Source organism: Aeromicrobium piscarium, from assembly GCF_007421815.1.
In the GTDB taxonomy this organism is placed as follows: Bacteria; Actinomycetota; Actinomycetes; order Propionibacteriales; family Nocardioidaceae; genus Aeromicrobium; species Aeromicrobium piscarium.
Genome location: NZ_VLNT01000023.1, coordinates 1 through 40,821, shown reverse-complemented (window position 1 = coordinate 40,821; position 40,821 = coordinate 1). Strand labels below are relative to the sequence as shown.

Genomic DNA, 40,821 nt, shown 5'->3' with positions numbered 1-40,821 from the left:
CTAGCTCGGCGGCCTCGGGGATCTGCTTCAGCGTCACCCCAGACCGGACCAGCTCACTCGCCCGCCGCGAGCTCACCCGGAGCTGATCGCGTAACCACGCCGTCACCGAGCTATACCCCTCGACCTCGTACTCGAGGGTCTCGGACATCTCAGCGGTCAGTTGAGCCTGGGCAGCGTCCACCGCATTCCGCACCTCTTCCAGCACCCGCAACGCATCCGTCGAGGGCGCGAACGCATCCAACAACGCTGCGGTGTCCCGCAGCCGCTGCGCCAGATCCCCCGAACTCATACACCTATAGTATCGAACAAGCGTTCGAACATCAAGAGATGGTGACGGGCTTTGCTATGAACCCGCTCAGGCCCCCGGGACGATGGCCGAGATGATCGTGCCGTCGGCGCGGCGACGGCCGGCCACCGGGGGCGGCGTGCCCTCCAGTCGTGGCCCCTGGCCGTCGAGGGCGACGACGACGGGCTCGTCGTCGGGCACCGCGATCTCCTTGCCTCGCACCACGATCGTCGGCGTGACCAGACGCCCGTCGGCATCGGGCTGCTGGTCCTCGACCACCAGCTCGACCTCGTCGGAGCGCACGGAGACACGTACCCGCGCCCCGTGCAACGTGACCCGGAACGTGAGCTCCTGCCAGCCGTCCGGGAGCCGAGGATCGAGGGCGAAGACCCCATTGTGATCGCGGAACCCGCCGAATCCCGAGGTCAGACAGCTCCAGACACCCCCGGTCGAGGCGACATGGACGCCGTCGCTCGCATTGTGATGCCGGTCGGCGAGATCCACGAAGAGCGCGCCGAGGAAGTACCGCAGCGCGAGGTCGTGATAGCCGACCTCGGCGGCCATGATCGACTGCACCACCCCCGAGAGGGTCGAGTCACCGGTGGTGATCGGGTCGTAGTACTCGAAATTGGCGCGCTTCTGCTCATCGGTGAAGTGATCGCCCTGCAGGAACAGCGCCAACACCACATCGGCCTGCTTGATGACCTGGAAGCGATAGATGACCAGCGGGTGATAGTTCAACAGCAGCGGACGCTTGTCGAGGCCCGTGTGGTCGAGATCCCAGACCTCCCGCTCGAGGAAGTGCTGGTCCTGCGGGTGGATGCCGAGGTGCTCGTCGAAGGGGATGGCCATGTCGCGGCCGGCGCGCTCCCAGTCCTCGACCTCGGTCTCGACGAGGGACAGTCGTGAGACGAGCCGATCGTAGGTGGCGCCGTCGCGCTCGGCCAGCTCGCGCACCGCCCGCGCCGCCGCCTGCAGGTTGAACCGGGCCATGACATTGGTGAAGAGATTGTCGTTGACGACGGTCGTGTACTCATCGGGTCCGGTGACCCCGTGGATGTGGAACGCACCGTCCTGCTCGTCGCGCCAGAATCCGAGGTCGGCCCACATCCGCGCGGTCTCGACGAGCACATCGATCGCCTCGCGGGTGAGGAACTCGGTGTCCCCCGTGGCCGCGAGGTACTGGGTCAGTGCGTAGGCCACGTCGGCGTCGATGTGGTACTGCGCGGTCCCGGCGGCGTAGTAGGCCGAGGCCTCCTCGCCGTTGATGGTGCGCCAGGGGAACAACGCGCCGCGTTGGGCCATCTCGGTGGCCCGTCGGCGGGCCGCGTCGAGCAGCGAATAGCGGAAGCGCAGCGCGTTGCGGGCCCAGTGCGGCGAGGTGTACGTCAGGAACGGCAGGACATAGACCTCGGTGTCCCAGAAGTAGTGGCCGCTGTACCCCGAACCGGTGACGCCCTTGGCCGGGACACCCTGACCCTCGGCGCGCGCCGAGGCCTGGGCGATCTGGAAGAGATTCCAGCGCACGGCCTGCTGGATCGCCGGCTGGCCGGCGACGGTGACATCGGAGCGCTCCCAGAACGCATCGAGCCAGGCACGCTGGTCGTCGAACTGCTTCTGCACGCCTTCGTCCTTGGCGCGGTCGAGGGTGCGGCGGCAGCGGTCCACGAGCTCGCGCGGCGGCACACCCCGCGAGGTGTGATAGGCCGCGAGCTTGACGAGCTTGACGGGCTTGCCCGGCTGGGCGTTGACCTTGTAGGTGATCTTGGCGAGGTCGTCGTCGACCTGGACCGACTGCTCCCACTCGTTGTCGGTCTCGAAGAGGTGGTCGGCGGCGACCGCGAGGGTCATGCCGCTGTCGACCGCGCGATAGCCGAGGACCATCCGCCCGTCGGCCGCGCTCCCCCAGCTGTACATCGGCTCGAGCACGCGGCGGCTGAAGGTGTCGGACTTGCGGGGATCGTGTCCTTCGCCCATCGCCTTGGAGCGCACGTGGTACTCGTCCTCGCCGTCCTGGCGGTTGAGGATCTGCGAGGAGATGGCGATCGGCGCGGCGCTGTCGAGCATCTCGACCTCGAAGGTCATGACCGCGAGGTGGCGCTGCGTGAAGGACACCATGCGCTTGGTGGAGACCCGGACCCGCTTGCCGCTCGGTGTCCGCCAGATGATGTCGCGTTCGAGCACACCGGAGCGGAAGTCCAGCGACCGCTCGTACTCGACCAGGTCGGCGATGGTGAGCAGCAACGGCTCGTCGTCGACGTAGAGCCGCATGATCTTGGCATCGGGGGCGTTGACGATGGTCTGGCCGACGCGGGCGAAGCCGTAGGCCTCCTCGGCGTGCTGGATCGGCCAGGTCTCGTGGAAGCCGTTGATGAAGGTGCCGTGGGTGTGCGAGTCGCGGCCCTCGATGACATTGCCGCGCATTCCCAGGTAGCCGTTGCCGACGGCGAAGAGGGTCTCGGTGACCCCGAGATCCTCGTGGTTCGGATGGTCCTCGACCAGACGCCACTCGTCGAGCGGGAACCGGCCGCGATCCAGGAAGTCGTGGATGCGCGGTGCCTCGTGTGAGCTCATGCCGCCACCGCCTCGAAGAGAAGAAGACTAGGCCGATGGCGGCACTCGTCAACACCCACCGTTCGCTCGCTGCGCTCGCTCATGCCAGCTCCTCCAGGTCGGTGACGACGATGTCGGCGCCGTTCTCCAGCAATGTGTCGCGGCCCGCACCGCGGTCGACGCCGACGACGAGGCCGAAGGCCCCGGCACGGCCCGCCTGCACGCCGGACACCGCGTCCTCGAGCACGACGGCGCGCTCCTTCGGGACGCTCAGCTTGGCCGCGGCGTCGAGGAAGGTGTCGGGCTGGGGCTTGCCGGCGAGCTGCTCCTCCTCGGCCACACGACCGTCGACGATGACGGGGAAGTAGTCGATCATCCCCGCCGCACGCAGGACGGTGGGGGCATTGCGCGAACTGGACACGACCGCAAGCTTGATGCCCCGCTCCGCGAGCTGCTCGACGAGCCGTCGCGACCCCGGATACGCCTCGACGCCCTCAGCGGCCAGCACCTCGGAGAAGGCCTCGTTCTTGCGGTTGCCGAGCCCGCACACCGTGCGCTGGCTCGAATCGTCGGCGGGGTCGCCGTAGGGCAGGTCGATCCCACGCGACTCCAGGAACGACGCCACGCCCTCGAAGCGCGGCTTGCCGTCGACATAGCGGTAGTAGTCGTCATCGGTATACGGACGCTGGCCGGGCAGGTCGGCGAGGAAGTCGTTGAACATCGCGCTCCAGGCGCGCATGTGCACGACGGCCGTGGGCGTGATGACACCGTCGAGGTCGAACAGCGCGGCGTCGTAGTCGCTCCAATTCACCCCACCAAGCCTACGGCCAGAGTTCCGATGCGAAAGCCTGGGCGCGGTGAGTCGAACCACGTTCTCGATCGTCGGCGCCCGGGTCCGCCGAGGACGACGAAGGATCTGCTTCCGCGGTTGCCCTGGCAGCCACAGAGTCGCATCGTCCGTCGAACCCTGACGAAGGATGTGCCTCTGGGGTCACCGGAGCAACCCCAGAGGCACATCCTTCGTGGTCGGCGGCCGGTGTAGACCGCTGGCGCGCGACGACCCGGGCTCGTAGATTGCCGACATGACGTTCCGAGGCGCCGACAGCGAGACCGGGACACTGCGTACCGTCCTGGTGCACCGGCCGGGCCCGGAGCTGGCGCGCCTCACGCCGCGGAACAACGATCAGCTGCTCTTCGACGCGATCCCCTGGGTATCGCGAGCCCAGGAGGAGCACGACGCCTTCACCGAAGCGCTGCGGGCACGAGGAGTCGAGGTGCTCTACCTCGTCGCGCTGCTCACCGAGACACTGCAGGACCCGGCCGCCCGGCACCACGTCATCGACGAGACGACGGCCGACCCGCGACTGGGCCTCGGGCTCCGTCGCTATCTGCGCGAGGCCCTCGCCGATCTCGATCCCTCCGCGCTCGCCACCGTCCTGACCGCTGGCCTGCGCAACGACGAGCTCAGCGGGACCTCCACCCTGGTCACGAGCCTGCTGGCCCACGAGGACTTCCTGATCGACCCGCTGCCGAATCTCCTGTTCACCCGCGACTCCTCGTTCTGGCTCCCCGAGCACGTCGCCGTGACCAGCCTCGCGATGCCCGCGCGGTCACGCGAGACCCAGCTGACCGGATCGATCTACCGTTTCCACCCGCGTTTCAAGGACAGCACCGTCCTCCACGGCCCCCACCGCGAGCATCTCGAGGGCGGGGACGTCCTGCTGCTCGCACCGGACGTGATCGCCGTCGGCGTCGGCGAGCGAACCACACCGGCCGGCTGCGAGCGATTCGCCGAGCAGGTGCTGCGCCACGGCCTCGCCCGGACTGTCCTCGCGGTGCCGATCGCCCAGGACCGGGCGACGATGCACCTCGACACGATCGTCACCATGGTCGACGTCGACACGGTGGTGGTCTACCCGACGATGGCCGCACGACTGCGAGCGCACGCGATCACCTGGGACGGCGAGGATCTCCACGCGGCACCGGCCCGGCCCTTTTTCGAGACCGCCGCCGAGGCCATGGGCATCGAGGAGCTGCACCGCATCGACACCGGACTCGACCCGGTCACCGCGGAACGCGAGCAGTGGGACGACGGCAACAACACCCTCGCCCTCGCACCGCGCGTGACAGTGGCCTACGAACGCAACGAGCAGACCAACGACCGGCTCCGCGACGCCGGGATCGACGTCGTGACCATCCCCGGGTCCGAGCTCGGCTCCGGCCGCGGCGGCCCGAGGTGCATGTCGTGTCCGATCGACAGGGTCAGCGCACGACCACCTGGCGCGACAACAGGCTCTGCCGCGCCGACCGCTCCGCCTGGGTGAGCGGTTCGTCATCGCGCGCGAGCGCCTCCGTCAACGCCTCCTCGACATTCGCGAGATGCTTGGCGAGCTTCTCGTGATCGTCGAAGCGGTCCACCTCCCACACAAGGACCGGGAGGCCGTCGGCCTTGAACGTGCCCAGCAGATGGCGGCCCCCGACACGATCGGTCGCCGCCAGGTGGAGCCGCGCGAGAGCGGTGAGCACCGCATTCTCGTCCTCGACGAGGAACCACCGCAGATAGGACTCGAAGGACCCGTACTGCGTGACGTAGGCGTGGGGCCGGATCCGCCAGCTGGCGTGCGACAGCGTCTTGGCCTCCAGCATCGCCGTGTCGAGGTTCATGTCGATCTCGATCTCCGGATCGGAGGGCTTCCAGAAGTCGAAGTTCTTCAGGAGCTCGATCTCGAAGGTGCTGTCGGGGTCGATGATGTCCTGCATCCGCTCCCCGACCCCCGGATCGGTCATCGAGACCATCGAACCGGGCTCACGATCGGATGCCAGCGCGATCGCATGCGCCAGATCCCGGCTGAGATCACCGAAATCGTGCGCCACCTGGATGGCGACCTGGATCTCGCCGTCCTCCTTGACACAGGCCGCCACGGCACCGGGCAGCTGACTGACGATGCTGATCTGCCGACCATCACGCAAGGTCACGGTGGCGCGTCCACGCTCGACGAAGTTGCGGAGCGCTATCCACTCACGTTCATCGGGGAGTCCCTCGAAGGGTCGGGCGGCGAAGGGCATCTTCTCGACGCGGTGACGCACGCGACGTGTTTTCCTACCCACAGGTCTCCTGAGATCAGAGGGCGTCGCTGATCGCCAGCTCGGCGCTGACTCGCGTGCCCTGGGACATGTCCACCCACCAGCGGTCGGCGACACGGTTGATGATGGAGAGCCCGCGACCGCTCAGCGAGTCCTCGTCGAAGTCGACCGGTTTGAGAGTCGCTCCGCTGCCTGCGTCGAGGACGCTGAGCTCGAGCAGCTCGCCGTTGATCGACCAGGTGATCTCCATGGATCCGCTGTCGTCCGGGGAGCCGTGCGACACCGCGTTGGCGATCATCTCGCTCAAGACGATCAGGCCATTGTCGATGACCTCGGGGCTGACCTCGTGTCGGGTCAGGAAGGCCGCGAGCTTCGTCCGCGCCAGGCTCGGCGTGGAGGACTCGAACGGCAGCCTGACAGACGCCGACGTCTCGATCATGGTCACCTCCTGTCGCTCCATCCTCGCCCAGACAACACGGCCCCTCAACTCGAACAAGGACCCGACAGCGTCACCTAGGAAACCACTCGGGGAGTTCACCGTGCAATTGACCGTGCGACACAATGAAACCATGAACGACTCGTCGATCCCCTCGGTGACCGTCGCCGACCTGCCCGATCCGCTGCCGGCCGAGCTCGTCGTGCTCGACGTGCGCGAGCCCGATGAGTGGACCTCGGGGCATGTATCCGGGGCGACGCATATCCCCCTGGGGACGCTGCCCGACCGCGTCGGAGAACTCGATCCGCAAACCCCGACCGTGGTCATGTGCCACCTCGGTGGCAGGTCGGCACGAGCCACCGCCTGGCTCTCCCAGCAGGGCTATCACGTGGTCAACCTCGAGGGCGGCATCGAAGCGTGGCACGCCGCGGGACGCCCCGTCACCACCGCCTGACCCGTTGGTCACCGCTGCCCCTCTCTCCAGGACGCGGCCAGCCGGGGGTGAGCTGCCCGGGATAGTCCGGCGCGTTCGGCGGCACCGGCACCACCGGATGCCGCGGCGGGGGCGCCGCCTGCGGGGGCCAGCTCACCGGCGGCCCCGCGGGCGGCCCCGTCATCGGTGGACGCGGGGGCGGCGCTGGACCGACCGGCGGCACCGGACGCGGCGGCTGGGGCGCACGCTCGGTCACCAGTCCGACACGGCGCGCCTGCCACTCGACCAGCGCGATGATCACCGCCATCGCGACCACCGTCGGCAGCACATCGACGGGACCGAGATCGCCCTGCTCGCCCGTGGGGTCGACGAGGCCCACCGCGCCGAGCACGAACAGCAGCACGTTGTTGACCACGTGGACCGCGATCGCCGCTTCGAGTCCCCCGGTACGGATGGTCAACCAGCCGGCGGTCAACCCGAACACCGCGACGTCGACCAGGCCCCAGAACTCGTAGATGTGTCCGGCGGCGAAGACCAGCGTGGTCACCAGCAGCGGCAGGACCGGCGATCTCACCCACGAACCGATGAGTTGCAGACCGAAACCACGGAAGGCGTACTCCTCGGCGGCAGACTGCAGCGGAACGAGCAGCAGGACGAGCACGATCATCAACGCCGATCGCCCGGTGAACTCGTAGGTCAGGGGTCCGGTGGAGGCCTCCATAGCCACCGCCCCGCCGATCGCGACTCCCAGCGCCCCGACCGCGATCAGCGCGCACCGCGCCAGCCAACCCCATCGCAGCCGCCCCTCGACCGACAGCAGGTAGCGCGCGTGCCTGCGCCACACGATGGCCGTCGCGGACCACACACTCGGGACCATCACGATGATGGAGACCATCGCGAACGCGAAGATGCCCGGATCGAGCAGGTCGAACCGTGCCGTGGCGTCAAGGAAGTCGTCGACCCCACCGGGCGACCCGTCGATGGCCACCACCATGAGCGCACCGAGCACGAGCACGATCGACGCCGCGAAGAAGAAGCACACCGCGAGCACCGCGGCGACGGGCAGCTTCCAGTGGGCGAAGTCGGTGGACTCGCGTGCGAGTCGGTGGAAGCGAGTGGCCATGCCTCGCATCGTCACATATGCCGCCCCCGCTCATCGGACCCTGTCCACAGGACCCTAGCGTCGTGTGTCGGAAGTTCATCGCCGCTTTTCCTCGTCTGAGCGGCGCTCCGCGACGTTGGCGTCACTCGAAAGGCGTCCAGCCTGCCTTCGCTCCGCCGCCTTGCGGAGCATCCACTCAGACGACGCCTCTCGGCAACGAACTTCCAACACACGACACTAGAACGACGACGCGCCCCCGTCCACGAGGAACGGGGGCGCGTCGATGTCGCCATCACGCACAGGACCTCTCCCCTCGCCGCCATCGGCGACGAGGAAGGTCCGGAGCGGGACGTCTTACTTGGCGGCGGCCTTCAGGCGCGAGCCGGCGCTGACCTTCACGCCGTAACCGGCCGGGATGTCGATCGTCTCGCCGGTGGCGGGGTTCCGGCCCGTGCGAGCGGCGCGCTCGACGCGCTCGACCGACAGGATGCCGGGGATGGAGACCTTGTCGCCCTTGGAGACGGCGTCGAGGACGACATCGCTGAAGGCCGAGAGCACCTTGTCGGCGTCGGTCTTGGTCACGCCGGCCTGCTCAGCGAGGGCGGCGACGAGGTCGTTGCGGGAGAGAGCCACGAAAACTCCTAGTGCAGATTGATGTGTGCGTCCGCCAGTCTATGAATACTCCGCGAAATTCCAAGCCCTACCCGGCCGTGTCGCGGGGTTTATCCGGTGGTAGAGAACGTCCAGTCCAACGGCTGACCGGCGGTCAGCGGACCGATACGACGCAGGTACTCATCCCGTCTCACTGTGGTCACGCCGAGTGAGGCCAGGTGCGGCGTCTGCCACTGCGTGTCGACAAGATAGTCCGATCCTGCCTGCGATTCCAATAGTTCGTTCAACGCCACCAGCGCCACCTTGGACGCGTCTCTCACCCGATGGAACATCGATTCCCCGGCGAACAGGCGTCCCACGGCGACACCGTACAGACCGCCCACCAGCGCACCGTCGTCGTCACGGACCTCGATCGAATGTGCCCAGCCGAACTCGTGCAATCGCTGGTAAGCGCGCGCGATCGAGCGGTCGATCCAGGCGCCCGGGCGACGCGGGTCGGCACACCCGGCGACCACTCCGGCGAAGTCCTGGTCGACCGTGATCGTGAACCGACGCGTCGAGGCGCGTAGCGACCGCGAGACCCGGATACGTCCCGGTTCGAGCACACCGCGCTCGAGCGGGCACCACCACAACAGCTGCCCCCCGTCGGGCATCGGGAAGAGGCCATTGCGGTAGGCCTCGACCAGAGTGGAGGGTTCGAGGTCGGCGCCCGCCGCGACGCAGTCGTCCTCCGGCCACCGCGCCGAGGTGAAGTCCCACACGGGTGGCGGCAGCGGCACCGGTCCGGTCATGTCCTCATCATCTCGCGCAGATGGGCCAGCGGTGCCTCACCCCACTGCTCCCACTCGGCCTCGGTCGCCTCCTGCAGCAGGCCCCACCAGCTCCCGGCGCGATTGACCGCATGGGTGAAGGTCGCCGCGTTCCAGGCCACGCCCCAGGCCGTGTGGTCGATGTCCCAGACCTCCAGGTAGGCGGCGACGACCCCGAGCCAGTCGACATCCGCCCCCATGCGCGCGACCGCGCGGGGGACGGACAGCAGCTCGACGGCGGGCGCCCAGCTCGCGTCGCCGAAGTCGAGCAATCGTGGCCGCTCGCGCGTTCCCCACACATTGCCCCAGTGCAGGTCGCCGTGCTGGAACGTGGTGGGCAGCGAGGAGGCCTCCAATGCCGCGCACGCCTCAGCGAGCTCGTCGCGATGCCGCCGGAATCGCGTCGCCTCGTCAGCCGTGAGCGCCGAGGGATGCAGGTCCGGCAGACCTTCGAGGGCGTCGAGGAGCTGATCGAACCGCTCGGGCACCGTCCTGGGGGAGTGGTCCGGGAGCCCGGCCTCCAGCAGCTCGGTTCCATGGTCGGCCAGCCGCTGCTGCCATCGCGCTCCCTCGCGCACGAGCGCGCACCAGTCCGCGGTGCCGGCGTCCGTGTCCTCGAGGGGACGCTCTCCGTGGTCGGCGGTGAGCAGCCATCCCCGGCGCGGATCGACGGCCAGCGGTCGCTGGAGGAGCTCGGGGATCAGCTGGGTGAGCAGCTGGTGCACCCCCGCTTCGAACCGGGCCGCGCGGCAGTTGGCCTTGAACCAGACATCGCCGTGGTCGGTCGCCACGACGAGCTGGGTCGACCAGGGTCGAACACGCGGTTGGCGGATCGGGCCGGTGAGCCGCCACCCCGCACGGGTGACCATCTCGGCGATCCACTCCGTCGCCGCGGAGCGCCACGCCGGGCTCACGACCTGCTGCGAGAAAGGCGGTGTCCGGACCGTCATGGGTGCTCCCTCGATCGTCCCCCATACATCCTCGCGCAGATTCGGGCCCCGCGGATAGGAACGGCTTCCTATCCTGGGGGTATGGGTCTGGGAAGCACTATGGCCGTCGGCGCGGGATCGAAGCTGGTTCCCCGCGTCGCCTCCGGCTATGTCCGCGCGGTACTGGATCGCGCCATCGACGGCGCCGGACCCCTGCGGCCGGTCATCGAGACGGCCGGCGGCAAGCTGGCGAGCCACGGTGGCGACGTCGAGAAGGCCGTCGCGGCCCTCGTACGCACGCACACCAGCCTGGCTGGGCTTCAGGGATTCGTCACCAATCTGGGCGGCCTCTCGATCGCGGCCGCGACCCTGCCGGCGAACGTCGTGGGCGTGACGATCGTGCAGTGCCATCTGGTCGCGAGCGTGGCGCATCTGCGCGGCTACGACATCGAGGATCCACGGGTCCGCAATGCGATCCTGGCGGTCATGCTGGGCGAGGAGACCGTCGAGCAGATGATCCGTAGCCACCGGTTGCCGTCATCGCCGATGGCGATGGCCACCTCGCCGGTCCATGACCCGGCGCTCGACGACCGCATCGCCCGGGAGGTCACCGGGGAGCTCGTCGGTCGCACGGTCGGTCGGCGTGCGGTCATGCTCGTCGGCAAGCGCGTGCCGTTGCTGGGCGGCGCGGTGGGCGCCGGCGCCGACGGTCTCGGCACCTGGCAGGTCGGGAAGTACGCCCAGACCGAGTTGCGCGACCGCCGGCTGCGCTGAGCCCCGTCCAACTTTTGGCCACTTGTGGCCCTTTCGACGACCTCTGAACGGGCCACAAGTGGCCAAATCCTGCTCGCTCGTCGCGGGGCGACCGCATACTGAGATCGTCTCGACAACCGGACAAGGTGAGCTTCCGGACCAAGGTGTGGCCGGTTGTGGCCCCTCCTCCGGCTTCCGAAGGGGCCACAAGTGGCCAGAAGTTGGACCCGGAAGGTCAGGTGAGGGCGCGGACGACGGCCGACGGGCTGGGGCGACCCAACTGTTCGGCCATCCAGATGCTCGTCGCCACCACCGCATCGAGGTCGACGCCGTGCTCGATGCCGAGGCCGTCGAGCATCCAGATCAGATCCTCGGTGGCCAGATTGCCGGTAGCGCTCTCGGCATAGGGACATCCGCCGAGGCCGCCGGCCGAGGCGTCGAAGGTCGTGATCCCCTGGCGCAACGCCGCATGGGCATTGGCGAGCGCCTGGCCGTAGGTGTCGTGGAAGTGCATCGCGAGCCGGTCGACACCCACACCCGCAGCGCCGAAGGCCTCGACGAGTGCGCCCACGTGACCCACGGTTCCCACGCCGATCGTGTCGCCGAGCGAGAGCTGCGAGGCCCCGAGGCCGAGCAGCCGGGTGCCGACCGCGACCACCTGTTCGATCGGGACCGCGCCCTCCCACGGATCGCCGAAGCACATCGACACATAGGCGCGGACATCGATCCCCTGATCGAGGGCGCGCCGCACGACCGGCTCGAACATCGCGAACTGGTCCTCCAGCGTCGTGTTCAGGTTCTTGGCCGCGAAGGTCTCGGTGGCGCTCGCGAAGACCGCGATATGCCGGCACCCAGCCTCGATCGCCCGGTCGAGGCCACGCTCATTGGGCACCAGGACGGGCAACGGAATCGCACCGTCGAGGTCGAGGCCGGCGACGAGCTCGGCCGCATCGGCGAGCTGCGGCACCCAGCGCGGATGCACGAAGCTCGTCGCCTCCACGATCGGCAGGCCGGCAGCCACCAGCCGCTCCACGAACGCCGCCTTGACCTCCAGCGGGACGATCGCCTTCTCATTCTGCAGCCCGTCGCGCGGTCCGACCTCGTAGATCGTCACCCGCTCGGGCAGTCCCTCCTCGCGGACCGTCATCGGCAGGGCGCGGCCCATCAGGCGTCCCCGTCGGCCGCGGTGACCCGGGCGATCACCTGCCCGATCGGCACCTGTTGCCCCGGCCGGGCGCCGAGCTCTCCCACCACTCCGTCGTGGGGGGCGACGAGCGTGAGCTCCATCTTCATCGCCTCCATCGTCGCGATGCGCTGATCGGCGACGACCCGATCGCCTTCGGCGACCTGGACCGTCAGCACCGTTCCCGGCATCGGCGCCGTCACCGTCTCGTCGCCCTGGGCGGCGGAGCGGGCACGCGACATCGGATCCGGGACCTCCAGAACCCACGACTCACCGTGCTGGGCGACCCAGACCCGGCCGCCGATCCGCCGTAGCCACGGCGCACCTATCCACGGCTCGGGTATCGCCTCACGACGACATTGCGCGGAAGCATCCAGGTCGATCTCGTGCCGCTGACCGAACTGTTCGACGAGGACCACGCGGTCGGGACCTGCGTGGCCGGCCGAACGCCATCCGTCGCGGCAGCCGAAGGGATCGTCCTCGGCCGGCTCGGTCATGCACTGAGCCGCCTCGGCCAGCGCCCGGTCACTGAGTTCCGGTCGATCGAGTAATGCGGACGAGAGCTCGGGATCATCGAGCCATCCGGTGTGCACATCGCCCTCGCGGAAGGCCGTACTGTCCGCCAGCCGGCGGACGAAGCCGGTATTGGTGGTGACCCCGAGCACCGCCGTCTCGCTCAGCGCGGCGACGAGCGCGTCGATCGCCTCGTCCCGCGTGGCCCCGCGCGTGATGATCTTGGCCAGCATCGGATCGTAGGCCGTGCCGACCTCGCCTGGACCGTCGAGCGCCGCCTCGACGCGTTCGTGCCACGGCCACTGCACGTCGACCACCCGACCGGCCTGCGGCAGGAAGCCGGCATAGGGGTCCTCGGCGTAGATACGGGCCTCGATCGCATGGCCCTCGCAGCCGATCTCGTCCTGGCGCAGCGGCAGCGGTTCCCCCTGCGCGATCTGGAACTGCCACTGCACGAGATCGACACCGGTGACTTCCTCGGTGACCGGATGCTCGACTTGGAGCCGGGTGTTCATCTCCAGGAAGTAGGCATCCGTGCCCGCGACCAGGAACTCGACGGTCCCGGCGCCCACATACCCGACCTCGCGGCAGAGCGCGACTGCCGAGTCGAGCAGCAACTGCCTGACCGCCGGGTCGAGGAAGGGCGCCGGAGCCTCTTCGATGACCTTCTGGTGCCGTCGCTGCGCCGAACAGTCACGCTCGTAGAGATGCACGATCTCGCCGCGGGTGTCGCCGAAGACCTGCACCTCGACGTGCCGACCCCGCTCGACGTACTTCTCGATCAGCAGCGTGTCATCGCCGAAGGCGGACCGGGCCTCACGACTCGCGACCGCGAGCGCATCGGCGAGGTCATCGGGGCGTCGAGCGACGTGCATGCCCTTGCCACCCCCTCCTGCCGCCGCCTTCACGAGGACCGGGAAGGCGTCCGCGGGGATGTCATCGGGCTCGAAGCGCGGGGTGATGGGGACCCCGGCGCGCTCGGCGATATCGCGGGCGCGGTCCTTGCGGCCCATCGCCTCCATCACCTCGGCGCTCGGGCCGATGAACACCAGACCGGCCTCGGTCACCGCCCGAGCGAACTCCGCCCGCTCGGACAGGAAGCCGTAACCGGGATGGACCGCCTCGGCACCGGTGCGACGGGCGGCGTCGAGGATCGCCTCGATCGAGAGATAGGACTCGCTCGCGGGGGTGGGGCCGATGCGCACGGACTCGTCGGCCTCGCGGGTGAAGGCGGCGTCGGCATCGGCATCGGCGTAGACCGCGATGCTGACGAGTCCGACGTCGCGGCAGGCCCGGATGATGCGGCGGGCGATCTCGCCACGGTTGGCGATGAGGACACGGGAGAAAGTCATAGCCGGAACACTCCGAACTGTGGGGTGGCGGGGATGGGAGCGTGCGCGGCGGCCTGGAGCCCGAGTCCGAGCACGCGCCGGGTGTTTGCGGGATCGATGATGCCGTCGTCCCACAGCCGGGCGGTGGAGTAGTAGGGGGACCCCTGCTCCTCGTATTGCGCGCGGATCGGCTCCTTGAAGGCCTCCTCGTCCTCCTCGCTCCACTCGCCGCCCTTGGCCTCGAGGGCGTCGCGGCGGACGGTGGCGAGCACCGACGCGGCCTGCTCGCCGCCCATGACCGAGATCCGGGCGTTGGGCCATATCCACAGGAATCGCGGATCGTAGGCGCGACCGCACATGCCGTAGTTGCCCGCACCATAGGAGCCGCCGATGACGACGGTGAACTTGGGGACGACGCTCGACGCGACAGCGGTGACCAGTTTGGCGCCGTCCTTCGCGATGCCCCCGTTCTCGTACTCCTTGCCGACCATGAAGCCGGTGATGTTCTGCAGGAAGACCAGCGGGATGCCGCGCTGATTGGCCAGCTCGATGAAGTGCGCGCCCTTCATCGCCGACTCGCTGAAGAGGATGCCGTTATTGGCCAGGATGGCGACGGGGTAGCCCCAGATGTGGGCGAAACCGCAGACGAGGGTATCGCCGTAGAGCGGCTTGAACTCGTGTAGGCGCGAGTCGTCGACGATCCGGCGGATGACCTCGCGTACGTCATAGGGCACGCGCGGGTCGTCGGGGATCACGTCGTAGAGGCCGGACGGGTCATCCCTCGGCTCGACGGGCTCGCGCCGGACATAGGCGGGGGCCTGTGGGCGTTCGAGGGTCTCGACGATGGAGCGGACGATCGCCAGCGCATGCTCGTCGTCCTCGGCGAGATGGTCCACCACACCGGAGGTGCGGGCGTGCACGTCGCCGCCGCCGAGCTCCTCGGCGGTCACCACCTCGCCGGTGGCGGCCTTCACGAGCGGCGGCCCGCCGAGGAAGATCGTGCCCTGGTCGCGCACGATGACGCTCTCGTCGCTCATCGCCGGCACATAGGCGCCGCCGGCGGTGCAGGAGCCCATGACCGCGGCGATCTGCGGGATGCCCTGCGCCGACATCTGTGCCTGGTTGTAGAAGATCCGGCCGAAGTGCTCGCGGTCGGGGAACACCTCGTCCTGCATCGGCAGGAAGGCTCCGCCGGAGTCGACGAGGTAGACGCACGGCAGCCGGTTCTGCTGGGCGATCGTCTGCGCCCGCAGGTGCTTCTTGACGGTGAGCGGGTAGTAGGTGCCACCTTTGACCGTCGCGTCATTGGCGACGATGACACATTCGCGTCCCGCGACCCGGCCGATGCCGGTGACGATGCCCGCGCTGGGCACATCGCCGCCGTACACGTCGTGCGCCGCGAGTGGTGCGATCTCAAGGAACGGCGAGCCGGGATCAAGCAACCGGTCCACGCGATCGCGAGGGAGCAGCTTGCCGCGGGACAGATGCCGTTCGCGGGCGGCATCGCTGCCGCCACGCCGGGCGACGGCGGTGCGCTCACGGAGTTCGGAGACGAGATCCTGGAGGGTCACGCCTCGAAGGTTAACAGTCATTAACCATGATGCGCTACGCTGCGATCGTGGTCACCCGCCAACAGCAGATCGTGGACGTCGCGGCGGAGCTCTTCGCCGAGCGGGGGTTCCACGGCGTCTCGGTACAGGACATCGGCGAGGCGGTGGGCATCTCCGGTCCCGCGCTCTACAAGCACTTCTCCGGCAAGGCCGAGCTATTGCAGCACTCGCTCACCTCGGTCAGCGATCGGCTCCTCGCGGAGGGCACACGGCGCGCCGATGAGGCCCCCGATGCCTCAGCCGCCCTCGACGCGCTCATCGACTGGCACGTGGACTTCGCGCTCACCCATCCGGCGCTCATCGTGATCCAGGAGCGCGAGTGGTCCACCCTGGACGCCGCCTCACGAGAGCGGGTGCGTGAGACGCAGCTGGCGTACATCGACGTGTGGGTCGGTGTGCTGCGCGAGCTGCGGACCGACCTCGATCGCCCCACAGCCCAGGCCAGCGCACAGGCCGCCTTCGGGCTCCTCAACTCGACCCCGCACTCCGCCCGCCTGAACGACCGGCAGATGCGCGCCCTCCTGACGCAGATGGCCCACCGCGCCCTCCTCGCCCCCTGACCCTCCGGGTCCGACTTTTGCCGGGTTGCGGCCCTCGCCGATGGCGTTCGGGGGCCACAAGCCGGCAAAAGTCGAGCGTCAGCGGCGCGAGTCTCGGGGATCAGGACGGCTCGCCGAGCGGGACCGGCGGGCGCCGCCGAGTGATGCTCGCGATCGCGACACCGGTCATCATCACGACCGCACCCACTGCCTCCAGCGGGGTGGGCACCTCGTCCTGCACCGCCCATGCCGCCGCGATGCCGACGACGGGGACCAGCAGGATGAACGGCACGACGGACCCGGCCGGATGCCGGGAGAGCAGTCCGTTGAAGATCGTGTACCCGATCAGCGATGCACCGATAGCCGTGTAGGCGGTGCTGGCCGCGGCGCCCCAGCCGAAGGCGGACACGGCATCCGCGATCGCCGCGGGGCCGTCGACGAGCAGTGAGAGCAGCAGACACGGCACCGGCACGACGAGCGCCGACCACACCACGAGGGACAGCCCCGAGGACACCTTGGCCTGTCGCGCGACGACATTGCCCACGGCCCAGGAGAACGCCGCGCCGATCGTGATGACCACGGGGAGCACCGGCGCTCGCAGCCCGTGGGCGAGCGCCACCAGGAGCAGACCGGCCGCGCCGACCACCACCCCGATGACCTGACGGGTCGCCGTGCGTTCACCGAGCGCGGCCCAGGCCAGCACGATCGTGAAGATCACCTGCGCCTGGAGCACCAGCGAGGCGAGCCCCGAGGGCATGCCGGCCGCCAGCCCCAGGTAGAGCAGGCTGAACTGTCCGAGGCTCATGAAGGCTCCCACAGCCACCACCGACTGCCATCGGGCCCGTGGCCGCGGCACGAACAGCACGAGCGGGAAGGCGACGAAGGCGAAGCGCACCGCGAGGAACAGCAGCGGGGGCACGCCGCTCATCCCTTCGTCGATGATGACGAAGTTGAGTCCCCAGAGCACCGCGACGAGCACGGCCAGGGCGCTGTCGCGTGCCGGCACGCTCCCACGATCTCACCGGGCTACGACGGCGCCGGCCACGGCATGGGCTCGGGCGGTGTGTCATCCCGTACCTCGCGTCGTGAGGTACGGGATAGCACACCGCCCGAGCGGCGAGGTCAGAGGCGGCGGAAGGCCCGCCACGAGACGAAGGCGGCGGCGAGGGCGACGAAGATCGCCGTGCCCGAGGTCAGCTGCACGCCGAGATCGAAGGCGTTCCGGGCCGATTCCGCGAGCTGTTCGCCTAGACCGTTCGGATACTTCGCGGCGTACTGCATCGTGCTGCCGAGGGTCTCGAAGGCATGCCGCTTCTCGCCGTACGCCAACTCCGCCGGGACCGTGAGCTGTGCCCGGTAGGTGGCAGTCAGGATGCTGCCGAGCACCGCCGTACCCAGCACCGCGCCGACCTCGTAGGCCGTCTCGGAGATGGCTGAGGCCGCGCCCGCCTTCTGGGGCGGGACGCTCGCGAGGATGAGGTCATTCGTGAGCGTCTCGGCGATACCGATGCCGATCCCCATGATCGCGAAGGCGATGAGCACGCTCATCACCGTCGGATGTCCGGTGAACGCGGCGATCGTGTAGCCGAGCGAGGAGGCGACGAAGCTGCCGCTCACCAGCACCCGAACCGGAAAGCGCTCGACGAGACGCACCGCGACGAAGCCGAACACCACCGTGACGATCAGACCGGGCAGTAGCACCGTGGCCGCCCGCATCGGCGACAGCCCGATCACGAGCTGCAGCAACTGGGATCCGAAGAACAGGAACCCGGCCAGACCCATCAGGCTCAGCATGTTGGCCACGATCGCGCCGGTGAAGACCCGATTCTTGAACAGGGCGACATCGAGCATGGGATTGTCGCGCTGCTGCTGCCGGCGCACGAACAGCCAGCCAGCGCCGATCGCCAGGCCGATCGAGGCGAGGGTCACCGAATCGAGCCCGGCCTTGGCACCGTGCTTGATCGCGAAGACCGCGGGCACCATGGCGAGCATCGACAGAGCGATCGAGGCGAAGTCGAGGGGCCCCGGGTTGGGGTCGCGAGACTCCGGCAACAGGAACAGCGCCAAGGGCAGGAAGACGACGATCAGCGGCACGTTGATGAGGAAGACCGAGCCCCACCAGAAGTGCTCGAGCAGCCAGCCGCCGACGATGGGGCCGAGGGCGGCGCCACCGGAGAACATCGCCGCCCACGTGGCGATGGCGACGCGGCGATCGCGGGCGTGGTCGAAGACATTGCGGATGATCGAGAGCGTCGAGGGCATGAGGGTCGCGCCGAAGAAGCCCAAGAGGGCCCGGGCGAGGATGAGTGCCTCCGGGGACTCGGCCCACGCGGCGAACAGCGAGACGACCCCGAAGCCGCTCGCGCCGATGAGCAGCAGCCGGCGACGGCCGACGCGGTCGCCGATCGAGCCCATCGCGATGAGCAGACCGGCGAGCATGAGCGCGTAGATGTCGACGATCCACAACAGCTGGTTCCCGGTGGGCCGCAGATCCGTGCTGATCTCCGGCAGCGCGAAGCTCAGGACCGTGTTGTCGACCGACACCAGGAGGACGGGAATCATGAGGACCGCGAGGGCGAGCCACTCGCGGCGGCCGGCACGGACCGGCGCAGAGGTATCGATCATGGTCATGAGCTTTACTGTACCGTCCAGCCGGTACAGTACCCAAATTCCCTGGTATATGAGCTATGCCACGTGCGTGGACCCTCGAGAGACGGACACGGCCTAGACTCGGCGCATGCCGCCCGAGGAACCCTCCACTCGCGACAAGCTGCTCGACGCCTTCGAGACCCTGCTGGTGACCGAGGGGAGCCGCTCGGCGACGCTCGACAATGTCGCCGGGGCGGCCGGGGTCTCCAAGGGAGGGCTGCTCTACCACTTCCACAGCAAGGACGACCTCGTCGACGCGATGCTCTCTCGCATGCAGGAGATGGGTGAACGCGATATCGCCGCGATGCGGACGGCGCCCCAGGGACCCGTGGACTATTACCTGGAGACCTCCGTGGACTCCGGCTCGGCCTTCGATCGCGCACTGATCGCCGCCGCCCGCATCGCCCAGGAGAACGACGAGCGGGCCGGCAACGCCCTCGCCTCGCTGCGAGAACAGTGGTTCGCCGTGCTCAGCGAGCATCTCGGCGACGAGGCCCTCGCCCGCACGATCCAGCTGATCGGCGACGGCCTCTACTTCGATGACACCTCGGGATTCACCCATCCTCAGGCGCTCGAGCACGTGCGCGACGTGCTCGCCCGCCTGGACTTCTAAGAGATCAGCGCGGGGCGTCGAGCGCTGGGCGCTCCTGCAGCTTGCGGCCGGCCAGCCGGCGAAGACCCCACCAGGTGACCTTCCGCATCGCCTCGACGATGATGTCGCCGCTCATCTTCGAGGTGCCCTTCTCCCGGTCGCGGAACTCGATCGGGATCTCCACGATGCGGGCACCGAGATCGCGTCCGCGCACGGTCATGTCGATCTGGAAGCAGTAGCCGCGGGCGTTCACCGCGCCCAGATCGTAGCGTCGCAACAGCTCGGCGGAGAAGGCCCGGAAGCCCGCCGTCGCATCGTGCACGCCGAGCCCCAGCATCAGCCGGGCGTAGGTGTTCGCACCCCTGCTGAGGACCTCCCGGTGCCGCGGCCAGTCGACCACCGAGCCGCCGCGCACCCACCGCGACCCGATCGCGAGGTCCGCACGTCCCGAGCGCACTTCCTCGATGAGGGCCACGAGCCGGCCGGCCGGGTGCGAGCCGTCGGCATCCATCTCGACGAGGACGCCATAGCCGCGCTCCAGCCCCCACTCGAAGCCGGCGATGTAGGCACTGCCGAGGCCGCGCTTCCCGGACCGCTCCAGTACGTGCACACGGTCGTCCTCATAGTCGCGGGCGAGCTGGGCCGTGCCATCGGGACTCGCATCGTCGACGACCAGCACATCGGCATCCACTGCCAGCAGTACGCGATCGAGCGCATCGAGGATGTTCTCGCGCTCGTTGTAGGTCGGCACGATCACCAACGCACGAGTGCCCTGGTCCATGGCGGCGTCTCCCGGAGGTCGGTAGCGGTCACGATTGCCGACTCCCCAGGCTCGCGGGAGTCACAACCCGCCCACGGTACGCCAGGGGTCCTCAGCCCGCTCGGGATCGTACCGATCGACCCCGATCGGCTCCGCGAGCATGGTTCGGCCGACGAGCTACTGTGGGAGATCGGCCGGAAAACCGGCTCTCGTCGTCCCGTCACCGAAGGCAGCCGCCCCGTGCCCCTCCCCCTTGCGCGCGCCGTGCACACGCTGTGGGATCGCGTCGTCAGCTACGCCCTCAAGTTCGGCGTGGTGGGTCTCATCGGGCTGGTCGTCGACGTGGGTCTGTTCAACCTGCTGCGCTTCGGCCCCCTCGGCGGCGAGACCTGGGTGACCACGGCCCTGGGCGCCAAGACGGTGAGCACCTCCGTGGCCATCGTCTTCAACTGGGTGGGCAATCGCTACTGGACCTTCCGTGCCGAACGGCGTCCCGGATGGTTCAAAGAGTTCCTGGAGTACCTGGTGGTCTCGCTCGGCGGCATGGGTGTGAGCCTGCTGTGCCTGTGGTTCAGCCATCACGTGCTCGACCTGACCAGCGCCCTGGCCGACAACATCTCCGCGAACGTCGTGGGCCTCGCCCTCGGCACGATCTTCCGCTTCGTGCTCTACCGGTACTGGGTGTGGGGACATCACCGCGAGGAGGTACCGGTCTCCGGCACCCGGCTCGAGCGCGCCGAGAAGGTCGTCTTCACCGGCAGCGACGCCGACGCGCCTCATCCCACGATGTCGCGCCAGAGCGATCCCGCCGACTCCGCCTGAACGGCGCCGGCGCTCCACGCCGCGATGTCGCGCGTGAGCGCGTCCGCATCGGTCGTGGCCACGCGATACGTGACCCGCTCGTCGTAGTGGGCGTCGATCACCTCCCCCGCCTGCCGTAGGCGGTGCTCCAGCGGGCCCGCCTCGTTCATCGGCACCTGGACCCGCACGATGTCGAGGAGGCGACGCTCACGGGTGCCGGCGACATCGAGGGCCGCCGCGGTCGCGTCTCCGTAGGCGCGGACGAGCCCGCCCGCGCCGAGCAGCGTGCCACCGAACCAGCGGGTGACGACGGCCACCAGGTCGCTCAGGCCGTGTCCGTTGAGGACCTCCAATATCGGCCGACCGGCCGTGCCGGACGGCTCTCCGTCGTCATTGGAGCGCTGGAGGTCCGCTCGTGGTCCGATCACGAAGGCGGTGCAGTGGTGCCGGGCGTCGCGGTGCCGGCCGCGGATCTCCTCGATGGTCGACCGGGCGTCGTCCTCGCTCTGCACCCGGCGGACACACGCGAGGAACCGAGACCGCTTGACCTCGATCTCGGCCTGAGCCTCATTCCCGACCGCGAGGCCGAGGGTGCGGTACGACCTCAGCGGCGCCGCAGCTTCAGGAAGATGGACGGGCCGAAGTCACGACCGGCGAGCGGACGCTGGGCGAGCTTCTCGACGGTGGTCATGACGCCGATCGGCAGGTACTTCTTCAGGGTCTGGCTGCGTAGATTGCTCACCGAGAGTTTGTCGCTCAGCTGCAGTCCGGCCTCCGAGAGCTGCCCGACGACGGTGTCGATGTTGTGGTTGACGAAGGCGATCGCGTCGGGCTCGTCGACCGGGGCCGTGCGGATGCTGACCGGCTCGGTCGGCAGCGGCTGACCGAGCTTCTTGTACTTACGACGGTTCTTGAAGTGGCCGAGGTTGGCGACCTCGATGATCGCGGTGCCGCCGGGACGCAGCACACGCGCGATCTCGGCGAACTCGTCCGCCGGGGCGGGCAGGTGATGCATGACGCGGACCATGGTGATGAGGTCGAGCTCGCCGTCCTCGAACTTCAGGTCATCGGCCTGCATCTGGACCTGGGCGATGTCGGTGCCCTCCAGCAGCTTGGCGGCGGCCTCGAGCTGGGTGCGGCTCGGCTCCGCGAGGGTCACGCGGTCGGCGTACTCGCGCAGCAGCAGCGACAGCCGACCGAAACCGCCACCGATGTCGGCGGCGGCGGCGAAGCGCTGTCCGTCCAGCAACCGTCGGATCGCGATCTCCTCGGCGGCATGCTCGTAGTCCCGATTGTCCCAGTACTTGGTGTAGTCGTAATCGCGGTCGTACTGGTCGGCGACCTTCTTGCGCTTCTCACTCACGGCACCACCCTACCCGGGCCCCGGACGACTCAACCGAACGTGCGGGGGCCGAAGGCCGGAGCCTCCTTGGCGGTGCCGGCGCGTCGCGCCTCGCGGGTGTTGGCCGAACGCATCATCGCCTGCTGGAAGCGGCGTTCGAGACGGAATGCGCGGCGCGGGGTGGACCGGCGCGTGCGGTCCATGAGCCGTTTGCCGGCGGCGACGGCATCCGGCGAGCGCTCCAGGATCTGATCGACCAGCTCCTCCGCCGGGACCGAGGGATCCTCGTGGACCCCGGAGGCGACACCGTAGTCGACGGCCTTCTCGCCGGAGAAGACCTCGCCGGTCAGCACGAGCCGCTTGGCGACATCGGCCGGCACGAGATCACCGAGGGGGACCGTGCCGCTCATGTCGGGGACGAGGCCCCACTTGGCCTCCATCACCGACCACTGGCAGTCCGGTGTGGTGAAGCGGAAGTCCGCCGCGAGCGCCAGCTGGATGCCCCCGCCGAAGACGTGTCCGCGGGTGAGCGCGATGACCGGGACGGGCAGTTCGCGCCAGACCCAGAGCGGGCGCTGGAATCCGTTCGTGCCGCGAAGGGGGTTGGCGAGGAAGCGCCTGGCCACCTCGCGCTTGCGGGTCAGGACCGCACCGAAGTCGAGGCCGGCGCAGAAGGAGGAGCCGCGTCCTTCCAGCAGCACCGCGCGGACGCCGCGCTCACGTTCGATCGTCGCGGCGGCGTCGACCAGGCCGTCGAGGAGGTCGAAGGTGATCGCATTGAGTTTGTCGGGCCGATTGAGCCACACCCGGGCGATCGGGCCCTCGATCTCGGTCTCCACCTGACGCTCGCTCATGAGAACACCCTAGTGTCCTGCGCCCCACCCACGGACCGAGTGCGGCGCGAGACGGCGCTCAGGTGGCCAGGACGCGGGAGAGCACGACCTCGACGGTGTCGTGAAGTCCCTTGACGGTGGCGACGTCGGCCGGCCAGCCGGGACCCGCGAGCACGACGGTGGTGTCGTCCGCGAGCCGGTCGAGCACCGCGATCACGGGATCGCGGGGAGGCCTGGTCATCGACGCCCAGAGGAACAGCACCTGCGGACGCACCGTGGTCAGGACCGTCTCCAATGCCGACGCGGGCAGTCGCGCGCCGAGCTCCACCGAGCTGATGCCGTGTTCGCACAGCGCGGCCTCGAGCGCCACGACGGGGAGCTTGTGCTGGTCGTCCTCCGCGCTCGCGACGATGACCGAGGTCGGGCGGTCGAGCTCGGGCAGGCTCTGACGGCGCGAATGCGCGCGCAAGGCGCTGAGCACGCTCGAGCTGGCGAGATGCTCGCCTTCCACTCCCAGTCGGCCGTCGGCCCAGCGCTCGCCGATCTCCACGAAGGCCGGCACGAACACGTCGTCCCAGGCTTCCACGGTGCCGAAGGTCTCCAGCGCGGTCGCCGCGACCTGGTGGAGCGCACGAGCGTCGAAGGACTGGGTCGCCTGGACGAACTGCTCGGCGAGGCGTCGCTGGTCGGGTGTCGGCTCGGCAGCGGGGACGATCTCCGTCGCGGATGCCTGGTCGCCGACGAGTCGCTTGGCGACCTTGGCCGCTTCCTGGGCGGTGACCCCGCGCGCCAACAGCCGACGCATCAGATCGACGCGGTCGATGTCGAGCGCGGAGTAGCGGCGATGGCCTCCGCTCGTGCGCAAGGTGGGGCCGAGACCGTAGCGGCGCTCCCATGTGCGCAGCGTCGAGGCCGAGATTTCCAAGCGCTCGGCGACCATGCCCACGCTCCAGGTCACGTCGGCAGCACCGCGCCAGTGGGCAGCGGTCGAGGCCTCGTCAGGATCCGCGGGAGGGGGCGGGTCGGGGGTCATCACCATCTCGATCAGTTTAGAACTTGTTCACGGCCTTGCCATGTGAATAGGTTATGAGTAAGTTTATCGGCACGTCATCACTCGGGGTTGAGCAAGCAGCCACGACGTCCCACAGTTCGCACGTGGAAGGCAGCAGCATGGTGAACATCAAGCGTCTCCCGTCCCCCATCATCGAGTCGTACGCCTGGCAGTGGGAGGGAGCCTGCATGGGTGCCGACTCCTCGGTATTCTTCTCCCCCGAAGCCGAGCGTGGCGCCAAGCGACATCGGCGTGAAGAGGCCGCCAAGGCCGTCTGCGCCACCTGCCCGGTCATCGACCAGTGCCGCGAGCACGCCCTGCGCGTCCAGGAGCCCTACGGTGTCTGGGGCGGACTCACCGAATCCGAACGATCCAAGCTGCTCGAGCAGCGGATCGCCAGCTGACGGCGAAGGGAGGACCATGTCTCTGGAAGGCAAGTCCATCGCGATCATCACCTCACAGGTCGGCGTCGAGAAAGTCGAACTCACGTCCCCCCGAGAGGCCATCATCTCGGCTGGAGGCCGAGCCGTCCACGCCGCCCCCGCCTCCGACGATGTTCAGTCGATGGTCGGCGATGTCGACAAGGACGAGACGTTCGCCCCGGACGCCACCATCGCCGATCTCTCGGTCGACGACTTCGACGCGGTGGTGATCCCCGGTGGCACCGTCAACGCGGACACCCTCCGTCTCGATGACACCGCGCTCGGGTTCATCAAGGCCTTCGCCGCGGCCGGCAAGCCGATCGCCGCGATCTGCCACGGCCCCTGGGCACTCGTCGAGACCGGGCTCACGCGGGGCAAGACGCTGACGTCGTACCCGAGCCTGCGTACCGACATCGTCAACGCGGGTGGCCAGTGGGTCGACGAGACGGTCAAGCACTGCACCGCGGAAGGCTTCGACCTCATCACCTCACGCAATCCCGACGATCTCGAGGCGTTCAACGCCACCATCGTGGACGTGGTGGGACAGCGATGAGCGGCAAGGACTTCGCGGGTGCGGAGGCCGAGGCCAGCACCTCGGCAAAAATCCTCTACAAGCCGGTCGGCATCGTCAGCTCGGTCATCGCCGGTGTCGTGGCGGGCTTCGCCTTCAAGCAGATCTGGAAGCGGGTGAGCCCCAATTCCGAGGGCGACGCCCCAGGCCCGCTGGAGTCGGAGTTCTCGCTCAAGGAGATCCTGCTGGCCGCCGTGCTGCAGGGCGCGATCTTCTCCGTGGTGAAGGCCCTCGTCCAACGTCAAGGCGCGCGTGCGTTCCAGAAGGCCACCGGCGAGTGGCCCGGTAACTGACCCCGTCCCCTCACTTCCCCGTCACGAAAGGCATCATCATGTGGAGTCTCCTCGTCTTCCTACTCGTCGGCCTCATCGCCGGTTTCATCGCACGCGCTGTCGTCCCCGGTGACGACAGCATGGGCGTGATCGGCACGATCATCCTGGGCGTCGTCGGCTCGTTCGTCGGTGGCTCGATCGGCGCCGTCATCAGCGGCGACGGCTTCGGTCTCGGCAACACCGCCGGCATCATCGGATCGGTGATCGGCGCGATCATCGTCCTCATCGTGTTCAACGCGGTCACGGGTCGAAAGAAGGCCTGATCCGCCGGAGCGAAGGGCCGTCGACCACCCGGTCGACGGCCCTTCCTCATGTCCGACGCCACTGAGTGTGACGTCAGGTCGTCGCAGGTCGCCCGTGACGCCAGTAGCCGACGAAGTCTACGTGGCGCTTGGGCACGCCCCACTCGTGCACGAGATGGCGGCGAGCACCCGTGGCGAGACCGGACTCTCCGATGAGATGCGCGTGGAGGACGCCGTCCGGCGGGACGGTCGTCTTCAGGGCCTCCAGCGCGAGCTGTCCCGGCCGGTCGGTGCCCATGGACGACTCGTCTCGATGGATCCAGCGCACCTCCATCTCGGGCGGTACCAGCAACTCTTGGCGGTCGCCGGCTGTGGGCACCTCGATGATCGCGATCCCCCGCGCCGTCTCCGGGAGCGAGGCAATGATTCCCGCCACGGCGGGCAGTGCTGTCTCATCACCGACGAGCAGCGTCCAGTCGTGCGGGTGGTCAGGCGTGAAGCCGACGCCCTGGTCCAGGAATCCGACGCGGTCACCGGGGCTGGCAGAGAGGGCGAATTGAGCCGCCGGACCCAGACCTCCTGCCTCGTGCCCGTGGATCACGAAGTCGATGTCCACCTCCCCCGTTCCAGAACGGACATCGCGCAGCGTGTACGCCCGGACCCATGGACGTCGCACCTTCGGTGTGGCGAGGTACTGCAGGTACCAGCCGATCTCGCTGGTCCGTGTCGGCAGTTGCAGCACGTCCTGTCCCTCGCGCGCGAGGAAGAGCCGACACCAGTGGTCGTACCCGCGCGGCACCAGTTCGTCCAGCCCGCCGAGGGTCAGGCGTACGAAGTTCGGGCTGATGCGTTCGGCGTGGCGCACGTGCGCCATGGTGAACTGCCGATCAGCGGGCGTATTCTTCTTTCTCCCCATGGAATGAGGGTAGCCTTACCTGTAGCCGTCCAGCCTCGCTCCGCCACCATCACCGGTTTCATTGCGCGCTGTCGGCCGCGGTGACGACAGCATGGGCGCCGTCGACGTCGGCCGTCGGCCCCTCATCACAGAAGGACAGCCCGGGTTACGTGGGCTCCGTTGACCATGATCTGTCGGTGGGCGGCTCTACGGTCGTGCCATGAGCCTGAGACCTGTGATGATCACCTGCGACTCCATCGACCCGCTGCCGCTCGGCCGCTGGTGGGCCGAGCAGACCGGCGGCGAGGTCATCGCCGAGAACGACGGCTGGTTCTCGGTGGTGCAACTGAGCAGCGGTCCCCGGCTGGCCTTCCAGAAGGTCGCCGATCCCACGCCCGGCAAGAATCGTGTCCACCTCGATCTGGAAGCCGATGGCGATCTCGACGACGAGGCCGCGCGGCTGGTGGCGTCGGGCGCGGAGCGTCTCGATGAGCAGACCATGGGCGACTTCCGATGGATCGTCATGGCCGACCCCGACGGCAACGTGTTCTGCATCTCGGGCGCTCACTGACGACGCGCGTCGTGCACGGGCGGCGTCGGTGCGAGCAGATAGCCGGCCGACGGGTCGCCATAGACCCGCAGCGTGCCGCGATCGTTCCGCCAACGCCAGGCGAGGTCCGCACAGACGACCGCGTCGAGCTCATCCTCGACCCGGTCCAGGTCGACCTGTCGATGCGCCTCCTCCACCGCTCGGCGTAGTCGCGACCACGCGGGCGACGCCACGAGCCGGAGCCTGCGGACGCTCTCGAGGAGCCCGAGCAGCCGCAGGAACTCAGCACGCCGATCCTCCACCCTCCGGCCCCGGCCGCGCTTGTAGGCGAGTCGGTAGGGGAGGGCGAACAGTCCCACGAGCGCCGCGTGTGGATAGACCTCGACACAGACGATGCCCTCCGCGCGCCGCGGGTCAGTCGGCCAGCCGTGCCGGCGGACCAGCGACTCGCCGCGCGGCGGGTCGAACCAGGGGCGGCCACGGTTGGTGGCGTGGCAGCCCGCTCCGTAACGGCCGAAAGCCGAGGTCACCTCCGCCTCACCCGAGCGCATCCCCGTCTCATTGAGCACCAACAGCGGCGCGTCCACTCCGATCGCCGCCGGATCCCAGCGCGCGATCCAGGCATCGATCTCGTCATCGGTCCGGACGCTGGCAGTGTCGACCAGCGCCCCGGAGACATCGAGCACCGCCAGTCCGGTACGCCCGCGCTCACCCCAGGCCAGGTCGACGCCGACGAACTCCACCGGCCCATCCTCACCCATCGCCCCCGATCGGTCAGGCGCTGAGCACTCGGGTACTGCGGAACCCCCGCGCGGTCAGGACGACCAGCACAGCACTCGCGGCGATCGTCCCCACCAGCACCAGGCCGAGGGCCGTCACCACCCAGCCCGGCAGCAGCAGGACCGATGGCACGGCCACCAGCGCCGGGAGCATCGCCAGCAGCCTGATCGGCCCGCCATTCAAGCCCGCCTTGGACTCCAGGCTGCCGGGATACAGCAGCGCGCCGAACAGCGTCACCGTGGACGACCAGATCGCCATCGACAGGGGCACGACCACGAGCGCCGCGACATAGGCGACCGAGACCGTGACGCTCACCCCCAGCACCACGGCGGTCGCGGCCATCGCCAGGGCGAAGCTCACCGTGGCCACGACCCATGAGGCCGCCGTGAGCAGGAGACCGGCGCCGAGGTACGCGATGAAGAGCGAGCGCCGCGGGATCGGTCCGGCGAGCAGGACCTCGATGCCTCCGCCGCTGACATCGTCGGCGACGACCCCGGGGAGGGTCAGCGTCGCGACGACGGCCACCAGCATGCCGAGCACGGCTGGAGCCATGGTCAGCACATAGGCGGTCATCGGGAGGAACCCGCCGTCGTCGTCGTGGACGGAGACGAGACCGGTCCCCTCCGTCGGGATCAGCTCGGACAGCTCCGGCAGCGTGTTCGCGCCCCCGGACCCGAGGAACACCACCACGCCGAGCACGCCTCCGACCACCGCTGCCAGCCACACCGCGGTGCTGCGCTGCTGGCGCCAGGCGCGTCGGGCGAACGCGAGGATGCGACGGCGGCCCACGCTCATGAGGTCCTCCCCAGGATCTCGAGGATGTCCGTCTCGGTGACCGCCGTTCCGTCACCGCCGAGCTCGACCACCTCGTGTCCGGTGACGATCAGATAGGCGTCGGCGAGCTCGATCGCCTCGGGCACGCTGTGCGTCGAGTAGAGCACCGTGCGCTCGCGGCCCCAGTCACGCAACAGGTCGCGGGTCTGCGCGGCGTAGACCGGATCGAGTCCGCTGAGCGGCTCGTCGAGCACGACGAACTCCGGGTCCGTCATCGCCAGCCGCGCGAGATCGACCCGCTGACGCTGGCCTCGGCTCAGCGTCGCGACCTTCCGCGACACGAGCTCCGACAGGTCGAAACGCTCGATCAGCTCCGGCAGGCCGACCCTGGTGACCTCGGGATAGGTGCCGGTGACGCTCTGCCAGAACTCGAGATTCTGCTCGACGGTCAGAGACGTGGCCAGCGCGGACTCATGCCCGAGATAGCCCACACGCGAGCGGACCGCGGCGCCGTCCTCGACCTCGACGTCGAGCACCCGGCACGTCCCACGCAGTGCCGGGATGATGCCGCAGAGCGTCCGCATCAAGGTCGTCTTGCCTGAGCCGTTCCGGCCGAGCAAGGCGGTGATGCCGGGGCGGAGCCGGAGGTCGAGCGGACCGGCGACCTCGGTGTCGCCGTACCCCACGACGAGACCGGTGGCCTGCGCGGTGCTCATGCCGAGCCCTCCGCTCCGGGCTCTGGCCGAGGGACCAGGATCGTCGTGAGCTTCCGTCGCCGCCGTCCCTCACCCGGGGCATGGGCGCGCACGGCGACGAGCGCTTCCATCAGCGCACCGGTGAGCTCGTCGACCTCCTCATCGGTCGCCCAGAAGTCCGCCTGGGCGAAGCTCACACGGTCTGCGGCCAGATCGCGCCCGTCGCCTCCGAGGTACTCGCCGAAGTCGCGGATCAGACCGGAGGTGAACACGGTGAAGGCCGTCAACAGCTCCTCGGAGCTCGACGCCGCCAGCTCCTCGGCTGTCGGGTTGGCGAACCCCGCCGCCAAGCGATAGGTCTTCTCGCTCGCACCCCGAATCTGTTGCTCACCAGCGACCTCGATCAGCTCGTGCCTCACCAGCTGGGCGACGTGACGGTACAAGGTCGCAATGGGGACATCGGGCAGACGTCGATGGAGCTGGTGGGTGGTCAGCTCCTCGCCGAGAAGGGCCTGCACGATCTGCAGCCGGACCGGGTGCAGCACTACCGAGGGCATCGACATACCTCAACGCTATCACTATCAATATTAATATCGGTTGCGTCCTCGTTGAGTGGGGCGGTCCGGGAACAAGATCGGACTACGATCGACCTATGGGCCTGCTGACGTTCAGCCTCAATGTCACCCTCGACGGCTGCGTCGACCACCAGGAGGGCATCGCCGACGACGAGACGCACGCCTACTTCACCCGCCTCATGGACGAAAGCGGCGCGATGCTGTGGGGCCGCGTCACCTACGAGATGATGGAGAGCTACTGGCCCGCGGTCGCCCGCGGCGACGAGGACGCACCGCCGGCGCTCCGCGAATGGGCCCTCAAGCTGGAGTCCAAGCCGAAGTACGTGGTGTCCTCGACGCGAAGCGACTTCCCGTGGACCAACAGCCACCACGTCATCGGCGATCTACGCACGGCGGTTCGGGAGCTCAAGGAAGCGACTCCCGACGGGGTGCTGGTGGGCAGCGGCGCGCTCGCGACGGGACTGGACCGACTGGATCTGATCGACGAGTACGCCTTCCTCCTGCACCCGATGATCGCCGGCCACGGCCCCACGCTGTACCAGGGCGGACTGCTCGGCACTCGACGCCTCGAGCTGATGTCCGCCGAGCCGCTCGGCAATGGCGCGGTCGCCCTGCACTACCGGCGCGCCGATCCTCCCCAGCGAGAATCCTGACGGTCTCGACAAGGCAGTAGTCGCACGCCACCTCACGGTATAAGTGTCTGCCCAATTACTATGGTTCTCATAAAATATGAATCTCATAGCATGGAGTGACACATGGACCTCGAAGCGCCACTGGAAGGCTGGTTCACCCACCTCGCCTGGGCCATCGACCTGCGCCTGACCGGCCCCTTCGTCCGCTTCAGTCAGAAGCGCGCGGAGCACGGACGCGAGCTGGCACGACTCGCTGCAGAGCTCACGGCAGAGGAGGAGGTCTCCACCGCCCACGCACTGGAGATCACCGCGATCCCGCCCATCGATGGCGGTCCCCGCTACGATCTCGCACTGCTCGTCCACGCCGATGAACCCCTGAGCGACCTGCTGGTCGAACGGGCCGCAGCCCTCGGACTGGATCAGCCGGAGCTCGCTCTGACGGCTCGCAACGCGGTGAGGATCGGCGACACAGAGGAACGCGGCGGGGAGATCCTCTTGAACCACTTCGCCGGCGAGGCGAGCTCCGAGGAGGCGGTCGGGGCGTGGACCTCCGTGGCGAGGTGGTACGCCGACAAGCTCGGAGTCGACAATTCCACGCTCCTGGAGTTCACCGGAGAGGCACCCTTCCTCATCATGAACTACGCCGTCATCCCGGGGAAGGTGGTGCCGTTCCTGGTGAACCAGCTGCTGCGTCCGTCGTTCTACCGAACGGTGCGCGGACAACTGCGCGAGGTGGGGATCACGCCGTTCCCCTTGTTCGCGAGGAGACTGGAGACATGACCACGCCCTCGAGCGACTCGCTGATCCTCGCGCTCCGCAGGCTGCGCACCGGCTTCGCTACCCACGACCGCGCCGTCGCCAACACGGCAGGGCTACGCGAGAGCGACCTGACGGTACTGGAGGTGCTGCACCGCGAGGGACCGCAGACCCCCACAGCGCTCGCGCACCAGACCTCCACGCATCTGGCGACGATGACCGGGGTGCTGACCCGATTGGAGAGGGATGGCTGGATCGAACGCCATCCCGATGCCGCCGACCGCCGCTCGATCCACATCCACGCCACCAGCATCGAGCGCTTCCAGGCGCTCTACGACGACAGCATCGGACGGCTGCTTGAGGTCATCGAGCGGTGGACCGACGACCAGGCACAGTCCTTCCTCGACGCCACCGAGGACATCGCTCGTGCGCTGGAGGACTGATCGACACTGGCGCAGGTAGACCGTCAACCTCGTCCGCGCTCGATGGGGTTGACCGGCTACCGCCCCACGGCGGGAGAGGTTGATGACCTACCGCCGCCTCCCGAGCGTGCCGTGAACACGAGACAGCCCCTCACCCGTGAGACCGGATGAGGGGCTGATCGGTACTGTGCGCGAGGGGGGATTTGAACCCCCACGCCCTTGCGGACACTGGCACCTGAAGCCAGCGCGTCTACCATTCCGCCACTCGCGCGTGTGGCCGTCCGTCACCGACGCTACGACCGAGGAATGAGTCTAGCAGCGCCCTTCGGCCAGTCGCGTACCGGCCCGCCTCCACGGGACCGATACGATCAAGGAGAGTCACTGCCCGGTCCCCAGCGAGAGGAGTGCACCATGGCTGGCGTCCTGAGCCGCTTCGAGCGACGCCTCGAAGGCGCCGTCACGGGTGCTTTCGCGCGGGCGTTCCGCAGCGCGGTGCAGCCGGTCGAGATCGCTGCCGAGCTGCAGCGCGAGATCGACAACTCCACCAGCATCCTCTCCCGCGACCGCATCCTCGTCCCCAACGACTTCACGGTGCATCTCTCCCAGGCGGACTACGAGCGGCTGACACCGTTCGGCTCCACGCTCGCCGAGGAGCTCGCCACGTTGGTACGCGAGCACGTCGAGGAGCAGCGGTACACCCTCGCCGGCGGGCTGGCGATCACCTTCGAGCGCGACGACACGCTGCGCACGGGACGCTTCACGGTCGACAGCCGCACGAATGCGACCGTCCACGCCTCACCCGCCGAGCGACTCACCGACACCTCCGTGCGCTCAGCCGCCGTGGTCCTCGAGGTCGGCGGCATGAAGCACCCCGTCAGTCCACCCGGCCTGGTCATCGGCCGCGGCTCCGACAGCGATCTCAAGATCGACGACCCAGGTATCTCCCGCCGGCACGCCCGCATCCACGTGGGCGGGCTCGCCGATGCCCCCGCCGTGGCCGTCGAAGACCTCGGTTCCACCAACGGCGTGGTCGTCGACGGACGGCGCGTAGAATCCTCGCCGGTGTCCGACGGGTCGCAGATTCGGCTCGGAAACACTACCCTCACCGTGCGCATCCCCTCGTCCACTCGGTGATCCGGAGCACCATGAGCGAACTGACCCTGACTCTCATCAAGTTCGGCTTCCTGGCCGTCTTGTGGATCTTCGTGCTGTCCGCCGTCTCGGTGATCCGCACCGACATCTTCGGCACCCGGGTGCCCACCCGGCCCGTCGCCAAAGCGGCCAAGGCCGGCAAGACCCCCACACCCGCCACCCCCAAGAAGAAGACGCCGAAGAAGCGCGGAGCGCGCGGCCGGCCCTCGGTGCTGCAGATCGTCGACGGCCCCAATGCGGGACAGAGCGTGCCGCTCGGCGACGAGCCGCTGCTGCTCGGTCGCGGCACCGACGCGGCCATCCGGCTCAACGACGACTACGTCTCGACGCGTCACGCCCGCTTCGCCAGCAACGGCGAACAGTGGTTCGTCGAGGATCTGGGCTCCACCAACGGCACCTACATCGGCAGCCAGCGGATCACCTCGCCGGTCCCCGTGCCGCTCGGCACCCAGGTGCGGCTCGGCAAGACGATCGTGGAGCTGCGCAAGTAGATGGCACTCACCTACCGCTACGTCGCACTTACCGACACAGGACTGCGACGCTCGAACAACCAGGACTCCGGCTACGCGAGCAGCCGGCTCCTGCTGTTGGCCGACGGGATGGGCGGTGCCGCGGCCGGGGACCTCGCCTCCTCGCAGACCCTGAACGTCATCCGCGGTGAGGTCGAGCGGGACCTGCCCGAGGACACCGACGCGCTGAGCGTCCTCGGCACCGCCGTCGACCACGCGAACGACCGCCTCGGACAGCTCATCACCGACGACCCGGCGGTCGAGGGCATGGGCACCACGCTCGAGGCACTGCTCTGGGACGGCGAGAAGCTCGCCTGGGCGCACATCGGCGACTCGCGCGTCTACCGCCTCCGCGAGGGCCGCCTCGCCCAGATCAGCACCGATCACACCTTCGTGCAGAGCCTCGTCGACGAAGGACGCATCACCCGCGAGGAAGCTCGCGTCCACCCGCACCGGTCTCTGCTCCTCCGCGCCATGCTCGGCCGCGATGACAACGAGGCCGACCTGTCCTGGTTGCAGCCGTCCGCGGGGGACCGCTACCTGCTGTGCAGCGACGGGCTGTCCGACATGGTCGACGACGACGGCATCGAACAGGCCATGCGCCTGGAGTCGATCGACGCCGCCGCGACCGAGCTGGTCCGGCTGGCCCTCGAGGGCGGAGGCGTCGACAACGTCACCGTCGTGATCGGAGAGTTCGTCGAGGCCACGACCGAGGACGAGACGGACGCCGAACTCGCCTGCGCCGACGGCAAGCCGCAGATCGTCGGTGCCGCCGCCGACGCCCCACGACCCCGTCAGTCCGACGAGACCGGCCCCGTCGCCGCCGTCCCAACCCCGGTCGACACCACCGGTGAGCATCCGCCCACGGGACGCGAGCAGCAGGACCCCGAGGAGCTCCGCTACGCGCCCCGACCGCCGAGCCGCTGGCGGTGGGTGCGGTGGACCATCGGCGTCCTCCTCCTGCTCGGCCTCGCCGGAGGCGTCGCCTACTGGGCCTACGAGTGGAGCCAGCAGCAGTACTACGTCGCCGAGGACGACGGCCGGGTCGCCATCTACCGCGGTGTCGACGCCTCGCTGCCGGGCATCACCCTGCAGCACATCGACGAGCGCACCGATATCCAGATCGAGGACCTTCCCGACTACCAGCAAGGCCGGGTCGAGGCGGGTATCAGCGCCGCGAGCCGCGAGGACGCCGACCAGATCGTCGAGAACCTGCAGTCCTCACTCCCCGAGCCCACGCCCTCTACCTCCCCGAGCGCCACCACCGAGCCGGCGACGGAGGGGACGCCATGAGCGACCAGTCGCCCACCCTCGCGCCGCGTAAGCGCCGCGGCGCCGAGCTGGTCCTGACCCTGATGGCCGTGGTCATCGGCGTCTTCGGCTATATCGCCGTCGGCCTCGGGACCACCGGCGCCATCCCCACCGACACGTACCGGCTCATCGGCGGTCTCGTGCTGGCCGCCGTCGGCGCCCACCTGGCCGTACGCCGTTTCGCGCCCTACGCCGATCCTGTGCTGCTGCCCCTCGTCCTGTGTCTCAATGGGCTCGGCCTGGTGATGATCCATCGCCTCGACCTCGGCCGGCAGGCGATCAACCCCGACCGCGGGGCATTCGCGACGGGTCAGGTGATCTGGACCTTCGTCGGCATCGTGGCTTTCACGGCGGTGCTCGTCGTGGTGCGTGACCACCGCCGACTCCAGGGCTTCACCTACACCTTCGGACTGGTGGCCATCGGTCTGCTGCTGCTCCCTCTCCTCCCCGGGATCGGCCAGGAGATCAACGGCGCACGCATCTGGATCCACCTCGGCCCGTTCAGCTTCCAGCCCGGTGAGGCCGCCAAGGTCTGCCTGGCGATCTTCTTCGCCGGCTATCTCGTGGTCAAGCGCGATGTCCTCGCGCTGGCCGGCAAGCGACTCCTCGGCATCGACCTCCCCCGCGGACGCGACCTCGGACCGATCCTCCTCGGCTGGCTGATCAGCGTCGGCATCCTGGTCTTCCAGCGCGATCTGGGCTCGTCGCTGCTGTTCTTCGGGCTCTTCGTGGTCGTGCTGTTCGTCGCCACCGAGCGGCCCGGATGGCTGGTCGTCGGCGCCCTGTTGTTCGTGGTCGGGGCGTGGTTCGGCTACACGGCCTTCGGTCACGTGCGTGTGCGCTTCGAGGCGTGGCTCGATCCCTTCAGCAATCCCGACCAGAACGGACAGATCATCAGCGCACTGTTCGGGCTCGCCCACGGCGGCGTGCTCGGCCGCGGCTGGGGACTGGGCAGCCCGGAGATCACGCCCTTCTCCTTCTCCGACTTCATCCTCGCCTCGCTCGGCGAGGAACTCGGCCTCACCGGGCTCATGGCGGTCCTGCTGATCTACGGCCTGATCGTCGAACGCGGCCTGCGGATCGCCCTGACCTGCCGCGACGGCTTCGGCAAGCTGCTCGGCATCGGCCTGACGATGTCCTTCGCGATCCAGGTCTTCATCGTCGCCGGCGGCGTCACGCGCCTCATCCCCCTCACGGGCCTGACCGCGCCCTTCCTCGCCCAGGGCGGATCTTCGATCGTCATGAACTGGGCAATCATCGCGCTGCTGCTGCGCATCAGTGACCAGACCCGGCGCCCCGCGCCGAAGACTTCCCGCGTCGACGCGGATGACCAGACCCAGGTGGTGAAGCTGTGAACAAGCCGATCCGCATCCTCGCGGTGGCCTGTCTCGTGATGTTCGTGGGGCTGCTGTTCAACGTCAACTACATCCAGGCGCTGGACGCCGACAACCTGAACGCCCGCGAGGGCAACCGTCGCGTCATGGACGAGCAGTTCAGCCGCGAGCGCGGGGCAATCCTCGTCGATGGAACGGCGATCGCCGAGAGCGTCCCCTCGAATGACCGTTGGCGATTCCAGCGGCAGTATCCCGAGGGTCCGCTCTACGCCCCGCTGACGGGCTACTTCTCGTACATCTACGGCCAGAGCGCGATCGAACGCAGCCAGAACAGCATCCTGTCCGGCGACGACAACCGGCTCTTCGTCAACAGAGTCGTCGACCTGCTCGGCAACCAGGAGCCCCAGGGCGGCAGCGTGGAGCTGACCATCGACCCGGTCGCGCAGCGCGCCGCCGCCGAAGGCCTGCGGGACCTCGGCGAGGGCACCCGAGGCGCGGTCGCCGCCATCGACCCGCAGACCGGGGCGGTCCTCGCCCTCGCGACGCAGCCGAGCTACGACCCGAACGCTCTCGCGAGCCACGACCTCCAGGCCACCAACGACGCCTGGGACCAGCTCACCAATGACGACAACCAGCCGATGGCCAACCGCGCCACCCAGGCCACGCTCCCGCCGGGCTCGACCTTCAAGCTGGTCACCGCCGCCGCGGCGATGGAGAATCTCGACCTCAATCCCGATTCGCAAGTCAAGGGCGGAGCGGAGCTCGCGTTCCCGGGCAAGACCTACACGCTGCCCAATCAGGGCGGCGGCAACTGCGGTGGCGATCCGATCACGCTGCGCCAGGCCCTCGAGGTCTCCTGCAATGTCAGCTTCGGTGATCTCGCCAATCAGGTCGGCGAGGACGAGCTCATCGAGCAGGCCGAGAAGTTCGGCTTCGGCACCGACCCCATCTCCGGGATCGCCGCCAACGAGAGCCTGGTGACCGGCCAGAGCTCGAATCTCGAGGACACGCAGCTCGCGCAGACCGGCATCGGTCAGTACGAGGTCACCGCCACGCCGTTGCAGATGGCGATGGTCGCCGCGGGGATCGCCAACGACGGCTCCGTGATGACGCCCTATCTCGTCGACACCGTGCGTGCGCCCAATCTGGAAGTCCTCGACACGACCAAGCCCGAGCGTCTCAGTGAGGCCATGAGCGCCGGCAAGGCCGGCCAGCTCAAGGACATGATGGTGTCGGTCGTGGACTCCGGCACCGGACGTCCCGCCGCGATCCCCGGCGTCCAGGTCGGCGGCAAGACCGGCACCGCCGAGTCGGCCGAGGGCCGCCCGCCGTATGCCTGGTTCGTCGGCTTCGCCCCGGCGGACGACCCGCAGGTCGCCGTCGCCGTCATGGTCGAGTCCTTGGAGGGCAACACCTCCGATATCGGAGGCGGGCGCCTCGGCGGCCCGATCGCCCGCGCTGTCATGGAGGCGATCCTGCGATGACCCTGGCCCCCCTCACCGCCCAACACCCTCTGGGAGACTGAACAGCATGACCGAATCGGACGAGACCCCCGTTCCGCTGGGAGACCGCTACGAAATCAGCGGCCTCCTGGGTCGCGGTGGCATGGCCGACGTACGCGAAGGCCGTGACCTGCGTCTGGGACGCCCCGTCGCGATCAAGCAACTGCGCGCCGACCTCGCAGCCGATCCGACGTTCCAGGAACGATTCCGTCGCGAGGCCCAATCGGCGGCGTCGCTGAACCACCCCTCCATCGTCGCGGTCTACGACACCGGCGAGGCCGAGGACATCCACGGCAACAACATCCCGTACATCGTCATGGAGCTCGTCGAGGGCCGGACGCTGCGCGATGTGCTGCGCGACGGGCGCAAGATCATGCCCGAACGCGCCCTGTCGATCACCGCGGACATCCTCAGCGCCTTGGACTACAGCCACCGCGCGGGCATCATCCACCGCGACATCAAGCCGGCCAACATCATGCTGACGCCGGCCGGCCAGGTGAAGGTCATGGACTTCGGCATCGCTCGCGCGATCGCCGACTCCTCCAGCGCCATGACGCAGACAGCCGCCGTCATCGGCACCGCCCAGTACCTGTCTCCCGAGCAGGCCCGCGGCGAGACCGTCGACGCCCGCAGCGACATCTACTCCACCGGCTGCGTGCTCTATGAGCTGTTGACCGGCCGTCCGCCCTTCGTCGGCGACAGCCCGGTCTCCGTGGCGTACCAGCATGTGCGCGAGGAGGCCACGCCTCCCTCGCAGCTCAACCCCGAGGTCAGCCTCGAGATCGACCACATCGTCGCCAAGGCCCTCGCCAAGCGCGTCGACGACCGTTATTCCAGTGCGGCCGACATGCGCAAAGACATCGAGCGCGTGCTGGCCGGTGGGCACGTCGACGCTCCCACCCAGGCGACACAGGCGATCGGTGCCACCGCGGTCGCACCGGCCGCCGCCGCGGCGGTACCCACCGCAGCGGACGCCGACGAGGAGGGGTCCTCGTCCAAGAAGAAGTGGTGGATCGCGTTGGCGGTGCTGCTCATCGCACTGGTCGCCGCGCTCGGCTTCGGCTACTTCCAGGGCTGGTTCGAGAGCGAGGACGATCCGGTCGCTCAGACCGCGGTACCCGCGGTCGCCGGCATGGACGAGCAGACCGCCACGCGGGCACTCGACAATGAAGGACTGCAGGTCGGCGATGTCGTCGAGGAGGCCAATCCCGATGTCGAGTCCGGCCAGGTGATCCGCACGGAGCCGGGTGAGGGTGAGACGGTCGATGAGGGTTCGGCCGTCGATCTGGTCATCAGCACCGGTCCCGAACAGGTCGAGGTCCCCAATCTGAGGGACTATGACGCCGACTCGGCCGAGAAGCTCCTCGCCGATGCCGGATTCCAGGTCGAACGGCAGGAGAACGACAACGAGGCCGCCGCCGGCACGGTGTTGAACACCAATCCGCCGGCCGGCACGTCGCTGCCCAAGGGCAGCACCGTCACCTTGATCATCTCCCGTGGCCAGGTCGCGGTGCCGAATGTCGTCGGCCAGGATCGCGACGACGCCCAGAAGACCCTGGAGGACGCCGGCTTCACGGTGAACATCACCGAGGATGCGAATGCCGACGAGCCCAATGGGCGGGTCATCTCGCAGAACCCCGGCAGCGGCACCCAGGTGTCACCGGGTGCGGAGATCACCATCACCGTGTCGACCAATGATGATGACGACGAGTCGCCCTCTCCCTCACCACCGAGGAGCCCGTCACCCCGGTAAGCGGATCACTCCCGGGTGGCGGTAGGCCATCAACGTCACCTCGCCGGGTGGCGGTAAGCCATCAACCCCATCGCGACTCGATAAGGTTGACCAGCTACCGCCACCCGGATCGATAGGTTGACGAGCTACCGCCGCTGAGCCGAGGGGTTAGAGCTAGCCGTCTTCGCTGACCTGGGCGTGTTCCAGATTGAGCGAGCCCTCGTACGCCGGTGCCACGAGCGCGTCGACCGTGCTGCGGTCGTAGCCGAGCTGGTACCGCGCGGCCCAGTCCCGGTAGGTCGTGACCTCCGGCGACTGGGACAGGGCGATCGACATGTCGCCCGGATCTCCGATCGCCTCGATGACATAGGGCGGCGAGTAGGGCACGCCGTCGAGCACGACGGTGTTGCCGACGCACTTGATGCCGGTGGTGGAGATGAGCCGCTGTCCCTGGAGGGTGACCGCCTCGGCGCCCCCCGCCCACAGGGCGTTGACGAAGGCTTGGATGTCCTGCTGATGGACCACCAGGAAGTTCGGGTCCACGCCCTCGGGGGCGACCTCGCGGGGGGCATCGGTCAGGGTGATCCGCATCCCCGGCCCGGTGATCTCGGAGAAACCGCTCACCGGCTCCAGGGCACGGACCCGCTCGCGGGCCTCGTCCAGCCCCGACGAGCTCGTGGCCTGCTCGGTGAAACGGTCGATCTCACGCTGGAGCGCGGAGGCATCGGCCTGACGCTTCTCGACCACGCGCGCCCGATCGGACAGCAGGGTCGAGATGTCGCCACCCGCGGGACGCAGGTCCAGACCGTCGGAGGTGACATTGGCGGCGACGAAGGCGTATCCGCACACGACGCTGACGCCCAGCACGCCGAGATGCCAGCCGCGCCGGACGCGCCGATCGCGCCCGGACTCCTCATGCCTCGCCACGCGCACTAGGCTAGTGCAGAACACCGAACCGGCCGCCTGGCCGCCGAACCCATCGGAGTACGACCGTGCCCCTTCGCAAGAAGAACGAGTCCCGCGGACCGAAGCCGCAGAAGATCGGCAATCGCTGGGCCGCACCTGCCATGGTCATCTCGGCCGTCATCGGTCTGCTGTGGATCGTGGTGTTCTACACGATCAGCTCCACCGACATCACGATTCCCTGGTACTCCGATCTCGGCCAGTGGAATCTGGCGATCGGCATGGGCTTCATCGTCGCGGCCTTCGGGTTCGCGATGAAGTGGGAGTAGTCCCTCCTCTTACTCGACCGACGCGCCGGCGCCGGGCCGATGGAGCGCTCCATCGTGGCCCGATGTCCGGCGCGTTTGTCGGCAACGCTCGAAAACTGGACGATTGCATCGCCCGAAAAGTGAACGGTGTGTGGGCAGCCTAGTCGTTGTCTCGGTCGGCGGTCTCGCGGATGCTGGGCAGCGTCTCGATGCCGCGGTTGCG

The 40,821-nt window shown here is 68.6% G+C and carries 45 protein-coding genes, 1 tRNA gene and 1 pseudogene; 21 read left to right on the top strand and 26 right to left on the bottom strand.

Annotated features, from left to right (window positions below; genetic code table 11):
- The 3 genes from FNM00_RS17060 to FNM00_RS17050 form a co-directional block, all read right to left on the bottom strand.
- Nucleotides 1-289 (bottom strand): DUF222 domain-containing protein (locus FNM00_RS17060; protein ID WP_143914741.1); only part of this gene is annotated, 289 nt, incomplete at its 3' end.
- A 66-nt stretch (nt 290-355) separates the two neighbouring features.
- Nucleotides 356-2,860: a glycoside hydrolase family 65 protein gene (locus tag FNM00_RS17055; RefSeq protein ID WP_143914740.1), complete on the bottom strand. Its 2,505-nt coding sequence runs from the start codon at nt 2,858-2,860 to the stop codon at nt 356-358.
- A 79-nt stretch (nt 2,861-2,939) separates the two neighbouring features.
- Nucleotides 2,940-3,650: an HAD family hydrolase gene (locus FNM00_RS17050; protein WP_143914739.1), complete on the bottom strand. Its 711-nt coding sequence runs from the start codon at nt 3,648-3,650 to the stop codon at nt 2,940-2,942.
- Between the two features lie 271 nt (nt 3,651-3,921).
- On the opposite strand from FNM00_RS17050, the gene FNM00_RS17045 reads away from it, so the two are divergent.
- On the top strand, nt 3,922-5,163 hold the full coding sequence (locus FNM00_RS17045) for an arginine deiminase (RefSeq protein WP_143914738.1): 1,242 nt from the start codon (nt 3,922-3,924) through the stop codon (nt 5,161-5,163).
- Here the strand turns inward: FNM00_RS17045 and FNM00_RS17040 are convergent.
- Nucleotides 5,102-5,926 carry a DUF5926 family protein gene (locus tag FNM00_RS17040; protein WP_143914737.1) on the bottom strand — a complete coding sequence of 275 codons (825 nt, stop codon included), beginning with the start codon at nt 5,924-5,926 and terminating at the stop codon, nt 5,102-5,104. The genes FNM00_RS17045 and FNM00_RS17040 overlap by 62 nt on opposite strands.
- A 34-nt stretch (nt 5,927-5,960) precedes the next feature.
- Nucleotides 5,961-6,362, bottom strand: coding sequence for an ATP-binding protein (locus FNM00_RS17035; protein WP_185973211.1), 402 nt, complete (start codon nt 6,360-6,362; stop codon nt 5,961-5,963).
- A gap of 130 nt (nt 6,363-6,492) precedes the next feature.
- Between FNM00_RS17035 and FNM00_RS17030 the strand changes: the two genes are divergently transcribed.
- A complete protein-coding gene (locus FNM00_RS17030; protein ID WP_143914735.1) occupies nt 6,493-6,813 on the top strand; it encodes a rhodanese-like domain-containing protein in 321 nt (106 codons plus the stop codon).
- Here the strand turns inward: FNM00_RS17030 and FNM00_RS17025 are convergent.
- The 4 genes from FNM00_RS17025 to FNM00_RS17010 all read right to left on the bottom strand — a co-directional run bounded on the left by FNM00_RS17025 (nt 6,800) and on the right by FNM00_RS17010 (nt 10,265).
- Nucleotides 6,800-7,915, bottom strand: coding sequence for a CPBP family intramembrane glutamic endopeptidase (locus FNM00_RS17025; protein WP_143914734.1), 1,116 nt, complete (start codon nt 7,913-7,915; stop codon nt 6,800-6,802). The genes FNM00_RS17030 and FNM00_RS17025 overlap by 14 nt on opposite strands.
- 333 nt (nt 7,916-8,248) lie before the next feature.
- Nucleotides 8,249-8,527 carry an HU family DNA-binding protein gene (locus FNM00_RS17020; protein WP_087622326.1) on the bottom strand — a complete coding sequence of 93 codons (279 nt, stop codon included), beginning with the start codon at nt 8,525-8,527 and terminating at the stop codon, nt 8,249-8,251.
- An 89-nt stretch (nt 8,528-8,616) separates the two neighbouring features.
- Nucleotides 8,617-9,297: a leucyl/phenylalanyl-tRNA--protein transferase gene (gene aat / locus FNM00_RS17015; RefSeq protein ID WP_143914733.1), complete on the bottom strand. Its 681-nt coding sequence runs from the start codon at nt 9,295-9,297 to the stop codon at nt 8,617-8,619.
- Entirely contained in the window at nt 9,294-10,265 is a 972-nt protein-coding gene (locus tag FNM00_RS17010) for a phosphotransferase (RefSeq protein WP_143914732.1), read from the bottom strand. Before FNM00_RS17010 ends, aat begins: the two co-directional genes overlap by 4 nt.
- 81 nt (nt 10,266-10,346) lie before the next feature.
- Between FNM00_RS17010 and FNM00_RS17005 the strand changes: the two genes are divergently transcribed.
- Nucleotides 10,347-11,018 carry an EcsC family protein gene (locus FNM00_RS17005; protein ID WP_143914731.1) on the top strand — a complete coding sequence of 224 codons (672 nt, stop codon included), beginning with the start codon at nt 10,347-10,349 and terminating at the stop codon, nt 11,016-11,018.
- A gap of 214 nt (nt 11,019-11,232) precedes the next feature.
- Here FNM00_RS17005 and FNM00_RS17000 read toward each other — a convergent pair whose 3' ends face one another.
- The 3 genes from FNM00_RS17000 to FNM00_RS16990 are packed head-to-tail and all read right to left on the bottom strand — an operon-like array spanning nt 11,233 to nt 15,616.
- Nucleotides 11,233-12,162, bottom strand: coding sequence for a hydroxymethylglutaryl-CoA lyase (locus tag FNM00_RS17000; RefSeq protein ID WP_143914730.1), 930 nt, complete (start codon nt 12,160-12,162; stop codon nt 11,233-11,235).
- Complete coding sequence (locus tag FNM00_RS16995) at nt 12,162-14,045, bottom strand: acetyl/propionyl/methylcrotonyl-CoA carboxylase subunit alpha (RefSeq protein WP_143914729.1); 1,884 nt, start codon at nt 14,043-14,045, stop codon at nt 12,162-12,164. Before FNM00_RS16995 ends, FNM00_RS17000 begins: the two co-directional genes overlap by 1 nt.
- Nucleotides 14,042-15,616, bottom strand: coding sequence for a carboxyl transferase domain-containing protein (locus FNM00_RS16990; RefSeq protein ID WP_143914728.1), 1,575 nt, complete (start codon nt 15,614-15,616; stop codon nt 14,042-14,044). Before FNM00_RS16990 ends, FNM00_RS16995 begins: the two co-directional genes overlap by 4 nt.
- Before the next feature lie 5 nt (nt 15,617-15,621).
- Between FNM00_RS16990 and FNM00_RS16985 the strand changes: the two genes are divergently transcribed.
- Entirely contained in the window at nt 15,622-16,194 is a 573-nt protein-coding gene (locus tag FNM00_RS16985; protein ID WP_246065216.1) for a TetR/AcrR family transcriptional regulator, read from the top strand.
- Nucleotides 16,195-16,294: 100 nt separating this feature from the next.
- On the opposite strand, the gene FNM00_RS16980 is transcribed toward FNM00_RS16985, so the two are convergent.
- Nucleotides 16,295-17,179: an EamA family transporter gene (locus tag FNM00_RS16980; RefSeq protein ID WP_143914727.1), complete on the bottom strand. Its 885-nt coding sequence runs from the start codon at nt 17,177-17,179 to the stop codon at nt 16,295-16,297.
- A 116-nt stretch (nt 17,180-17,295) separates the two neighbouring features.
- Entirely contained in the window at nt 17,296-18,804 is a 1,509-nt protein-coding gene (locus FNM00_RS16975; protein WP_221933793.1) for an MFS transporter, read from the bottom strand.
- A gap of 106 nt (nt 18,805-18,910) precedes the next feature.
- On the opposite strand from FNM00_RS16975, the gene FNM00_RS16970 reads away from it, so the two are divergent.
- Complete coding sequence (locus FNM00_RS16970) at nt 18,911-19,435, top strand: TetR/AcrR family transcriptional regulator (RefSeq protein ID WP_143914726.1); 525 nt, start codon at nt 18,911-18,913, stop codon at nt 19,433-19,435.
- Nucleotides 19,436-19,439: 4 nt separating this feature from the next.
- Here FNM00_RS16970 and FNM00_RS16965 read toward each other — a convergent pair whose 3' ends face one another.
- Complete coding sequence (locus FNM00_RS16965) at nt 19,440-20,195, bottom strand: polyprenol monophosphomannose synthase (protein ID WP_143914725.1); 756 nt, start codon at nt 20,193-20,195, stop codon at nt 19,440-19,442.
- 219 nt (nt 20,196-20,414) lie between these two features.
- Between FNM00_RS16965 and FNM00_RS16960 the strand changes: the two genes are divergently transcribed.
- The gene (locus FNM00_RS16960) at nt 20,415-20,996 is read left to right on the top strand and encodes a GtrA family protein (RefSeq protein ID WP_143914724.1); all 582 of its coding nucleotides are present in this window, start codon (nt 20,415-20,417) and stop codon (nt 20,994-20,996) included.
- Here the strand turns inward: FNM00_RS16960 and FNM00_RS16955 are convergent.
- Genes FNM00_RS16955 through FNM00_RS16940 form a run of 4 tightly spaced genes read right to left on the bottom strand, consistent with a single transcriptional unit; the run spans nt 20,951 to nt 24,189 of the window.
- Nucleotides 20,951-21,529 carry an IMPACT family protein gene (locus FNM00_RS16955; RefSeq protein WP_281281139.1) on the bottom strand — a complete coding sequence of 193 codons (579 nt, stop codon included), beginning with the start codon at nt 21,527-21,529 and terminating at the stop codon, nt 20,951-20,953. The two genes, FNM00_RS16960 and FNM00_RS16955, sit on opposite strands and share 46 nt — an antisense overlap.
- A 50-nt stretch (nt 21,530-21,579) precedes the next feature.
- Nucleotides 21,580-22,338: a class I SAM-dependent methyltransferase gene (locus tag FNM00_RS16950; protein WP_143914722.1), complete on the bottom strand. Its 759-nt coding sequence runs from the start codon at nt 22,336-22,338 to the stop codon at nt 21,580-21,582.
- 29 nt (nt 22,339-22,367) lie between these two features.
- Complete coding sequence (locus tag FNM00_RS16945) at nt 22,368-23,171, bottom strand: crotonase/enoyl-CoA hydratase family protein (RefSeq protein ID WP_143914721.1); 804 nt, start codon at nt 23,169-23,171, stop codon at nt 22,368-22,370.
- Nucleotides 23,172-23,229: 58 nt separating this feature from the next.
- The gene (locus tag FNM00_RS16940) at nt 23,230-24,189 is read right to left on the bottom strand and encodes a MerR family transcriptional regulator (protein WP_143914720.1); all 960 of its coding nucleotides are present in this window, start codon (nt 24,187-24,189) and stop codon (nt 23,230-23,232) included.
- Nucleotides 24,190-24,305: 116 nt separating this feature from the next.
- On the opposite strand from FNM00_RS16940, the gene FNM00_RS16935 reads away from it, so the two are divergent.
- From FNM00_RS16935 to FNM00_RS16920, 4 genes are read left to right on the top strand one after another with little or no spacing between them, the layout of a single operon-like run.
- Entirely contained in the window at nt 24,306-24,605 is a 300-nt protein-coding gene (locus tag FNM00_RS16935) for a WhiB family transcriptional regulator (RefSeq protein WP_425456819.1), read from the top strand.
- Nucleotides 24,606-24,621: 16 nt separating this feature from the next.
- The gene (locus FNM00_RS16930; protein ID WP_143914719.1) at nt 24,622-25,176 is read left to right on the top strand and encodes a type 1 glutamine amidotransferase domain-containing protein; all 555 of its coding nucleotides are present in this window, start codon (nt 24,622-24,624) and stop codon (nt 25,174-25,176) included.
- The gene (locus FNM00_RS16925; protein ID WP_143914718.1) at nt 25,173-25,487 is read left to right on the top strand and encodes a DUF4235 domain-containing protein; all 315 of its coding nucleotides are present in this window, start codon (nt 25,173-25,175) and stop codon (nt 25,485-25,487) included. The genes FNM00_RS16930 and FNM00_RS16925 overlap by 4 nt, the downstream gene beginning before the upstream one ends.
- A gap of 38 nt (nt 25,488-25,525) precedes the next feature.
- Entirely contained in the window at nt 25,526-25,789 is a 264-nt protein-coding gene (locus FNM00_RS16920; protein WP_205198152.1) for a GlsB/YeaQ/YmgE family stress response membrane protein, read from the top strand.
- Nucleotides 25,790-25,862: 73 nt separating this feature from the next.
- On the opposite strand, the gene FNM00_RS16915 is transcribed toward FNM00_RS16920, so the two are convergent.
- Nucleotides 25,863-26,684, bottom strand: coding sequence for a siderophore-interacting protein (locus FNM00_RS16915; protein WP_221933792.1), 822 nt, complete (start codon nt 26,682-26,684; stop codon nt 25,863-25,865).
- Between the two features lie 199 nt (nt 26,685-26,883).
- Between FNM00_RS16915 and FNM00_RS16910 the strand changes: the two genes are divergently transcribed.
- Nucleotides 26,884-27,234 (top strand): VOC family protein, encoded by a 351-nt coding sequence (locus tag FNM00_RS16910; protein ID WP_143914716.1) that lies wholly within the window; start codon nt 26,884-26,886, stop codon nt 27,232-27,234.
- Here the strand turns inward: FNM00_RS16910 and FNM00_RS16905 are convergent.
- Genes FNM00_RS16905 through FNM00_RS16890 form a run of 4 tightly spaced genes read right to left on the bottom strand, consistent with a single transcriptional unit; the run spans nt 27,228 to nt 30,025 of the window.
- Nucleotides 27,228-27,956 (bottom strand): DUF429 domain-containing protein, encoded by a 729-nt coding sequence (locus tag FNM00_RS16905; protein WP_185973210.1) that lies wholly within the window; start codon nt 27,954-27,956, stop codon nt 27,228-27,230. The two genes, FNM00_RS16910 and FNM00_RS16905, sit on opposite strands and share 7 nt — an antisense overlap.
- Nucleotides 27,957-27,987: 31 nt before the next feature.
- Complete coding sequence (locus tag FNM00_RS16900; protein WP_143914714.1) at nt 27,988-28,788, bottom strand: hypothetical protein; 801 nt, start codon at nt 28,786-28,788, stop codon at nt 27,988-27,990.
- Nucleotides 28,785-29,483 carry an ABC transporter ATP-binding protein gene (locus FNM00_RS16895; RefSeq protein WP_143914713.1) on the bottom strand — a complete coding sequence of 233 codons (699 nt, stop codon included), beginning with the start codon at nt 29,481-29,483 and terminating at the stop codon, nt 28,785-28,787. Before FNM00_RS16895 ends, FNM00_RS16900 begins: the two co-directional genes overlap by 4 nt.
- Complete coding sequence (locus FNM00_RS16890; protein WP_143914712.1) at nt 29,480-30,025, bottom strand: helix-turn-helix domain-containing protein; 546 nt, start codon at nt 30,023-30,025, stop codon at nt 29,480-29,482. Before FNM00_RS16890 ends, FNM00_RS16895 begins: the two co-directional genes overlap by 4 nt.
- A gap of 89 nt (nt 30,026-30,114) precedes the next feature.
- On the opposite strand from FNM00_RS16890, the gene FNM00_RS16885 reads away from it, so the two are divergent.
- From FNM00_RS16885 to FNM00_RS16875, 3 genes are all read left to right on the top strand, one after another.
- Nucleotides 30,115-30,690 carry a dihydrofolate reductase family protein gene (locus tag FNM00_RS16885; protein WP_143914711.1) on the top strand — a complete coding sequence of 192 codons (576 nt, stop codon included), beginning with the start codon at nt 30,115-30,117 and terminating at the stop codon, nt 30,688-30,690.
- 102 nt (nt 30,691-30,792) lie between these two features.
- Nucleotides 30,793-31,449, top strand: a complete 657-nt coding sequence (locus FNM00_RS16880; protein WP_143914710.1) for a hypothetical protein — start codon at nt 30,793-30,795, stop codon at nt 31,447-31,449.
- Complete coding sequence (locus tag FNM00_RS16875) at nt 31,446-31,868, top strand: MarR family winged helix-turn-helix transcriptional regulator (RefSeq protein WP_143914709.1); 423 nt, start codon at nt 31,446-31,448, stop codon at nt 31,866-31,868. Before FNM00_RS16880 ends, FNM00_RS16875 begins: the two co-directional genes overlap by 4 nt.
- Before the next feature lie 167 nt (nt 31,869-32,035).
- Here the strand turns inward: FNM00_RS16875 and FNM00_RS16870 are convergent.
- Nucleotides 32,036-32,118: transfer RNA gene (locus tag FNM00_RS16870), tRNA-Leu, on the bottom strand.
- Nucleotides 32,119-32,258: 140 nt separating this feature from the next.
- Here FNM00_RS16870 and FNM00_RS16865 point away from each other — a divergent pair.
- From FNM00_RS16865 to pknB, 6 genes are read left to right on the top strand one after another with little or no spacing between them, the layout of a single operon-like run.
- Nucleotides 32,259-32,981, top strand: a complete 723-nt coding sequence (locus FNM00_RS16865; protein ID WP_143914708.1) for an FHA domain-containing protein — start codon at nt 32,259-32,261, stop codon at nt 32,979-32,981.
- A gap of 11 nt (nt 32,982-32,992) precedes the next feature.
- Entirely contained in the window at nt 32,993-33,490 is a 498-nt protein-coding gene (locus FNM00_RS16860) for an FHA domain-containing protein FhaB/FipA (RefSeq protein ID WP_143914707.1), read from the top strand.
- On the top strand, nt 33,491-34,801 hold the full coding sequence (locus tag FNM00_RS16855; protein WP_143914706.1) for a PP2C family protein-serine/threonine phosphatase: 1,311 nt from the start codon (nt 33,491-33,493) through the stop codon (nt 34,799-34,801). It begins immediately after the preceding gene.
- Nucleotides 34,798-36,174, top strand: coding sequence for an FtsW/RodA/SpoVE family cell cycle protein (locus FNM00_RS16850; RefSeq protein WP_143914705.1), 1,377 nt, complete (start codon nt 34,798-34,800; stop codon nt 36,172-36,174). The genes FNM00_RS16855 and FNM00_RS16850 overlap by 4 nt, the downstream gene beginning before the upstream one ends.
- Nucleotides 36,171-37,637, top strand: coding sequence for a peptidoglycan D,D-transpeptidase FtsI family protein (locus tag FNM00_RS16845; protein ID WP_143914704.1), 1,467 nt, complete (start codon nt 36,171-36,173; stop codon nt 37,635-37,637). Before FNM00_RS16850 ends, FNM00_RS16845 begins: the two co-directional genes overlap by 4 nt.
- 46 nt (nt 37,638-37,683) lie before the next feature.
- Complete coding sequence (gene pknB / locus FNM00_RS16840) at nt 37,684-39,408, top strand: Stk1 family PASTA domain-containing Ser/Thr kinase (RefSeq protein ID WP_143914703.1); 1,725 nt, start codon at nt 37,684-37,686, stop codon at nt 39,406-39,408.
- A gap of 153 nt (nt 39,409-39,561) precedes the next feature.
- Here pknB and FNM00_RS19310 read toward each other — a convergent pair whose 3' ends face one another.
- A complete protein-coding gene (locus FNM00_RS19310; protein ID WP_342778546.1) occupies nt 39,562-40,314 on the bottom strand; it encodes a DUF881 domain-containing protein in 753 nt (250 codons plus the stop codon).
- 62 nt (nt 40,315-40,376) lie between these two features.
- Between FNM00_RS19310 and FNM00_RS16830 the strand changes: the two are divergent.
- A pseudogene (locus tag FNM00_RS16830) lies at nt 40,377-40,619 on the top strand (cell division protein CrgA); the annotation flags it as partial.
- Nucleotides 40,620-40,821: the final 202 nt, after the last annotated feature.

Excerpts from the sequence above, each read along its gene's own strand:
- FNM00_RS16880 (WP_143914710.1), top strand. The coding sequence starts at position 30,793 with ATGGACCTCGAAGCGCCACTGGAAGGCTGGTTCACCCACCTCGCCTGG.
- FNM00_RS16855 (WP_143914706.1), top strand. The coding sequence starts at position 33,491 with ATGGCACTCACCTACCGCTACGTCGCACTTACCGACACAGGACTGCGA.
- FNM00_RS16925 (WP_143914718.1), top strand. The coding sequence starts at position 25,173 with ATGAGCGGCAAGGACTTCGCGGGTGCGGAGGCCGAGGCCAGCACCTCG.
- FNM00_RS17055 (WP_143914740.1), bottom strand. The coding sequence starts at position 2,860 with ATGAGCTCACACGAGGCACCGCGCATCCACGACTTCCTGGATCGCGGC.
- FNM00_RS16975 (WP_221933793.1), bottom strand. The coding sequence starts at position 18,804 with ATGACCATGATCGATACCTCTGCGCCGGTCCGTGCCGGCCGCCGCGAG.
- FNM00_RS16885 (WP_143914711.1), top strand. The coding sequence starts at position 30,115 with ATGGGCCTGCTGACGTTCAGCCTCAATGTCACCCTCGACGGCTGCGTC.
- FNM00_RS16970 (WP_143914726.1), top strand. The coding sequence starts at position 18,911 with ATGCCGCCCGAGGAACCCTCCACTCGCGACAAGCTGCTCGACGCCTTC.
- aat (WP_143914733.1), bottom strand. The coding sequence starts at position 9,297 with ATGACCGGACCGGTGCCGCTGCCGCCACCCGTGTGGGACTTCACCTCG.
- FNM00_RS16890 (WP_143914712.1), bottom strand. The coding sequence starts at position 30,025 with ATGTCGATGCCCTCGGTAGTGCTGCACCCGGTCCGGCTGCAGATCGTG.
- FNM00_RS16860 (WP_143914707.1), top strand. The coding sequence starts at position 32,993 with ATGAGCGAACTGACCCTGACTCTCATCAAGTTCGGCTTCCTGGCCGTC.
- FNM00_RS17000 (WP_143914730.1), bottom strand. The coding sequence starts at position 12,162 with ATGGGCCGCGCCCTGCCGATGACGGTCCGCGAGGAGGGACTGCCCGAG.
- FNM00_RS16920 (WP_205198152.1), top strand. The coding sequence starts at position 25,526 with ATGTGGAGTCTCCTCGTCTTCCTACTCGTCGGCCTCATCGCCGGTTTC.
- FNM00_RS17025 (WP_143914734.1), bottom strand. The coding sequence starts at position 7,915 with ATGGCCACTCGCTTCCACCGACTCGCACGCGAGTCCACCGACTTCGCC.
- FNM00_RS16965 (WP_143914725.1), bottom strand. The coding sequence starts at position 20,195 with ATGGACCAGGGCACTCGTGCGTTGGTGATCGTGCCGACCTACAACGAG.
- FNM00_RS16875 (WP_143914709.1), top strand. The coding sequence starts at position 31,446 with ATGACCACGCCCTCGAGCGACTCGCTGATCCTCGCGCTCCGCAGGCTG.
- FNM00_RS16995 (WP_143914729.1), bottom strand. The coding sequence starts at position 14,045 with ATGACTTTCTCCCGTGTCCTCATCGCCAACCGTGGCGAGATCGCCCGC.
- pknB (WP_143914703.1), top strand. The coding sequence starts at position 37,684 with ATGACCGAATCGGACGAGACCCCCGTTCCGCTGGGAGACCGCTACGAA.
- FNM00_RS16940 (WP_143914720.1), bottom strand. The coding sequence starts at position 24,189 with ATGGTGATGACCCCCGACCCGCCCCCTCCCGCGGATCCTGACGAGGCC.
- FNM00_RS17045 (WP_143914738.1), top strand. The coding sequence starts at position 3,922 with ATGACGTTCCGAGGCGCCGACAGCGAGACCGGGACACTGCGTACCGTC.
- FNM00_RS16895 (WP_143914713.1), bottom strand. The coding sequence starts at position 29,483 with ATGAGCACCGCGCAGGCCACCGGTCTCGTCGTGGGGTACGGCGACACC.
- FNM00_RS16990 (WP_143914728.1), bottom strand. The coding sequence starts at position 15,616 with ATGACTGTTAACCTTCGAGGCGTGACCCTCCAGGATCTCGTCTCCGAA.
- FNM00_RS16915 (WP_221933792.1), bottom strand. The coding sequence starts at position 26,684 with ATGGGGAGAAAGAAGAATACGCCCGCTGATCGGCAGTTCACCATGGCG.
- FNM00_RS16865 (WP_143914708.1), top strand. The coding sequence starts at position 32,259 with ATGGCTGGCGTCCTGAGCCGCTTCGAGCGACGCCTCGAAGGCGCCGTC.
- FNM00_RS16850 (WP_143914705.1), top strand. The coding sequence starts at position 34,798 with ATGAGCGACCAGTCGCCCACCCTCGCGCCGCGTAAGCGCCGCGGCGCC.
- FNM00_RS16910 (WP_143914716.1), top strand. The coding sequence starts at position 26,884 with ATGAGCCTGAGACCTGTGATGATCACCTGCGACTCCATCGACCCGCTG.
- FNM00_RS16985 (WP_246065216.1), top strand. The coding sequence starts at position 15,622 with ATGATGCGCTACGCTGCGATCGTGGTCACCCGCCAACAGCAGATCGTG.
- FNM00_RS17010 (WP_143914732.1), bottom strand. The coding sequence starts at position 10,265 with ATGACGGTCCGGACACCGCCTTTCTCGCAGCAGGTCGTGAGCCCGGCG.
- FNM00_RS16930 (WP_143914719.1), top strand. The coding sequence starts at position 24,622 with ATGTCTCTGGAAGGCAAGTCCATCGCGATCATCACCTCACAGGTCGGC.
- FNM00_RS17005 (WP_143914731.1), top strand. The coding sequence starts at position 10,347 with ATGGGTCTGGGAAGCACTATGGCCGTCGGCGCGGGATCGAAGCTGGTT.
- FNM00_RS17030 (WP_143914735.1), top strand. The coding sequence starts at position 6,493 with ATGAACGACTCGTCGATCCCCTCGGTGACCGTCGCCGACCTGCCCGAT.
- FNM00_RS16945 (WP_143914721.1), bottom strand. The coding sequence starts at position 23,171 with ATGAGCGAGCGTCAGGTGGAGACCGAGATCGAGGGCCCGATCGCCCGG.
- FNM00_RS16900 (WP_143914714.1), bottom strand. The coding sequence starts at position 28,788 with ATGAGCGTGGGCCGCCGTCGCATCCTCGCGTTCGCCCGACGCGCCTGG.
- FNM00_RS17035 (WP_185973211.1), bottom strand. The coding sequence starts at position 6,362 with ATGATCGAGACGTCGGCGTCTGTCAGGCTGCCGTTCGAGTCCTCCACG.